Origin of the sequence: Natronospira bacteriovora (assembly GCF_030848495.1) — a bacterium.
Classification (GTDB): Bacteria; Pseudomonadota; Gammaproteobacteria; order Natronospirales; family Natronospiraceae; genus Natronospira; species Natronospira bacteriovora.
Genome location: NZ_JAVDDT010000002.1, coordinates 519,045 through 569,178 on the forward strand (window position 1 = coordinate 519,045; position 50,134 = coordinate 569,178).

Below are 50,134 nucleotides of genomic sequence, written 5' to 3' on the forward strand. Positions count from 1 at the left end.
CCATCTGGTTTGATCGTCAGGGGGTATTGCAGACCTTGTGTGGGCTGGCGGTCACGGCGGTGCTCGTGCGCCTGGCATTGATCGTGGTCATGCCCGAAACCCTGCAGGCCTATGAAGCCCAGCAGGCCTTCCGCATGCCGGGCTGGTGAAAGGAGTTGTCTCGATGAGTCGCATTACCAAGATTTACTGGCGCTCCTCAAGGGTACCGGCCTGGGGCCTGGTGCTTCTGGCGCTTGCCGCCATCGGCGCCCTGCTTGCCGCGGAAGGGATACAGAAACGCGACCCGGTGGTGGAGGCCAACTACGCGACAATGGTTGCCGCCTCGCGAACCTTTCGTGACGCGGTGGAAGTACTTCGCCCCCTGCGCGGACGCATTGAGCCCATCAATCCCCAGTTTGACCCTCAGCGTTCAGGCCTGATTGGTGTCGCCTCCAGCTCCGTTACCACGACCCGGGGTGGTCTGGAGTCCAAGCAGACGTCCATCAATCCCAACTGGGCGGCCGTGGCGGTGAAATTGCTGGCCGATGCCGGCGTCGAGGCAGGCGACCTGGTGGCCGTCACGGTGTCGGGATCCTTTCCGGCGCTGAATCTGGCGGTCTATGCCGCATTGGAGGCCATGGGCGCGGAGCCGGTGATCATCGCTTCGGGGTCCTCGTCCCAGTGGGGCGCCAATGTGCCCGAAATGCTGTGGCTTGATATGGAGAGAGAGCTGCGGCGGGCGGGTGTGATCAGCCTGCAGCCAGTGGCGGCGTCCATCGGCGGTGTCGAGGATCGCGGCGTGGATCTCCCGGACGAGGGGGTTCAGGCGATTAGACGAAGCATCGACAGGGCGGGAGTTGCCTTTCTGGATCCCGGCAGCTATCGGGAGGCGGTGGCGGATCGGGTGGCCCTGTTCCGGGAGCATTCCGGTGGTCGCCCCTTCAAGGCTTTCGTCAATGTGGGTGGGGGCGCGACCATCGTCGGTCCCCCGGGAATCGACAGCCAGTTCTCCTCGGGCTTGTCCCGCAATGCACCTGCCAGGGCTTTCGCGGTCGAGACAGTGATGGGTTATTTCCTGCGGGAGAATGTCCCGGCCATTCATTTCATTCGGATTAACAGCATGGCGGAACGACACGGTCTGCCCATTGCGCCGGAAGAGGCCGTGCCCGTGGGTGATGGTGGAATCTACAGTGCGAGCACCTATCGCCGTGGTCTGGCCGTGATGCTGGGGCTGGCCCTGATCGGTCTGACCTGGCTGATGGTTCACTCAGCCGGGATCAGCGGATTCTCGCGTCGCTCCGAAGGCAGCAAAGGCGTCCGGCCAATGGTGTGATGACCGGACGCCACCAATACGGAGCTCTTCAACCGCTGGTCGCTCCCAGGCGCTTTTCCGCCTGGAAAACCGCTTATTTGCCCTTCACGGGGCGGCCGTCCGGATCCTTTGGGTTCTGATCCGCACCATGGGGAACCGGTCGCGGCCGACCATCCAGATCAATATGTACATAGGTGATGGAAGCCGTGGCAACTCGAACATGCCGCGCCACTCCACCATCATTGCGTTCCGAGAAGATGGTGATTTCTACCGTGATGGAGGTGTTTCCCACCTTGGCCACATCACAGTAGAAGCTGACCACATCCCCGACAAAGACCGGGCGCAGAAATTTCACGTCATTCACGGCAACCGTAACCACACGTCCGGCGGCGCGCCGGTAGGCAAGGATGGCGCCGGCCACATCGGCGTGAGACATGATCCAGCCGCCGAAGATGTCCCCGAGGCCATTGGTGTCCTTGGGCATGGCCAGGGTGCGAACGGCGGCTTCACGATCTTCCGGTGGGTCTTCCCAGTACATCGGGACTCTCCCTGAAGTTTTGCTTGTGATGGATGAAGGCGGGAAGGCGGGCCTCCCGGAGGGTGGCCCACGGGATCATCGTCACCTTCAGAGGTCGCTCCAGCCGGCGTCCGGCTTGAAGCGGTCGCCGTAGGTGTTCTGCAGCTTCTCCAGGCGGCTGCGCACTTCCTTGATGCCTTCACTTCGGGCGTAATTGATCGGGCCACCCCGGAAGGGGGCAAAGCCGGTTCCGAAAATCACGCCGCCATCAAGAATTTCTTCATTCTCCACGATCTTCTCGCGCAGGCAGGCCACGGCGGTATTGATCATCGGCAGAATCATCCGATCCGTCAGGTCGGCAGGGATCTCGGCGGCCTTGCTGCGATCCTTGACCGGCTTGCCGTCTTCATAGCGGTAGAAGCCTTCGCCGGTCTTGCGACCGAGCTTCCTGGCTTCCACCAGTTCTTCCAGACGTCTGGGCACCGGAACACCGTACTCCTTGCCCAGAATCTGTGCCACGGAAAGACCCACATCCAGGCCGACCGTATCGGCCAGTTCAGCCGGACCCATGGGCATGCCGTAATCCTTGGCGGCCTTATCGATAGCTTCCAGGGGAACACCGTCTTCATAGGCCAGTACCGCTTCCATCATGTAGGGCATCAGGATGCGGTTGACCAGGAAACCCGGCGCGCTCTTGCAGGGCACGGGCAGTCGATTAACGTGGCGGGTGAAGGCGAGGGCCTTGCGGATGACCTCACCGTCCGTTTCATCGGTATGAATGACTTCAACCAGCGGCATCTTGGCCACCGGATTGAAGAAGTGCAGGCCCACCAGTCGGTTTGGATCGCTCAGTGCACCGCGCAGGGTCTCAAGCCGGATACTGGAGGTGTTGGTGGCCAGCACGGCATCCTTGCGCATTTTCGGTTCGAGCTTCTGATAGAGCTCCTGCTTGGCTTCCACGTTTTCGAAAATTGCCTCGATCACCACATCGGCTTGTGCCACGCCGTCGCCGGCCACATCCATCTTGAGGCGCTTGACCGCGGCTTCGACTTTCTCCTCGGTCTTCAGTTTTTTCTCGAACAGCTTGCGAGCCCTGTCCAGCGCTTTTTGAACCTGCTCTTCCGTCTGATCCTGGAGCGTGACCTCGAAGCCGCTGAAGGCCGACCAGGCGGCAATGTCACCGCCCATCACGCCGGCACCGACCACATGCACGCGCTTGAGATCCAGGTCCTTCTTGTTGCCAAGACCCTTGAGCTTGTCCTGGAGCAGAAAGACACGCACCAGGTTGCGGGCGGTCTCTCCCATCATCAGGCGGGCGATGGAGTTTGCTTCTTCCAGGTACATCTGCTCATGATTGCCCCAGAAACGCCGCCAGAGATCGATGATGGCGTATGGGGCCGGATAATGCTTCTTCGCTGCCTTGCCCGCCACCTGTTTTTCCATCTGGCCGGCCAGAAAGCCGCGCACACCGGGCAGGTTCGCCAGCCTGGCGGTGAAGGGTGCTTTCCGGCGCCCGGGGGGGGTGAGGGCAATCTGGCGTGCCGCATCATGCAGACTGTCCGGATCCACCAGACGATCGACCAGGCCGATCTTCAGGGCCTGCTTGCCCCGGAGGCTGCGGCCACTGAGCATCATGTCCATGGCGGAGAAGACACCCACCAGGCGAATGGAGCGTACGGTACCGCCGAAGCCGGGGTGAATGCCCAGCTTCACTTCCGGCAGACCGAGCTGAGTGCGGTCATCATCGGCGGCGATGCGGTAGTCACAGGCCAGCGCCAGCTCCAGACCGCCACCCAGCGCGAATCCGTGAATCACCGCTATGGTGGTGCAGGGCAGGGCTTCGAGGCGCTCCAGGGCCTTCTGGCCGCCACGGATCATGTCCTTGGCCTGGTCGGCATTCTCAAGAGTCGTGAACTCCTTGATGTCCGCACCCGCAATAAAGCCACTCTTCTTGGCCGAGTAGATCACGACGGCCTTCAGATTCTCGATCTTCTCGATTTCCGCCAGGCGCTCGTCCAGCTCCTTCATGACATCACTGGAAAGCGTGTTGGCACTGGCTTCCGCCTTGTCGAACTTCAACCAGCCGATCTGGTTGCTGTCGACTTCCAACGACCAGTTCTGCTTGCTTTGTTCACTCATCGGGTTCTCCCTTGAGGGTTGATGCATTGACGATAAAGAGATCATGACCCGGCCGGTGATGCAGGCCGGTGTCGCTGGTGATCAGTGCTTTTCTTCAGCCGGGTCGGGCCGGCTCGCCGCCTCGGCCTGCTTCGGATCCACCAATTCACCCGCCTCATTGGCGCCAGCCCCGTCCTCGCTGGATTTCGCCGCCGCCTCGCCCAGCGTCTCCTCGCTGGTCATGGCGTCCTTGAGGCGTCGGGCAAAGTCCGCTTCGTCGTTGTAGACAACACCACTTTCGGACCAGGGCAGACAGCGATAGGCGGCGATGTCCCCGCGATCAAGGTATGGAAACTTGAGCACATCGAAGTAGGGCGAATAATCGAAATCGCGCGGTGTGAACAGGCGCGGGTTGCGCTTGTAGAACACCATGCGGCCGTCCGGCCGTCGCTCAATGAACGGCAGAATGGGGAAATTCACGGCGCTGTAGGCCTCTGCCATCATGGAAGAGCAAACGTGGCGTGTGGCATCGCCGGCCTTGCGTTCGAACAGGCTTGAACGCCAGCGGCGGGGGAAGAGGGCATAGGGCAGAAAGAAGCGGGCCAGATCCAGCAACTGCCGGACATCGTAGGGTACGCCAAGCTGGCTGGCCGCAAACTGGATGACCCCGAGCTGATCCTGGCTGCTCAGCCCCATGGGGCGGCAGACTCGGAGGTGTTCACCTTCGTAATGCTTCAGCGGCGTGACGATTGTGCCCTGGCCCAGCATGCTCTCAATCAGCAGTTGCTCGGTGGCGTCACCGTCGAAATGCGCCTGGATCCGTTCCCGGATTTCCAGATCGTCGATGTCCACCAGACGCCCCACATAGATGGCCGAATGGGTCCAGCTGGTCTGGGTGACCTGTTTGATCACCTGGCTGACCCGGGTCCGGCCTTCCACGAGAACCACGTCGCCCGGTTCCACTTCAAAACTCAGGCGCCGGTAATTGCTGTAGAGGTGGCTGCGCGGAATCACGTCCCGCTCCAGCCAATTGACCAGGCGTCGGAACAGCCAGGCCCGGGGCGAGAACATCAGGCTGGCTCCTCGCTGCGCAGCACCTTCCTGGCATCACCAAGATCATACTGGCGCTGCTCGGGGTTTTCGGGTGCTTCGGCCCGCAGGCCGGCGACCAGAAAAGGAATCAGCTCGCGTACCGCGCGTTCCGTGTCCCTGGGATCGGCCTGGCCTTCGATCAGCTTGAGCAATTCTCCGCCCGAAAGCCCCTGGGTCATGGCGCCGAGGAGAAACTGCAAACGCCAGCAAAGGGTTTCGCCGGGCACATGGGGCAAGCCCTTGCGCAGGGCCTGGCGGTAACGATCCAGAACATGCTGGTACTGGCTGGAGAAGAGTTTTTCGAAATATTGCCGGGCCTCACTGTAACCCTGTGCCAGCAGGCGCATGAAAATCCGGCCTCCGCGAACCTCGTCCGAGGCGAGCCTGGCGACAGGGAGCACAAAGGCTTCAACGATCAGTTCCACCGGGGCCGCTTCCTCCCCGTACTTGTTCTCGAGCGCCTCGATGTTGGCCAGCCACTCATCGGTAACCGGCCCGAGGCGGCGCTCATAGACCGCATCGATCAGGCCGTCCTTTGATCCAAAATGATAGTTGACTGCCGCCAGATTGACTCGGGCGCGACCAGTGATTCGACGCAGTGAGGTTGTGGCGATGCCGGTCTCCGCAAACAGCAGTTCGGCGGCGGAGAGAATGCGTTCCTTGGTCGGGTTGCTAACAGTCTTCATGGCGGTTCCGGTGGCCTGGTCGGCAGCGGGGGCAAGGCGTATCCGCGGCCTGCCCGGGTGGGAAGTTTAAAACGATTGTTTCAATCATACTGACTGGCCGGGGTCGGGCGCAAGCGATCACGCCGATCCCCTGCGATTCCAGCGCCAGTCCAGGTCGGTCACGCCGGGGCGGGCAGGCGTTCACATCGGCAAGGAATGGCAGTGAGGATCAGCGCCTGTCGGTGCCGTTTCCAGTGTCGTGGCCGGCATCCTGGCCGGATGCCCGGCGGCCCTCGTCGAAGCGTGTGCCGGGCGGCACCTGGAGCAGGCGCATCTGCAGCTGGCGATCGACCACGTCAATGGCCTGCTGGCGGGCATCTTCCGGCGAATCGCCCGCACTTTGCAGTCCCCGGAGGATCCGCGCCCGGGTAGCCTTCTTCTTGAACTGGGCCGCCCGCTCATAGACATGGAGCCAGTCATTGTCCGCCCGATCCCCGTAGCGTCGGGCGGCATACTCGCGCAGAAGGGCAAGCCGGAGTTCATTGGCCAGAATGTACTCCCGGGCGTGCTGATCGCTCTGGATGATATCGGCCTGTTCCTGACGGAGACGCTTTTTTTCATCGGCTGACAGACGCAGAATCTCGATATTGATCATGCGCCGGTCAACACTGGCCATCATCTCCTGGCGCAGATAGGTGAGCGGGTAGGGGCCGGCGAGCAGTTTTTCCTCAAATGCCAGAAGGTCATCCCGGATGGACTTGCGCTGGTTGGAATCCAGCACACGCCAGCCCTCATCACGCAGTTTGTCCTGAGCTTCGGGTAGCTCGGTTTCCATCCATGTCTGCCAGATATCCGCCATGCGCACGTCTGGATCCACGACTCGGGAGTAGGGGCGTTGCTGGCGGTGTCGGCGCAGGAGTACGGCAATGCCCAGCAATACGAGAATGACCAGGATCAGCGCGCTAATGGTGATGACCGGAGTAGAATCCATGTCGTAACCCGTCGCCTATCGCCCCTGGCCGGTGACGCGGAAGTCACAGACCAGGGGCAGGTGGTCGGAAAGCCGGATGTCCGGCACCTCGAAGTGATCCACTTCCAGGCCATCACTATGGAGAATGAAATCCAGTTGGCGGCTGGGTGCCCAGCTGGGGTAGGTGGGTTCACCCGTGGGATTGGCGTTTCGCAGGCGGGCCGCTTCCATGAACAGGTGCATTTCGTAATCACCCCAGAAGGTGTTGAAGTCTCCGGCAACGATGACCGGTTTCCTGCGTTGGCTGATCAGGCTGTGCAGATTACGCAGCTGGTAGTGACGGTGGCGGTATTTCACCGACAGGTGCACGAGGTACATCACCACCTCATCCAGTTCGATCTCCAGGATCAGGCGCTTGATTCCGGCATCGAAATAATGAAAGTGTTCCTGGACGATCGGTTGAGAGGTGAGAATGGCATTTCCCTGCTTCTTCACGATCGGCAGGCGGGTGTTCAAGGAGTGATAGGCATACTTGGATTCAAAGGAATGAAAATGCCCGAGTGCCTCCGCGATATGCTCTGCCTGATTGACGGCACCGGCCCGAAAGGAGCCCATGTCCACTTCGGTCAGGCCGACCAGATCCGGCTTCAGATCCTCGATGAATCGGGTGATGCGGGCCAGGTTCTTGCCGGTTGGGCGCAGGTAACCGGCCAGCGGCAGGGGAAAGTGAAAGCCGGGGCCGATTCCGGTTGCATAGCGGATGTTGTAGTTGAGCACTCTCATGGCGAGACATAATACTGGTCGCTGCCCGGAACCGAAAGCAGCGGCCCCCGTATCCGATACCCGGGCAGGCGACACCCGGCAGGGGCAGGGCGGATGACTTCAGGTTCACAGCGGCGAGTGCGTGAGCAAGAGGCGGCGGTTCAGCTGTATTTCGAGGGGGCGCCGCTCTACGATGACATGCTGGCCGCCATCGCTACGGCCCGGGAACGTATCTGGCTGGAAAGCTACATTTTCGCTGATGACGAGGTCGGCCGACTGTTCCTGCTGGCCCTGGCCGATGCTGTGAGACGTGGTGTCGACGTCCGCCTGCACCTGGACGCCGCCGGAAGCCTGTTCAGGACCGGCCGCCGCTTTTTCCGGGAGGTGCGCCATGCCGGTATTCCTCTGCGGCGATTTCATCGCTGGTCCTGGCGCGAACCATTCAGATACAATCGAAGAAATCATTGCAAGTTATTGATAATAGATGACTCATGCCTATTCACCGGTGGTTTTAATATCCACCGGGAGAGTGATGCGCGAGTGGTCGGGTCGGCCTGCTGGCGCGACAGTCACGCTGCCATTCACAGCCGCTCCCTCTGTGAGCAGGCAGAAATCCTGTTCGACCTGTTCTGGTCTCATCGCTGGCGTGATCCGACAAGACGTTTCGTCGACCAGGCGGGGCGTCAGGGGTTGGCGCTGGTCGGTAATCGCGGGCCACGCCAGGAACACGCACTCAGAAAACTCTACCGGGATGCCCTGGATCAGGCCGAACAGCGGATTCTCCTGACCACCCCGTATTTCGTTCCCGATGCCAAGACCCTGTTGTGCCTGCGTCGGGCTGCTCGTCGCGGCGTTTCCGTGCATTTGCTGTTGCCGGGGGTGATTGACCACCAGGCGCTGCTGCTGGTGGCGAGACGTCAGTATCGACGGCTGCTGGAAGCGGGCGTGCGCATCCATGAATATCGGCAACGCATCCTGCACGCAAAGACCCTGACCGTGGATGGCGAGCTGGGCATTCTTGGCACGGCCAACTTCGACTACCGCAGTCTTTTTCACAACTATGAACTCAACCTGGTGATTCGGCAGCGCGGCCTCACCGAGCAACTCGATCGGCAATTCGCACGTGATCTGGATCAGTCCGACGAGATTACGCTGGAGAACCTGCCGGATCCGAACTGGCGGGAGCGCTTGCTGGGCCGGGCCGGATGGGTGGTTCGTCGCTGGCTGTAAAGAGGGGCGCAAGGGGTGTCTTGATGCACTCCCGGGATCAATCCTTATTTCCGTTAGTGCGCATAATATATATTATGACAAACACCGAGGATGGGAATTCTCGATTGTCTGTGGCCCTTGTGTAGAGCGGCTTTCCTCCATTGCGAGGCGAGTACGAAAATGGCCCGAGGGTTATTACCACGGACTTATGGTTACATTGAGCGCTTCGAGTGGTACCTGGTGGCGGCTCACCGGAGTCCGGAGACGCGGCGGATCTACCAGGGCACCTTGCGGCGCTTCTTCTGCTATGTGGCGAATCCAATAGCACCGCTACGCTCCGAGGTTCATTGCTGGTTGCGCGATCGCCGGGGCGCTGTGTCGGCCTCGACGCTGAATACGGATCTGAAGGCCCTGAGGGCGTTTTACCGCTGGGCCTGGGTCATGGGCGTCTCTGAGCAGGATTGCACGCTCCTGCTGCCTGAGAGCCGCCGTGTGCCCCGCCGGCTGCCCCGGTACCTGACGGACCAGGAGGTGGGCCGTTTGTTGGCTGAGCCGGATCTGACGACCTTTACCGGCTTCCGGGACCATGTGCTGATCCGGCTGCTGTACGAGACCGGGCTGCGGGCTTCGGAGGCCGCGCGGCTGGAAATCGGGGATATCCTGCCGGACGGCCTGGTGTTTGTTCGAGGCGGAAAAGGCAATGTGGACCGCTATTGCCCGATCTCGAGGGAGCTGCAGCAGCTGCTGGACGCCTGGCTGCAGCTGAGACGCACTGCAAGGCCCGGGAAGAAGCTGGCAGTGTTTGTGAGCCCCAGAGGCAAGGCCTGGGCGTCCGGCCGCGTTGTGTGGCGCCGTGTGAGCCTGTATGCGAGGCGGGCGCTGGGATTGGCGCGGGGGTACGACCGGGTGCGCGCTGAGGCCCGCCGGCGGCCGTGGAGCGGGCAGTACCCGCATCTGCTGCGGGCGAGCATGGCCACCGCCCTGCTCCACCGTGGCGTGGATCTGCGGGCCGTTCAGGAGCTGCTGGGCCACAGCAGTATCAGCACCACGGCCCGGTATCTGGGTGTGGATATCGAGATGCTGAAGCGCGAGCATCGGAAATTGCGGGGTCGGTGATGTCATGGCCGATCCGGGCCCCTCGATACATGTCCTGGCGGCTGACTTTCATTTCTGAGCGGCGCGATGACGCACCGGCAATCCGCATGCTTCCCTGACCCGACGACCGACGATGATTGCCAGCCAGGCTTACGCGGCCTCCAGCCGGTCAGTTGTTCGATGATTTGCCACGATCCAGCCTTAAAGGTCTTCATGAGTCCTGCTCCTTCTCGCTTCGGCAGTCGGGGCAGCCGTCGTTGCCGCGCAGGTGGTCGTAGTAGCCGATCGATTCCGGCTTGAGGCTCTTGCGTAGCGCCTTCTTCACCGAACGCTCCAGCCATCGCAGATCCTCGATGCGGCGGAGGATCTGATCCGCCGAGGCATCCGCCGGCAGGCCGAGGTTGTAGCGGATGGCTTCCCAGGTTTCTCTGACGATTGGGTCTGTCATGAGGCCTCCGAATCATCCGGCATGAGAATGCAGGGCTGTTTTGGGTCTAGGGCGCGGGCGTGGGTCTTGTGCGTGGCGGTGGCGCGCAGGACGATGACGGTGGCGCCGTCGGCGCAGTGGGTTACGGACTGGACCTTGGCCGGGACGGCTTTGCCGAGAGATCGCCAGTAGGCCATGCGGCACTTTGGATGGCAGAAGCGTCTGCCTTCCTTTGTGACCGGGAATGGTTTGCCGCAGGTGAGGCAGTCGCCCCACTCGCCCTCGTCTGCTGTGTTGTACTCGGCGCGTTGTTCGGTCATGCGGCTACCTCAAGCTCCCCGGCTTTCTTGCTGATGAAGACGCCCCGGTCGGATATCCGCGCCAAAGCGGAAGCGCAATCCCCCCCCCACGCGAAGAAGAGAGAGGCCGCACCGCAGCGTGATCGCTTGTGCTGGTTCTCGGTTCCAGGAACAAATTGCATCCGCCCCCGGTAGAACAGCATGGCGTCGCAGGTCTTCATCGCTTTCTGGCACCAGCTCACATCCGTGCGGCTGAACACCAACGCGATGCCGTCGCCGTGATCGATCATCCGATCCATCCAGCGCCCCGTCTCCCGACCGTAAGGCGGGTTGAGCCAGATTCGGCCGCTCCATGGCGATTTAAGGCCATCATCGAAGGCGGTCAGCTTCCTGGTGGCCGGTACATGGGTCTCGTGGTCCCAGGGCGAAGCCGGATCCAGGTCAAACCTGATGCCAAGGGCCTCAAACACCCACGCGGGCGTGTACCACTCCACGCTCTTGTTCCGGCGATCACCAGGCTGAAGGCCGATCCCTTGACTCATGCCGCCACCTCGTCTCGGTCAAACTCGCTGCAGGTGTCCGAGGGCATCACGGCCCGGTTGCGCAGTTCGCAGCTCAGGTGGACGCTGATGGCGCCCTGCCGGGGTGTGCAGTGGCGGCACAGGGTGCAGCGCTTGTGCAGCTCGTCGGCGCGGGCCCAGCGGATTGGGCTTGCTGGTTTGTCGGTGCCGTTGATGTGGCGTTTCATGCCGCCTCGCCTTCGTCTTCCTGGTAGTGGTTGATATGAACGGTTGAGCCGCATTGCGGGCAATACCGCACACGGCTTTCCTCCGGGCCGCCGTCGGGGAACCCCCAGGTCAAGCCGCAGTCGGTGGTCCAGATGGCCTCCCAATCTTCACGCCAGTTGCAGGGCTTCCCCTTCTTCGTGGTGTAGATAGGGTCCTCGACATACGGTTCATCACGCTGTTCCTCGATCCAGTCCAGCAGCTCTTGGGGGTCAGTGTCCGGGGGCATGCCGGCGGCTTCGAGGGCGGCATCGAGAATGTCCTGTCCGCGTCGGTCAGGCGGTGCAGGCGATCTGGCCGGCTTGCCGATATCACTTGGGCGTTCGTTGTGGCCGGGTGTTCTCGTGCTCATGGTTGTTCACCTATCTGCATCTGTTTCGATTCGTAAAGGCGACGGCGTTTGTCGTCGGGGTCAGGTAGTGCGGCGACTACCCCCCCCCCTGCTGAGCTGCCTGAGGGCTCGGCGGACGGTGGTGACCGCCAGGCCGGTGCGGTCGACCATGTCCGTGACGCGGACGGGTTCGCCGTAGGGCAGTGACTTGAAGATCTGGTCGAGGCTGTTCATGCGGCCACCTGGGTGTTGCCGTAGTGCTTGTAGTATTGCTTGATGCCCCACACGATGGCGTAGAGGTTCCACAGATAGCCGAAATCGAGCTGATCAACGCAGTTTTCCCAGAAATCCTGGAGATTGAAGCCGTTGTGCTCGAAATCCATGGCGGCTCTGACAGCCTCAAAGCCATTATCGAAATGGCGGTCCAGCAGCGCGTTTCGCAGCTCGTGCCAGCACTCCATGCGCCCCTCAAAGCCCTGATCTTCCCAAGCCATTCGAAAATCATTGACCACCGCCGCGCGGAACTTCTCAAGGCTGAACTTCTCAATGCCGTGATGCCTGTCTGCGGCCAGCACTTTCTCTGTCCAGTACCCGGGATTGATGCTCAGATCGTCGCGGCGGAAGAAGCTGAACATGTCATTGACGCGACTGAACACATAGGTGCCCATATCGCCGGTAATGCAGAGGTGGCCAGGCCAGGTGATCAGGTCGAAGCCCATGATGACTGTGCCGGGTGTCCGGAACCTGAGGTGCCGGCGGGGCTCATTCGTCTGGTCTTCGATGATCGTCATTTCATGGTCTTTCACATGCTCAAGGAATTGCTCCTTTGCCCAAATCCTTTCATCATTCACGCCGACCTCCTCGGTCTGTCCGGTAGCGCTTTCAAGTGGTGCATGAAGCGCTTGAATGTCTTTTCGTCCATGTCTTTGCTGCTGTCGACGCCGTACTGGCGGAGGCGCAGTTTGTAGTCTTCGTAGCTCAGGCCTTTTCGGCCCAGGGCGATGGCGTGGACGCGCTTGATTCTCTCGGGCGTCATTTCCCATCGCGGTTTTCGGCGGCGGCCGAGTTTGACGCCGTCGGTTGGGCAGTGCTTGACGGACTTCTCGAACCAGAAGCCGCAGCGCGGGCACTGCCGGTGGCCGACACGGCGGAAGCTCATTCGGCGGCGGGGGCGGCCTCGGTCATCTGAGGAACCCAGTGTTCCAGCCACGACCGCAGAGAGTTGGCGTCGTGGTGCTCTTCGAAAGAGAGCTCCGCCATATGACACATGAACCTGGACCTCAAGACACCATCGTCACCACGCCAGGCGAAGAGCGCGCCTTCGTAGCCCGGGCCGACACAGACGCCGTGTGACTCGATCGCCGCCATCGCGGCGTCTACTGAATGGACCATCGGCGCTTCAACAACACCGGATAGTCCCTCGAGGTTATGAAGCTCTGTCGTGTTCATGACTAATCTCCTTGCGAGCGTTTCGCTGTTATGCGGCCTGGCTGTTTCTCTGGCTCTCGCTGAGTCGGCCGAGGTAGTGGTATTCGGCCACCTGGGTCTTGCCGTAGCGGGTCTTGACCTTCTTGCGTTTGCTGACGATGTCATAGCCCGCCTGCTTGAGATCGAACACCCGCGTGGCCGGCATGCCGATGCCGAGCGTGTCGCGGATCTGTTTGGTGGTCATGGGCCCGCGCTTGAGGGCCTTGAGCAGGACTTCGCATTGCTGTTTCATGCCGGCCTCCCTTGCTGGAGCTGGGTGCGGAAGCGAACCTGGTTGTAGCCCCGGCAATAGCCGCGGGGCTTATCGGCCAGGGCCGGATCGCCGAGGGGCTCGTGGAGCCGGCGGCGGATCTCGGCCGGGGTGAGTTGGCCGGGGCGTTGGCGTGGGGTGAAGAGGTCGGGTTGGTTTGCCATCAAGCCACCCTCCGGCCTAAGAAATCGCCAAGCTTTATCTCGCGTCCATAAATCTCACAGAATGGTGCCCACCCAAGCTCCACCAGCAAGCCGGGCAAGTCACGCCCAGTCCATTCGGAGAACGCGCCGAGATCAGAGAGGATGTCCTTCTGATAGTCATGACCCGTGAAATAATCCCGCGCCGACCCAAGCATTCCTGGCTCAAATTCAATGGCGCCGTGACCCTCACAAATGCTGCAGGTGCTTTCCTTTTCCCCGCCACAGCAATGACATACCTCTTCGACTTTTCCGAATCCGTCACAGGAACCGCACCTCAGCACCTCGCGGTTGGCGCATGCAACCTGAAAGCGTTTTTCAGCCCACTCATCGAATGAGAAAAGTCGTGGCCGCATCACCCGGCCCTCCTCTGCTCAACCCCCACCGGGCACTCGCGCTGTACGCGTTCACGCAGGCGCTGGCGGCTGACGCTGCCGTAGGTGCGGATGGTGGTGGCGGGGTCGGTGTGGCCGGCGACATCGGCGGCGGCGCGGGCGTCGAGTTTGTCGTAGAGATCGCCCAGGCGGCGGTGGCGCAGCATGTGGGGATGCAGGCCGTGGAGGCCGTGGGTTTCGCCCAGGGCCTTGACGCGGTTGTAGATGGTCTGGCGCCGGATGCGCTTGCCGGTGCGGTTGATGAACAGGGCCTCGGTGGGCACGGCCGAGCGCGTGTAGTGGCGGCGCACAGCCAGCCAGTCGTTCACGGCTTCCAGGGTGGCCTCGCCGCAGAGGCCCTGCTCCAGGCGCCCGCCTTTGGCGCGGTACCAGATGAGGCCGTCCGGCTGTACCTGGCAGCGGCGGGTCGCGTCGGGGCGGTAGAGGTCGAGCGAGACCACGCCCTGGCAGCGCAGGGCGGCGTCGTAGAGCAGCATCAGCATGGCGCGGTCGCGCAGGCCCATGGGTGTGCGGGTGTCGATGGCGTCGATCAGCCGCTCGATCTCCCGGGCGGGCGGCGCGATCACCGGCTCGTGGTGGTAGCGTGGCGGGTCCACCTGGTGCATTGGGTTGGCGTGGGGCTCGAGCAGGCCCTGGGCGCACACATATTTATAGAGGCCACGGACGGTCTCGAGCTTGCGGGCGGCGGTGCGCAGGGTCATGCCCTCACCGGTCACCAGGGCGTCGAGCCAGTCTTCGATGTGGCGACTGCCGACGGCGGTGGCCGTAAGCAGGCCGCGCTGCTGGCACCAGCCGACGAACTGGCCCAGGTCGCAGCTGTAGGCGCGCAGGGTCTCCTCGGCCCGGCCCCGGCGCTGGAGGCGCTGCAGGTAACGGCGGCAGAGCAGGGTCAATTCGCCGGGTTGGGCCACGGGGCGAGCGTGGAACGGGATCATCTTATCCATTGGCTGCCTCCGCGAGTTGAGCGGCGGCCAGATGGCCGAGCACATCATCCAGCGCCACGCGCAAGCGGTAAGCGCGGGCCGGGCCTATAACCAGCCAGACGCCACGAGACCCGAGCGGGATGTGCACATCGGGGCCGGGGCTGTCATGGGCGCTCGTGACCTGGCGCAGGTACAGCACCACCTCCTCGGCTTCTTCGCTCGAGATCTGGACCACGGTGTGGTCGCCCAGCGTGATGCCGATCTTCGGCTGGCTGGAGGCGCCGGCGGGCGGGAACATCATGACCAGGCCTTCGTCGGTACGCCGGCCGATCTGGCGTGTGTAGCAGCGGGTAATCATGCGGCGTCACCTCCTGTCGGGCCGGGGGCCGGCACAGGCCGGGGCTGATCTTCCAGGGGCAGCCGTCCGAGACGGCCGCCCGGGTAGGCGATGAAACCGCCGTGTTCGCAATAACGACCCACGAAGAACTCCAGCGGCCGCCGCGGAAACCACCGCCGCCAGGCTCTGAGCTCCACGTCGTTGGGTGCTCGTATCACTCTCAAGTTGCTGGCTGTCTGGGGCATGGCTATACTCTCCGTTGTCACTTCGCATCTCGTTGTGATCTCAGCCCGGTTTCTGGTGGCCGCCAGAGCCGGGCTTTTTGTTCAGGCCGCTTCGGCGCGGCGGCGCTCACCCAGCAGCTCGTCGGAACTGCTGATAGGCCAATCGATAGCGCGACCAGGCGTGGCGGTGTCCTTAAGCAGATCCGTCATGCGGATATAACGCCCGTCACACCACATTTCCCATACGCAGCCATTCAGTCTCGGCGCGTGGGCCAGATCATCCAGGCTGGCCACCATGCCGAGCTGGAGGCGGACCGCGCATACCAGCCGGGCGGAATCCGCCGTCATTACCGTCTGCCCTCTCATGACGCCCTCCTCCGTGCGCGGGCCCGCTCGGCACAGATCACGCGCTCAGGCGCCACCCGTTTCGTGCGGGCGCGGAGTGTGGTGGCCGCCGCGATCAGCCCGTCGATTTCATCCAGCGCTTCCTCAGCCAGGGCCTCGTCCTTGCCTATGATCTTGCCGCCGTCCAGGAGCGGTGCCAGGGCCTCGATGGCCTTGCCCGTCCGCTTGACGAAATCCGCCAGGCTCACGGCCGTGCCTTCGCAGCCATGCAAGGGGATGGGCGCGGCCAACAGGCCGTAGCGGCGGCAGAGATCCTGCAGCAGCGCGTCCTGCCGGTCCTCCGGCATTGCGCAGACGATGGCCTCCTCCAGATCCGCCAGCAGCTCGCCGCTCTCCTCCATGCGCCGGAGAATCTGCGCATCCAGGCGGGCAGCGTCGTAAGGGTCCTTGCCGCGCTCGTCCACATGGAAATGCACCCGGCGCTGGGGCTCGGGCACGGTGCTGTTGTGCAGCCGGGCCACGCTCGTGGCGAAGCTCGGCCAGCTCGTGCTGGTTTCGCGGATGTAGGCGTGGACATGCCGCCAGAGTGTGTTGGCGCGGGATTCAATCATGACGAGCCCCCTTGGCGGCAAGGTCTGGGGCCGAATGCAAGCGGACCGGAAGGAAGCAACTCACCGTGACGCCCACCGGCAGGTCGCCGCTGAACTGTTTGCCATTCCAAAACGCTGGAGCCAAGCCGCCATTAGTGAGGCCGCATATGTAGATCCCAGGCGCGAGCGGGTGGGCGTCTTTAAACCTCTTAAAGTCCGCCGTCCGATCCGAATCGGGGCAGCCACCCTCATGGCGGATCAGCCGTTCCAGGTAATCCAGCGCCTTCTGCAGATCCTTCACGCCATCCTTCAGCGCAAAGCGCGAGACATACTTGATAACATTGCCGGCCAGAAAGCCCCGCATTTCCTTCTGGTTGAATCGGCTCTCCATATACTCGAGCGGCTGAATGCCGTGGGCGTAGTGCGGTTGTTGGCGAATGCTCACGCGGCCTCCTTTTCGTTATCGGTTACCGTCGGTGTCCAGCCGCCGGTGGTTTTCTTGATCTCTTCCCAGGTGGTGGTCGGTTGCTTGCCGGAACGGATCTTCTTGAGGGCGCGGTCCAATGCCGCGGACCGGTTTTGGCGATCGGAGAAGTGAACAATCACCCAAATCCCCGGTTTGAAATCAGGGCTCATTTGTGAATGGGGGCACACACACTCAACGGTCCCCTCCAGGCCCACTGCATGCTTATGCATTGGGTTCTCGGGATCGTCGGGCAAAAACATCACCACGTCCCCCGGATACAGCGGCTTGCCATCACAGTCCCGCCCCAACATCACGCCGCCTTCTTGTCAGCTGTCATCAGCGGCGCGTTCTCCATGCCGCGCTGGATGTTCTTGAGACGCCGAGCGCATTCTTTTGGGCCCTGGTGTGGCTTCTTCCTGTTCTGGCGAGCGATGTCGCGGTGGACACGGGCCATGACGGGGTTCTGGTTGCGAGTCTTACCCTGGCGGCGCTTCATTGGCGCGGCTTTCTCGCCTCTCGAATAAACGCCCAAGGCAGCGCTGCCGGTCGCTGCCATTGGGCGGGCGCACTCATTGCCGCCCTGCCCTGTTGCCAGGGAGGGGGACTCACAGGGCAGAGCCCGGCAGGCGGCCTCGGGGGAATTGGTAGCGGGGGTGGGACTTGAACCCACAACCTGCGGCTTATGAGACCGCCGAGCTTCCAGTTGCTCTACCCCGCATTTGAAATCGGTGTGCTTACGCATCGGCCACCTCCCCGGAAACTTCCGTTTCGTGATCCTCGGGGAGAGGCGGAATAGACTCGTAGTCATGGTGATTCATGACCACAGCGCGAAGCGTCGAAATGCTCCAGCGGTTCTTGCCCGCCGGCGAGGGGATGTTGTGGGCGCGAAGATGGTCCGACAGGGCGCGATAGCTCATGGTCTGCTTCCAGCCCACGATCTGCTCACGCAGCGCCCAGGCCGCCGGGTCGCGATAGACGCGGCCATCCACTTCCACACAGCCATAAGGCACTGGGCCCCACACCCTGCCCTGCTCACGCAAGGCGTCGCTGGTTTCCTTGGCCCGCTCGGAGATCGTCAGCCGCTCGTTCTCGGCCACCGCCACCAGCATGAAGAAGGAAAGCCACCCGGCGCGGGTGGAAATGTCGATACCCTCGGAGACGGACTTGATCGCCCTACCCTGCTCCCGGAACCAGGTGCCAGTGGTGATGGCATCCACACCCAGGCGGAACAGACGATCAAGGCGCTGGACGATGACGCCGTCGGCATCAAAGGTCTCCATATCTTCAATCAGACGACCGCCGCCCAGGCGCGAATCAAGCGGCTTACTCGCGCTGACGCCCTCATCCGAAACCCAATGCACTATCTCGTCACCCTGAGCACCGGCGAACGCCTCAATCTGACGGCGCTGCGTCATGAGCGAATGCCCATCCCTCGCCTGCTCGTCGGTGCTCACACGGATGTAGCCGATCAATCGCATGGTCAGCGCTCCCTTTTAAGCGGCGGCTTTCGGGCCGTAGAGGTCTTCGTAGGAGACTTCCTTGTTCGTCTCCGCCACGATGTGCTGGGCTGTTTCAGCCTTGGGATGAATCAAACCCTTTTCCAGCTGGTACACCGCGCCGTGCGTCAGACCGAGGCGTTCAGCCAACTCCCGCTGGCTCAGCCCCATCTTTTCGCGCCATTCCCTTAGTTTCATGCCGTGAACGCCTCATATCAGAACCACTATGCAAGAAAGGCTAGTATTCCTATTCCCGGAAGTCAAGGGGAATTGTTATTTCGCCGGAATCACAGTCCCACTATCCTTGCGGAGATGAGCATAGGGCGCCGCATAAAGGAGGCGCGGGATCGGGCGGGGCTGACGCAGGACACGGTCGCGAAGGCCTTGAAAGTGACGAAAGGTGCGGTTTTCCAATGGGAAAAGGATCTGGCCACCCCCAAGTCAGCGCGGCTCGCAGAGCTGGCCCGCTTTCTCGACGTCGAATACGAATGGCTAGCCACCGGACGGGGGCTGGAGGCGCGGAGCTACGTCAAGGATGAAGCCGGCAGTTATTCGGGCCTTGGCGATGAGGAGCGGCGGCTCCTGCTGGCGTTTCGAGGGCTCCCCGCGGCCAAACAGAGAGCGCTGCTGGAGCTGATTGAATCCTAGAATATTTCACCCAGATCGGGAGTGGCTATGGATAAGAAACTTCCCATCCTCGTTGTTTGTGCTGTGCTGGCGGGCTGCGGGGGAAGCCCGGAGGAAAAGATCGCCAGTCATCTGAACGAAACCTCGGCCGTACTCGAGTTCGGCTGGGAAGTCTCCGATGTTCGCTTCGCTCGGGATCAGTATTACGCCCACATCAGCCTGCCAGGGCAATACGACCTCGCCGGGCAACTACCCCGAGAAACCGAAAATGCCGTGCAAGGCCTGTGTCCAGCAGGTGAGCAGGACGCTGCTAGCGGCGACTTCTGGCGCGGTGAAGACCGCTTCGACGCGTTCCGATTGATCGCCTCGAACACCTGATTCAGTGACGCAACTTAGGTCGCGCTGGGACACCAGCGGGAGCAATTGCCGAGACACCCAGCCTGGATAAAGGAATCTGAATGAACCCCGAACTACTGAAGATTGAATCAGAGGAAGATGCCTGGAGGGCATTTGAGCAGGCGCTAAAGTGGCCGGACTCCCCCGTCGAGGCACGAGACGTTCATCTGGATCTGAGCGGGTGGCCGTCTATCCAGTTGAGGGTGAAAGGTGATCGTTATCGGTCTACAATCACCACAAGCCTGATGAAGCCCATCCTTGATCTTCAGGGCGCTGTTTACGCAAGCTATGCCAAAGCCGCCTACGGTAAAGGTGATGGCAGAAACCTCCGAAAAGAAGAACGCCAAAAGCTTGAGATTGTCGTACATGTAGAGGAAGGGTCCTCGCTGCTCAATATTGAGCTGGGCGATGGGCTTAAGGAAATCTGGGAAGACATGAGGACCAAGATGGACGGCAAGCAGGTCACAATAGTGGTGCTAGGATTGGCGCTAGTGATCGGCGGCGTCACAGCGTACAAGAGTTACCTCAGCCATCAGGCGGATCTCAAAGAGCTCGATCATCGGCTGGAAATGTCTAAGCAGGAAACCGAGCGGATGAGAATCCTGCACGAGGCCATGCAGGGGAATGAGATCGAGCGAGACCTCCAGTCAAGCGTAAACCAGTTCCGCTCGCAGCTTTTGCGAGCGGTTGAGGATGCGGATGAAGTTCTCATTGGAGAGGAGATCCGCCTTACCGGCCACCAGGCGCGGCGAATCGCGGGCGAGCCCAGAACCGCGGGCATCGATGACAGGATTGATGGCGAGTTCCGGGTTCATCTCGTCGACAGCAGCACCGAAGACTCCTCCCTGAAGCTGCGGGTTAAAAAGACCGACGACGGCCAGGAGTTTACTGCAACCACCGACATTTCCCAGGTGGCGATGGCCGGCATCGAGCAGCTCCAGGCGGCGGTTTTCGAGAAGAAGCCCATCAAGCTGGCGGTGAATTTCCGCCGAGTTCGAGACGAGATCACCCGGGCCAAGATCATTTCTGTTGGCTGAACCTGAAACCCCAGTCTCATGCAAAACGAACCCCGATGGCTATACTGGTAGCCGTCGGGGTTTTTTTATGCCAGGGAGCAACAAAGGAGAAGGATCGATGAAAGCGAATATGCGAAATGCGATGATCATTACCGTGCTGGCCATGATGGCGATGAGCGTGGTGGCTTGTTTTTCGTCGAGTTCGGCGGATGGTGGGTCGGACTGGGATGAGGCGAGGATTGTGGCGCTGGAGGATCAGGTGGCGGATCTCGAGGATCGGGTGACGTCGCTTGAACAGGGTATTCATCCGGGGCCGTTGACGCGCGTCCGGGTGGGCGGTGCTGGGTCTGGCGGTGCGGCTGCCGGGCTGGTGAGTGCGGCTGGGGCTGCGGGTGAGCCGGTCGATGTTGGCCAGGCGGTGCATCACTTGCCACAGCAGGAGTTTCGCCGGTCCAGCTCGTATGAGGTGGTGAGCAACGAGGGCTACCTATTTGAGTTGCCGGCCCGAGCAGAGGCCGTGGAGATTTCTATCGGGCGTGTCGGGCAGATTGAGTACGATGCGCCGGACTGCCAGGGGTCGCCATATATCCGTGAGATCGGCACGGCGGGCGCGGCCCAGGGTTACGTATTCCGGCAGCGGACGGATGCGGATCCGTTCGGTGAGGACCCGGAAAATTACTGGATGGTGCCGGCGGGCAGCGGCTGGAGTAACTTCCAGGCTTATAGCTACTGGGACAATAACAGCAACGATTGCACCAATCGGGCCGAGCCTTGGTCGGTGCAAGGCGTACCGATTCAGCTGAATGACCCAGACGTGACAGGCGTCCCGTCCGGCCGGATGATGGGCCCGACAATCATGGGCCTGGGCGACTGAGCTGACTGGCGTGGAGAGCCAGCCCTGCCCTACGCCGTGGGGCGGGGCTTTTTATTTCCCGACGAACGGTGCAGCCATCCCCTTGCAATGTCCCATATATGGGACTATAATGGATTCAACAGTTCAGGAAACGGCGGCACACCGCCACCCGCGCCTCGGGGAGTCAGGGGCAGGAGAATGACCATGAGCAACATCGAGCCCACCATCGAGCAAATCATGGAAGCCATTGGCGATCAGGCCAGCGAAAGCCGCGACGGCGAAAGTGTAATCGTCGGCTATGGCCCGATCGGCTATCTCCGGATCCACCCCGACAGCATTATTCGGGACGGAGAAGAACTGCCGGCTGTGCGCATCGACGGCAAGCTGAGCCGTGCCAATGGCTCCACGCAGTCCGAGCTCCGCGAACAGCTGCGCACGGCTGGGCTGGAAATTCGCTAATCACTGATACGCCCCGGCTCCGGTCGGGGCTGCTCTATGAAGGAGATGTGTACCATGAGCAATCACCCCAATCGTGGCACCAACACCTACGACATCCGCGTCCCGGGCTGCACAGCATGGACTACGATGCGCGGCACGATACACGCCGCACGCCAGGAGGCGCAAAAGGCCAAACAAGTGACGGGCAAGCGGCATAATATCTACCGCCACCTGCCGGATGATGAGCGGGAGCGTGTGGAGTGAGCAAACCCCGCAACTTAATCCAGAGCTACATCGACTGCATCGGCGATGCCAAATCAGCGACGGTGGCGCTCAACGAGGCGTTGGGCACCCACCACGCCGTGCAGCGACTCTATGAGTGGCGGGCAGGCAAGCGGCCGGTGCCGCAGGCGGTCAGGGATTGGATGCTGCGCTGCTGCCTGGAGGGTGTGATCCGCCACTACGGTGGCAAGCCGCCGGCGAATGAGCAGATGGATCGGTGCGCTGATGCACTGTGCTGCGCGGCGGATCAGTCCGAGTCCTGAATGGCTGACTTACGGAGGAAGGGATGAGCATGTTCGACTGGGTGCGCTACTCCTGCGACTGCCCATCTTGCGGGGCAGACATCCGCAACTTCCAGAGCCATGATGGGCCCTGCCATGGCGAGTTTCTTTCGCCTGACGATGTGAGCGAATTTGACGGGTTCTGCGATTGTGGGGCGTGGCTACAGTTCCGGCGGCAACCGGACCGCAGCTATCACATGCGCTGGACCCGGAGCGGCCCGGCGAATTGGTCTGAGTTGATTCCCGCTCAAGACCCACCCTCCCCCTGAACCGCCCGGATCGCTGTGAAGAAAGGAGGAAGGGATGAGCGACGTAAAGCCAAGCGACCACCCTGTGGATGTCATGGAGCGCCACGCTGGTGAACTCGGGTACGAGTTGGACCCGGATATTATGAGCCAGCTGCGCGCCTACTGTGACGAGCCTGTGGATGCTGAAGGCGGAGGAAGGGATGAGCCAATTTCGTTTTGACATAGATGATCAGGTCGTTACTCTGACCGGTGATTGGGCATGGCAGGGGATGCTGCCGCCCTCCCCTGCCGTCATCATTGACAGGGAGCTTCGTGCGGATGGCCCCTGGTATTCCGTCCAGATTGTTGACGGAATCGAGCTTCGCACCTTTTGGATGCGGGAAGATCTGCTGCGCGATGCAGGCAAGAAGCAAAAGGATGAAGGGATGCGACGCGACGACGGATATTATCAACTCGAACCGAAGGACCGCGTGAAGACCATACTGGACTTCATTGAATCCGCCAGAACCGAATCGGGGCCGGTGCCAAGAATCGCTCTATGGGAGGCGCTCGCAACACTATTCGGGGAGCTGCAAGAACGCAATCTTGTATCTGATGACAAGACGATACTGTTCAAATTGGGCAGGAATCACATCATCGGGTGCATGAAAGAGATATGCCACCCGGATCAGACCGTAGTTGAGAGTCGGGTCGACTCGGCTCTAAGTACCCTTCACGAGATGGTGAAACACGAAGTGATTGACGCCCCCGGCGCCCTAGCCTACTTCGAAACCCCCTCCCCCTGAACCTCCCGGATTTCCGTGATCTGCCCGTCGCATTGACTGAGTGCGGCCAGGGCCAGCACGGCGCATTGCTCCAGGTCGGCGTTGGTGAGTACGGCCAAGCAGGCCGGGGGCGTGGGGCATTCGGCCAGGGCCTCGTCGGGCAGGTCGCGGTAGGTCTCTACCGGGATCTCAACTGTCCGGGTCTCCGTTACGACCTCCGGCCCGGCGCAGGCGGTCAGCGACAGTGTCAGGCAGAGGGCGATCAGCCCAGTCTCGATACGCATCGTCGGTCTCCCGGTCTCGGTCCATCTCGTCTTGCAGGGTCTGTACGCGTTCAGCGGTGGCTTGCCGTTGCTGCTGCAGCTCCAAGTCCATGGCATCCGCCCTCGCCTGTTCGGCTAGCCTGCGGCTTCTGAGTCCGCTGACGGCTTGTTCGAGTTCGTCGATGGTCAGCTGGTTGCTTTCGTTGGCGGCCACGGCTTGGGCCAGCTCGCTTTCCAGGCGGCCTGATTCCTCTCTCGCGTTGCCGAGGGCGTGGAGCGTCCATGCCAGGGCGCTGGCCAGCATGAGCAGGGCGGTGCCGGTGGCGATGAGTGCTTTCTTCTGGATCATCGGGGCGGTCCTCCTTTCCAGATCGACAGGCCGGACTCCACGGCGCAGTTGGCGACATAGGCCAGGACGACCAGCAGTAGGCAGCCGAGCCAGAAGCGGATGAGGGCTTGGGCTTCGGCCAGGGTGTCAGTCGGTAGCGCCCACAGCAGGACAGGGGCGGCGATCAGCAGTACGGAGAGGCTCAGCCAAGCCATGCGGCGGCGCTGTCGCCAGAGGCGGGAGGGGTCGGGGTGGTCGCTCATGCGGCCTCCTGACGCACCAGATGGCGGAAGTGCTGCCAGTCGAATTGGCGGCCCGGGTCCTGCCGGCGGCCCTGGGGTATGGCCACCTCGTCATGGCCGGCCGTGGCCCAGGGTCCGAGCCCATGGTGAGATGTGAGCCAGGCCAGGGCCTCATACTGCGCAGGCTCGTAGTCGTCATCGCGCCCACCGGCAAGGGCGACACCCAGGGTCCAGCCGTTGCAATTCACGCGGCCGCGCCATTCGGATTTTCCAGCGTGGTAGGCCTGGCGATTCGGCGGCACGAGCTGGTAGATGTCGCCGGCGCGGCTGATAAGGTAGTGGTAGCTACCCCAGAGGCGGCCGCCGTCCATCGGCTTCCAGATCGGGCCTTTCTCCGGCCCGGGCCGGTTCAGCTCAACGAGGAAGTTCCAGATGTCGTCCACGCCGTAGCTGTCGGCAACGCTCTCGGCATTCAGCTCGGGCGCATCGGGATTGACGCTGATCCAGTGGACGATCAGGCCCTCGGGATTCAGTGGCGCATCCCGGTAGCAGAAGGCTGGCAGGTGGCGTTCAATGATCCGCATCGGTCTTCCCTTCCAGCTTCGTAATCCGCGCTTCCAGCTTCTCGATGTGCACGGCATAGACCTCGCAGGTTTCGAGCAGCGCCTGCATGGTGTTGCCGATGGAGGGCCGCTTGCCGTCTTCGCAGCGGTCCTCGCAGCGCTCCATGGCGGGTAGCTTGCGGGTCTGCTTGCACTTCTCGGCGAAGGTGGCGGGATCTAGTTCGTCGAGTTCAAACCGGCGGGCAGGTTCGTGGCGCTGCTTCTGCTTTTCGATCCGCACCTTGCGGCGCTTGACCGGCTTCTTTTCGACCTTCTTGCCTAGGCGGGTGCCGACCTGTTTTCCGGCCTCGTCATAGACCGGGTAATCGGTCATCACCGGCCGCTCGACTCGAACGCTCCTGCGGACATAGCCCTGCTTTTCTTCGTCCCAATCGTGGCGCACCTCAGTCGAGGTCTCAGTCACCTCGATTTCTTCCTCCGCCTCTTCTTCTCCCTCGTCGATCTCGACCTCTTTCTCGCCGATCAAAGCGTCGTAGTGGTCGTAGTCGATCTGGCCATCCAGCTCAGCGTCGAATACATAGTCGGTCACTACGCGGTTGCCTTTTTCGTAGAGTTCGTCGGCGTTCGCGCTCCCTCCTATATCAAAGTTATAAACTGCATCGGGCCGTGCGTTAGACTCGGGCTTATTCCACACCCCAAAAATTTCGCCACCGCCCCGCCTCCACGCAAGCACCTGCCGCTCATCAGCCGTACTCAACACCTCAAACCAGTGTGAACCGTCAGGTGTTGATTTTAGCTTAAATGCGTAATCCCACGCATTACTTTGCCTGTTCCCTATTGTGATTGCCGCCGAGTCCTGATTAGACGCAAAGCTTACTGGCTCAAGTCTCCATCCACCCGATACGCCAATCACTTCGTTTCGATCCACCTGCGGAATCGTCCCCCCGTGCGCGGTGAGGCTTTCGCCGCCCAGAGCGTCGCCGCTGGCGGTGCCGATGTCACGCTGTACCAGATCCGTATTCACATCGCCGGGGCTGAGATATTCGAAGATCTCCGTGGCGCTGCCGCTGTCATTGCGCCAGAGCTTGAGGCGGCCATCGTCCGGGGCGATGAAATAGTCGCCATCATCGGTGGCGGACAGGCCGGCACTGGTGGAGTCGTACACATTGCCGGCGGCTTGGGCTGACTTGGCCCATTGCTCGGCATCGGCTGCGTCACTGGATGCACTGGCGGCAGAATCACCGGCCTCACTGGCCGCCGCCTGCGCATCGGCCACGGCCTGCTGGGCGGCGGTGGGCGTGACGTGGACCTTATCGTCCAGCTCAATGTCGTGGAAATCGGCGCTGGACTCGTCCGGCACCTGGATGCGAGTCTCCCACTGCTTTCTCAGGTCCATGTCGTAGACGGTCACGCGATAATAACTGGAGCGATCGCCCCGCTCATTGGGCCAGAGGTCAGTGCTTAGGTTGCCGCTGCCGTCCGCTTCCTCATAGACGGGCTTGGGCGCGACGAACGACTCATCGCGATCATCCCGCGACAGCGAGAATCGCACCCGGGCGTTCGGCAAGGGCTCACCATTCTGTGCGTAGACCGTCATTGAGACGGTGCATTTATTGAGGCTCATGCTGTTACTCCTGGTCTGTCTTCAGCGCCGTGACCTCGGCGCGCAGGGTTTCGTTTTCCATTTCAAGCCGACCGTTATCCAGGCGCAGCTCGGTGTTCTGTTGCTGCAGCCGGTCGCACCGGTCCTGGCACTGAGCCAGTGCCTTGCTGAGGCCCTTGATCCGCTCCAGCAGGTCGCGGCGAAAGGTACCCTCGCCACGCGACCATTGCGCCACCAGGGTGACGACAACACTGCCGGCTGCGATAAGCACATAAGTGATCGGCTCGGCATGCTCAAGCATCGCCTCCCCCGTCGTGGTAGTGCAGCTGCCACACGGCCCAGGCGTTGCCCACAGCCAGTGTGAGGTAGGCCCAGCCATCCACAGCGGGTGGCTGAATGAAGACAATCAGGCCGCCGAACAGGCCCCACAAAAGAGCGGCGCCAGCGGCAGCCCATTGACGCATGACGCGGTCATCAGCGAGCAGCGCTGCGCCCTGAGCGACACTGACGGCCAGTAGTAGCCACGCCCAGGTTGTCGCCCCCCAGAAGCCCAGCGCACCGGCGTATTGCTTGGCCATCGCCAGGATCGTTGGATCGCGCAGCACGGGCACAGCCAATGCGGCCGCCGCCACGGTGCTGATTACCTCCGTGCCTTCGGGCCGGAGGATGGCAAGGCTCATCAGCCGGGCGGCCAGCACCTCGCGCCAGACGATGAGGCGGGCACGGAAGCTCATTCCGCGTCCTCCTCTTCGACCTCACCACCTTCGACCGGAAGGTGGGCAAAGAGGCCGTCATACACTACGCAGTTAGCTCGACAGCGGGCGATGGCCTCCGTTGTGAGGTCGGTGATTTCCTCGGAGACGGCAATGGTCTCGTCGGCGATCTTGTCTTTCATGATCCCCTTGGTGCGAGTGACCAGGGCCTTGCGGTGGCCTTCGTCGTCGAGTATCGGCTCGCCGTTCTCGTCGCAGCACCAGGCCTGGATCTTGATGCTGACCATGATCGCGGCCTTGTCCGGGTCGTCGCCGACGCGCACCGTGCGGGTGCGGACGTAGTGTTGATCACCTACCTGCCAGACGTGCTCGCCGTCGGGCAGGTCCAGATTGCTTACCGGCTCAATATCCATTGCAGCCTCCTACGGCTTGATTTCGTCGTTGTTGTGGCTGAGCACCCAGCGACCGGGGATGTCGCCGGCCAGGTACTCATGACCGCCCACGCTGATGTGCGCGACATACTCGCGCAGATCGGGGTCGGCGGCGGTGATGCGGTCCCAGATGATTTGGCCGTTGTGCCAGATCGTCACGGTGTGATCGCCAGCCCGCAGGGCACCGGCAGGTACATAGCGGCCGGGGCCTTTGTGCCCGTCGATCTTGATCGCGGTCGCATGCGAGAGCGTGAGCTGATGTCCGCGTTCGGTCGTGAGGCGGATGCAGCGCACGGGCTCAGGTGAGCGGCGCACAGCAATGACCTCGCGCTCGATGCGCTTACCATCCACCACATCCCAGAGGCGGTCACCGATGCGCACATCACCGGCTTGCAAGTCCTCTCTGACCCAGGCATCGACGCAGACGCAATCGGGCGGACTGCCGCCGCCCGAGCCACCTTCGCCGACCGTCACATGGCCGCCGACGTAAACATTGCCGTCATCGGCCACGACGTCTTGCACAGTCTGCGTCGCGAGGTAGGCGACTGAGCCGCCCTGGTAATCGGGATCGCTGCAGTAGATGTAGTAGGTGGTCTCATAACTCAGCCCGGAGATGTCGCCGCTGCCGTAGCTGACGGTGCCGGCCGAGCCACCACGTCGGGTGTGTGAGCCGACGGTGATGGTGACGGATGAGCCGTCGTCGACGCTGCTGATGGGGTATTCATTCTGGAGCGCGGGGCTCCTATTAAAGCCGAGCAGCGCCATCATGCCGCGCATGTCGGTCAGGCGGCCATCGTTGATGGGCAGGGCCGTGCCGCCGATGGAGACGGTTGGGAACGCAAACTCGCTGGGGGTCTCGTCGTTGCCGACGAGCTCTTCGAGCATCACCCCATCCAGATAGAGGCCCCCGCTCGTAAAGGAATCCGCATCCATCCGCAGGTTTATGTTGATTTCCGTTGTATTGGGGCCAGTGGTGAGCGTGGCGGTGTAACGAGGCCAGCTGCCAGTGCTTGCGGACACTGAGAGGTTGGCAAACACCGTCGAACCCTCATCGTCCTTCCACCGAAGGCGGACAGACCCATTCCCGCTGCCCTCTCGATTTAAATAAGCGCTGAAAATATACGTGGTATTCGGCGACACCGGGATGTTGTGGTCGCCGGTGGCCGGTGTAAACCAAAAGAATGACGTCTGATCGCTTTCGGTTTTAGTGAGGTACAGGAATCGCTGCCCGTATTTAGCCGAGATGTCGCGCAGGCTGCGGTAGGTTTCTAGGTTCGCATTAACGCGTGCTCCCGCATGAGGCGGCAACACCCGCTCGCTGAAAATGCTGTAGCGCGCCGGCATGATGTTCACACCGCGCCCGGCGGTGTGATTCGCCGTGTTGTCCGCCCCGTCGGCCACGGTCTTGCCCTGGCTGCTGACGGGCTCGGTCCAGTCGCTGGGGTCGGAGCCGTAGGCCTCGCATCGAGCGCGGAACCATTTGAGCGCGCCGGTTGTATCGGGGTGGTGGTAACTCGCCGAGCGTTGCAGTGGCGCGTCCTGCCATGTGCCAGGGCTGCCGCTGCTGTCGTCCGCGATCTGGATGCGGAGGTTGTCCCACAGCAATGGGTTGGGGGTGTCGACCGCGAACTCGATGCCGTCCGCCACGCTGGTCACGGTAGCGTTCGTCGGCGGCGGGACTTCTTCGGGCGGCACCACCGGGGTCTGGATGTCCTCCATCTCTTCGAGGTCAGCGGCGGTGACAGTCCAGACGGATTCGCTGTGCTCGCGAAAAAGGAGCGAGACGGGTTCGTTGGGCGACCAGGTGTGGTCGACCATTTCAAACGTGTTGCCGCCGATGGCGGTGTCGGGCAAGTCGAAGGTGTTGGTATCGTACTGCTCCAGCAGCAGGCCGTTATAGTTTGCCTGGAGGGCGACGACCTTCTGATCGCGAGTCTGGCGGGCGCGGACAATGGCGAGATACTGTGCGCGGTATTTATTGGTGATGCCCTCGGCGCGGATCACGCGGGGCAGGCGCTGGAAGTTATCCTGCTCTTCGTAAGCCGCGCTGGTGAACGGCAGGCTGTTGACAAACTCCCAGTTGTCATTCGGGGAGACGTGCTCGACCGTCACACTGTTGTAGACCTCGCCCAGCTCCCGGGCGGTCTTGACCTCGATCTCGCCAGCGAGCCAATCCTGGTCGATGACTTCACTGGGCGCGGTATAGCCGCCGGCTTTAAACACCCATTGCCCGCGTACTTCGCGAATGCGGCCAAGCATCGTTTGCTCGATGCGCTCAATATTGGTCTTGTGGTCGTCGGCGTCGCAGTAGAGATCGCAGCGATACAGCGGGATGGTGGTGGTGCCGCCATTGCCGTCCGGGATCTCCAGGTCCTCGTCGGAACGGTTGGCGGCTGCCGCCACGCTCGGCCAGATGATCGTGTCCGCGCCGAAGCCCCCGCCGCAGTGCATCACCGGGCGCGTGAGGTAGTGCGCACCCTGCAGCGCCGGATTGCGCGTATACTCCCATGTGGCCGGATCGTTCAGTCGGTTTGAGCCGCTGCCGCCGTTGGTCGAATCCTTGCGCGGGTCGTAGCATTTCTCGCCGCGCACCAGCGAGCTGATATGCCCGGGCCAGCCGCGCGGGAAAGCCTTCTCAAACGCCTCGCTACTCTCGGGGATGACGGCCTCGACTACCGTGTAAGCCACGCCCTTGCCCTTGTGGCTGGTCTGCCAGCCGGGGTAGCCCTGCAGGCCGTCTTCGACCAGCTCGCTGATCTCGTCCTGGGTCTCGAGGCCGGTGCGGCGCCAGACGCGGACAACGCCGGCGAAACGACTGTCGCCGATCACATAGCCGTCGGCATCGATGTCCTCGTGCGGGATGCGCTCATCGCCGATCCACACATCGCGAATCGCTTCGACGCCGTGCTGCGTATAGCAGTGGGCGACACCCCACCACAGCGTCTCTTGGTAATGACTGCGCCCCGCAATCTGTACCCCGCCCAGGCGGCGCTCGCCCAAACACATGCCGATTTTTTCCGTCGCGCCCCGGGCGTTGATCTTCTGATTGAAGTCCCACTCCGGCATGGGGTCGGCGTTCATCGATTCCTGAATGCCGCCCAGGGCCAGCACCGCGCCCATCCGGGCCACGCCCCAGTTGCCGGTGACAGCACCGCCGACAAACAGCACCGCGCCGCCGAGGATCCGCGAGTTACTGCTACTCATCCGACCCTCCACGCCAGCCGCGCCTGGCCCAGCATCTGCCGGGTCTGGCCGCGATTGCACACCGTGGCCACGCGAGCGCCCAGCACCACGCCCAGGGTGTCGCCGCCCTGATCCGCCCACGGCCCGATCACGACATCACCCCGCCGGGCTTGCAGCGGCGCCACCGGCTCGCCCAGGCGGTCACGGCAAATAGCCTCGAGACTGCCGCCCAGCTCATCGATCAGCGCGAATGCCTCTTCCTGGCTGGCGTACTCACCGCGCACGTCAGCGGCCAGATCCTCGCCCGTCATCGCCTGGATGGCCCCGGCCACGAACAGGGTGCAATCGTGCTCGCCGTAGGTATGCGGCCGGCACTGCACGGATCGCAGGTAGGCATTCAGGCGGCGCTCCCAGTTCGACCGCCGAATCATTTTGTTCTCCATCGCATCTGGGCATCCTGCTGGTTCTGGATAAACTCGCCGGCATCGTTGAAGCCGCCACCTGGAATGCGCGTGATGTTCCGCGCCCAGCGGATCTCCCGGCCGGGAATGTGGCGCACGTCATTGAAGATCGTGTCACCGGGGAAGCGCTGGGCCTGGGTCTCGGGGCTGGCGGAGAGCATCGAAGGGCGGCGCAGCTGAATGGTCATCGACTCCGCCGAGATCACCACCTCCTGCGTGTCCTGCGCGATCCGCACCGACGACTGCCCCGCCCGCCAGTCGCCCGCCAGCACCGGGCTTCCCAGCACGTCGAAGGTGTCGACATCCAGCGCACACCAGTACAGGCGGATCCGGCTCCAGAGCGTGTACTCGGTCTCAAGCTGATGCAGGATGTCCGCATCCACACCGGACAGCACCACCTCCGTGCGCACCGCCCGGAGCTCATCGGTATGGCGCACCTTATCGATCCCGCCCCACGACCCATCGGGCGAATACACCACGCCCTCGTGCTCCATCTCACGCTCATGGGTCGTGGTCGCCGCCAGCAACGACGGAAAATCGATACGCAGCAGCTCGCACCAGCCGAAGCGGTTACCGATGACGGCGTCCTGGAAGGCCACAGGGAACGTCATGAGCCCGCTCCGGCGGTGGGGTCTTCAATGAAGCCAACCGACAGGCCGGCCTTGCGGGGCGAACGCCACTGCACGTCCCACTCATTGGCGTTGGCCAGCTTGAACAGGGCCTTCGGCGATTCAATCTCGATGGCCTCCCCGTCTGACGGGAAAGTGCGCAGCGGCTTCGCGATAGGGATCTCGGCTTCCCCGCTGGCGTTGGCATTCACCGTGGCCGTGACACGGCACAGCTCGTTGCTGCTCAGGCCGATGAGATCACCAGGTTCCAGCACGGCGGTGGCCGATGCCGACCAACCGCGAGTCGTCACGATCTTGCCGGCGGCCAGTGTGCCGTCGACCACCGGGTTGCCTGAGCCGCTGCCATACCGCTGATAGGCCCAGTGGGGCATGCGCGTCCAGGCGGCATTGGCCAAAAGCTGCTCGAGGAACATTTCCACCAGCTGGCCATCCCGCCCGCGCAAGCGCGGGAAGCCGATCTCACAGGCATAACGGGCGCCGGGCCGCACCATCTCCTGCATGGCGCTGCTCAGAACGGAAAGGAAGCGGCCGTTGTTGGCGACCATGCCCCAGGTGGCGCGGCCGGGGTGGCGGATGTTCGGGAACGGGACGATCAATTCAGCATCCTCCCTTCCATCAGATCCTGAACTTGCCGAAGCGTCTGGCGGCGCTCTTCCGCCAGCCTCTGCTCAAGCTGCATGAGCATGGCCGGGTCTTGATTGCCCGGGGCGTTGATGATGGTGTCACCGACGGAAATGGCCTGGCCGCCGCCGGCGGCACCCAGTCGATGGTTGGGTGTGATGCGGCCATCGCGGCCACCCATCATCAGGTAGTCGCGACCACCGACGGAGAGCATTTCACCGCCCTGCTCGTTGACTTCACGAAGACTGCCTCGGTGCACAGTGCCGCCGAGCGCAGAGCCGCCGTCCACTTCGGGCTCATCACCGCCGCCGAACATGCCGGCGATCGCACTGAAGAACCCTCCACTGCCGGAATCCTGTCCAAGCATCCGCGAGGCCATGGCCTGAGCTTCCATGCGGATGATCATGTTGATCCACATGTCGAGGATGTTGTCGAAGTTGCCCCTCATCATTTCTTCGAGGGTATTGCCCAGGGTGTTCTGGATATTCCGCTGGCCCTGGATGGCGTACTGCGACATGTTGTCGACGGTCCGCTCGAAGTTCTCGTCCATGCGCTCCAGCGCCGCTTCGAACTCCTCCTCATCGATGTCCAGCACACCGGCATCGAACGCCTCCTGGAGCTGCTGGCGCTGACGGATGTGGCGCTCTTCGGCGGTCATCAATGACGCCAGGGTGGACTCGGCCCCGCTCCGCAGTTCGGTCAGTACGCGTTCACGCTCCGCTGCTTCGTCTTGCGCGCCCAACCCGGCAATGAGGGTCGCGGTACGGATTCGGATCGCGTCAGCCTGCTCCTCCGTCGCCGCCTTGCTCGCCATGATTTCCCCGCGCCAGGCGATCTCTTCCGCCCGGCTCATGCCCAGGGTGGCGATCTCTTCATCCAGGTTGTTCATGTAGCGCTGGAGTTCAGCAGTCAGCTCCGCCTTGGCACCGGCGTTCCCTTCTGTGCTGAGGGTATTGCGATTTGCGGCATCGGTCTGGCGGTCCGTCGAGTCGGCTGACTCGTCCCCGGCCATCGACAGGCGCCTCAGGTTTTCTTCGAGCTGCTCGATTTCACGCTGATTTTCAGCCAGGGCATCGCGCGCATTTTCAACCTGCTCCTCCGTGCCCCAGCCCGCACCGACAGCAGCCTGACGCTGCTCAAGTCTGCGCTCGAGCCGTTCAGACTCGTCGTGCAGATCATTGAGGGCGACAAGGTTCTCCTCCATCGCCTCTCGGATCCTGGTCTCTCGCAGGTTCTCCATCGAGCCAGTGAGTTGGTCCACCTGCTTCGTGAGCCCCTCGGTGTCGACGCCGGCTTCTCGAGACGCCATGGCCCACATACCGAGGGCTGCGGCGGCACCGACAATAAGCCCCGGTACACCCCCAAAGAACGCCAAAGCACCACTGGCAATCCTGGCGTTACGGGCAACGACCAACAGCGCCTGGCCTTTGGCCAGCAGCGCGGGTGTCATGCGGGCTACCATCGTCGTGGCCAACACGCCGAGAATCAGGTTCATGTTTTCAGCGAGAAAGATCGTGCCGCGATAGCCCTCCTGGCGTTCGCTCAGGTGCTCATCCATGTCAGTGATCACACGAAGGAAGGTGGTGCCCCGCTCCGTCACGCCACGGAAAGCGCCACTAAGGCCGGCATCGCCGGACTGCTGGATGAGCTCTGAGAAGGCCGAGCGCAGTTCGCGAATGGCGCCCGGCAGGTTGTCGGCCATGGTCTGAGCCATTTCATCGGCACGGCCTTCGGCATCTCGGAAATCGCCGGTGAGCTCGCGCAGCTTCGCGCCCTGGTTGACCAGCTCAAGAATCGCCGGGCCGCCACGCTGGCCGAAGATCTGGAACGCCTGGCTGGCATCGAGGCCCGCGTCATGCAAGGTGTCCATGATGTCGGCGAGGCTGTTTGCCTGGGGATCTACATCCGCCATCTCCACGCCGAGATCATTCAGCGCATCTTTCGCCGCGCCCGTCGGGTTGACCAGGCTGGAAAGGATCCGGCGGAGACCGGTACCGGCAGCCGAGCCCTGAATACCGGCATCGGACAAAGCGCCCACGGCGGCCGCCGTCTCAGAGATATCAATCTGCAAGGCGGCGGCGACAGGGCCAACAAACTGCATGGCCTCGCCCAACTGCTGGATGTTGGTATTGGTGGTGCTGGCGGCGGCGGTCAGGGTGTCCGCCACCATCGGCATCTGCGCGGCTTCCAGGCGGAAGGCTTGCAGCACATTCGAGGAGATATCGGCGGCGCGGGCCAGATCCATGTTCGCGGCCGTCGCCAGGTTGAGTGTGGACGGCATCGCGGCAATGATCTGGTTGGTATCAAAACCCGCCTGGCCGAGGAAGCGCATACCCTCCGCTGCCTGCTGGCCGGAGAACAGCGTTGTGGCACCCAGCTCGCGGGCCTGGGCCTGCATGTCCTGCATCTGCTGCTCATTGGCCTGAGTCACGGCCCGAACGCCGGACATGCTCTGCTCGAAGCCGCCGATCTCGTCGATCACATGACGCAAGGTGAAGCCGGCACCGACGGTGGCCAGTACCCGCTGGAAGTTCATCAAGCCGCGGCTGGCTCGCTGGCCGGTCTCGCCGGTACGCTCCAGATCGCCACTGACATTCTGCAGATCAGCCCGGACCCGGCCCTGGCCATCCACTTGCACCCGGATTCTAAGGGTTTCCTGCGTCACGGCGCTCTCGCTCTACCTTGATGCGTTCGGCTTCCATCACCTGCAGCTTGTCCAGCAGGTCCGCGTTCCACTCCACGTCCATCGCGCGGGCGATGGACTCCAGGCCTTCCAAGCGAGGGGCTATCGGGATCTGGCAGCGAACAGCGTCCTTTCCCTGGCCGGTTACATACGTGCCGATGTGCCACTGCCTCCAGCCGCGATAAAAGACCCGAGCGGCGTCGGCGTTCTCCGGCAGAATGGCCAGCCACTCTTGGGCTGGACATTCCTCACACAACCAGGGCTCGTCCCGCTCGGCCTTACACCCCTCGCAATAAGCCGCGTTTGTCACGCTGGGTGAGTCGGCAAACCATCTCACCCAGCCTTGGAGTTTCCCCGTGCGGCCAGCCCGCTGGAGGCACGGACCAGCTGCTGGCCGATAGCCCACGCGGCAACTTGGTGGTCCATCACGGCCTTGAGGTTCTCTGGCGTGAACGGCACCTGCTTGCCGTCCTCATCCAGAGGGCCGTTCCGCCAATCCAGCACATGATTGAGCAGCGTCTCTTCGGCCAGGCGGTCCTGTTCAGCGCCTTTCTTGAAGCTCTTAATGCGCTCGTTGAAAGCCTCAAGCTCCGACCGCTTCAGCAGCCGGAACTTGACCTCAAAGGTCACTTCCCGAACCTGCCCGGGGTTGTCCGGGTCCGGCTCGGAGATCGGCACTTCCCACCAGACGTCGTTATGCTTTCGGATCACAAACATGATCAGTAGCTCTCCACCTGGTTCTTCAGCACGGCCTTGGCCAGGGCGCTGCCGTCCTGGAAGCCCTGGAAGTCAAGGGTGATCTGAACGCCACGCGGGCCGTCGATCTCCGGGCTGTTGCGCTGGAAGCGCAGCTTCTCCAGATCCAGCTCAAAGAACTCGTTGCCCGCCGAGCCGGAGCCATCACCACGAGACAGCGACGCGACGATGCGAACGGTGTCGCCATCAATGGCCTTCTGCAGGAGATCGGCGCTGGTGAAGCGGGCCGTGATCTGGCCGCTGACCAGGAACCAGCCTTCCGGGATATCCACCCGCTCCCCTTCGCCGCCGACGACATACTGGTCGTCGTCCAGGTCGTTGGAGAGCGTGGCCCGAAGCTCGGTGATGTTGGCCAGTGGCTGGTCATTCATCTGCAGGCCCGCCCGGAAAGCGGTGAACGGCGTGAAGCCGGTGTCCGTGGGGTCGGTGTCCAGCGGCGTCTCGTTGAGCGTGTGAGCCGCGCCGAGGAAGTCCCAGTTGATGGTGGGGTAGCCGTTGCGCGGCAAGTTGAACTCGGCCGTGGAAACCCGGCAGCCGAGATACCGTTCCACGCGACCGCTCCCGGAAATCACCGAGCCGTGGTCCTTCTCCAGCAGCAGGCTCTTCTCAAACCCCTCCTGGTTGACCGTGAACTCGTGCTCGTAAGGGCCGGCGCCGGTGGTGCTGACCTCACCGAAAAGGTGTTTGAGCAGCAGGCCAATGTTGGCGGCGTCCACCTCCCCAACCATGGGGCCGGCCACATTCTTGTTGCCCAGGTCCGGCTCGGCACGGCCGCGAACGCCGCGCAGGGTTTCGCTCTCTTCGAGATCCTGCTGCCCGCGCACCCCGAAGGTGCGGAAGAACAACCGGTGCCCATCGGCCGGATCCGGGATCTGGCTCAGTGTGTCCTGCTCATAGGCCACCACCTTTGTGCGGTAGCCGCGGGCCTGCTTGTTACCCATGGTGCGTTACTCCTTCTTGGTGGTGCTGCTTGCCTTCGCGGGAGGATTCACGCGAAAACCCTTGACCGTCACCAGGCGATGGGCGCGCTCGGGCGAGACCTGCCCCTTGCCCTCGCCCACCGTGTAATCGACGCCCGCGCGGAAATCACCGCAGGCACGAATGCCCGATCGATCCAGTCGGATGACATCACCGGCCTTGACGGCCAGCGACGGGCTTGTGTGTTCCGGCGGCGTGTCCTGTTGTTTGTCCTGCTTCTTCATGGCTGGAATACCTCGTAGATGGCGGAAATCTCGAACTGGATCCAGTGGCGCGGTTGGCCGGTCGGGTTGCCGGCGTCGGTCTGGAAGCGGGCAACATGCGCCTCTTCACAGGCCGGGTCCTGCTCGTCGTCCGCCAGCTCCGGGCGAACCATCAGCGCCTGCACCATGAGGTCCACCAGCTCAGCGGACTGCTGCACGGCTTTCTCCGGATCCTGCTCATGCCAGATGAACGCAACCGGCACCGTCACTTCGGGGCGCTGCATCTCGTTACCCACTTCCAGGGCGTTCTGGCCGTTGCCGGTGACGACATACAGCGCCGGAAGCTCGCTGCTATGGATCTGCTGAAACGGTTTGTTGGCCTTGAAGCCCTGGATGGGCTTGCCGAAATGCTGTTGGGCCCAGGCGGCCAAGCCCTCATCTTCCGGCAACAGCGTCTTCACCCGCTCCAGCATCAGATCCAGGCTCATTGCCAGACCTCCCGCAGGCTCTTGGCCATGACAGCCGTGCCCTGCTCTTCCACCTGCCGGGCGGCATCCGCCGCGAACGGTCGGCCGGCGACCCTGATATCGCCGCGCTCCCAGCCCTCATGGACTGGCAAGGCATGATCAGCCGTGTTGAAAATCACGATGGCGCTGCCGCGAGCTTCGGCACCCGCGCCACGAAACAGCGTGCCGGTGCGGTTGGGCACGGGCGGGTAGTCGCCAGGCGCAGCCGTGTTGGAGCCCCTCAGGCGGTCCTGCTGCTCTTTCTCGGCCAGCGAGGTCAGCCGCCGCATGCCGCGATGGAAACCCGACATGACGGACTGCGCCTTACGGCGGAAAGAGCGGGCGATCATGTGGCCATTGGTCAGCAGCTTCATTCGTTCAGCTCCCGCTTGATCAGGCCGCTGTGTACCGTCCCCGTCTGCAAATGCGTGGTGCCCCGTGTCGGGCCCTTGAGCAGATCCAGATAACTCCAGGCCATCTCCTCGGCCCGCTGGGCGTTCTTCTCGAAGTCCGCATAGAGATTGCGGAAGCCGGTCTCGCGGGCATTCATCGCGCTGGAGTCGCTGTACTGCTTGCGCCGGCGCCAGAGTTCCGCCGTGGCGAAGTAACGCTCAGCCTGCCGGGCCTGAAACTTCGCGTTGCTTTCGTCGCCCTCCTTGAGCTCGGTGTACTTCGCCTCACCGATCACACCGACCACCTCCATGCGGGCATCCGCCAGCACCCCTTTGAGGTACTCGGTGAACTCACCGTCATGGCCCGGGAACTGCTCGGCGGTGAAGCCGCTGTTCTTCAGGTCACCGGCTTTGGCGATGGTCGGCGAATCAGGCACTGCGCTGGCTCCTTATCCAAAAAGGCCCGGGGCGGTTGCCCCGGCCCCGGGCCTTTCAATCAGCCTCGGTCGTTATCAGGCCGGGCTTACTGCGGCGTGATCTTGCGAAGCTGGCCGGTGTTGCCGATGCCCAAGTTACGGCGCGCGCGGTAGACCCAGTTATCCGAACCGGCCTGCCAGTCACGACCGTATTCCGCGAACAGGGCATCCCACTCGACATCAAGCATGTCGTGCCCAGGGAGAACGATGTGGATACCATCTGCCGGTGCCAGCTTCCGGGTCATGACCGGGCGCATGGTGTAGGCAAACTGCGAACCGGAGACGTTGTCGTTCGGCGCGGTGTAGGCGGATGCAAAGGCCTTCTGAACCTGAGTAATGTGGTTCGGATTGAACACCATCGCGAACTCAGCGGTGGAGTCCGCCACGCCGTAAAGATCGCCGACATCCTCCAGAATCTGGGTGGCCGCCTTGTTCGCGGTCATAACCAGGTCGGTGTCCCAGGTCTGGGTGATGCCTGTCAGGGCCTTGATCAGTTGAGCGGCCATGTCAGCGACATAGTTGTCCCACTTGCCCGGTACGGTCTGGAGGGCGCGCTCGAAGACCATGTATTCATCAAACCGCTGTTCATCATCATCAATGCCAAGCGCACCGTGATGGGGAACGGAGTGGATCATTTCCGCGCCAGGCGCTCTGATCGGCTGGATGCGTGCCTTCTCGCCGTGCCCGCGCTCCTGGAACTGAATCTGGCCGCCGTTGACAGAGGCATACTTGTGCGTGGGGTTGTTGCTCGAACGCTTGTCGACATATTCGAACAGACTCAGTAGCCCGAGGTCGGCGCGGGCGCTGTAGACACGCACATCGATTTCTTCACGCTGGGGCAGCTCGTTGTGGCCGGGACGGGTGGTCTTCATACCCTCGCTGACCATGTGCTTGAGCGGTGCCTTGCCGCGAATCTGGTTGAAGTAGTCGCTCATCGCCTTGGCGACGGACTTGCGGCCACGTGGATCATCCATGCGGGCGAGGGCCTTCTGCCAGTTGATGCCCGTGGGGATCCCGTTCGGGGTACCTTTGAGACTCATGCCTCAGTCCTCCTTCCTTTTGGTGTTCAACTGCCCCGCCGATGCGCGGCCCGGATCAACCTGGTGTTACAGGTTGATGCTGTTGTCGAGTCGGAAATCGGCTTCCTCGCCCGAGGTAATCGGGCCCAGGAACATGCCGCACTTGGTGTTGTCGGTGCTGGTCGTGGTGACCTGGCTATCACTGGCATCCCAGTACGCGGCTTTGCCGGCGGCATCCGCGTCCGTCACACCGGAGGGGGCCACCGCCAGTTCGGACTGGTGAATGAAGCGCCCAACCTCGCCGTTGGCGATGGTCTCGTAGGCCACGCAGACCAGGCCGTTGATGATCTGTACATCGCCGACTTCGCGATCGGCAGTGGCGGTCGCCTCCAGGGTCTCCAGCCGTTCGGTGCCGCTCAGAATCTTGATCTCGTCCATCGTTCCTTACCCCGTGTTGATGAATTTGCCCGGGTGTTGCAGCTGCCGGCGATTACCCGCCGACAGCGGCCTTGGTCTGGCTGTCGTCCCGGAGGTCGTCGTCGCCCTTGCTGGCCTCGGTGGCGTTCGGATCCGCGCCCTCGATGCTGCCTTCGCCGGTGTCCTTCACCGTCTTCTCCAGCATCTCCACGTACTGCTTCGTGTGGGCCACGCCGTTCTTGCGGTGGAACTCCGCCGCCTTCTTGGCGTCGGCGTCGCTGTCACCGATCTGCTTCGCCAGGCGCTGCAGGCGGACGGCCTTGCTCACGAGCTCGTCCTCGTACTGCTTGCCCGATTCCACCAGGGCCACCAGGCGATCCGGGCCGGCCTTCTCGTCGCCCGCCGCCTTGGCAATAGCTTCGAGGGTCTTGCTGGCCTTCTCGCCGGCTTCGGCCTTGCTCTGGAGCTGGCTCAGCTCGGTGTCCTTGGCGGACAGCTTCTGTTCGAGCTGCTTGAGCTGTTCTTCCAGTTTCATGTCGGAGTCCTCTTCACGATTGAATGACTTGATCACGCGGGCGCCGGGCTGCGCGCCCAGCCATACCAGCGAGGCCTCGGAAGCCTCGGCCGGTGCACGATAGATGGCGGCCACCAGTTCGTCGTTGACGAACACAGGGTCCAGCTCGGCGTAGCCGAAGCCGATGCTCACGTAGCGGGCAATGCCGCTATCGAGCTTGATGCGCAGGGTTTCGTTCTCGGATGTCTTGGGCAGGTAGGCGGAGGCTTCCAGCAACACAGCCTCGTCGCTGTCGTTGAGCCATTGCAGTTCCGGCTCGCCCAGGGCGGCGCGGGCCTCGGACTGGCTCATGCGCACGGTCCGCGCCTGGAACCACAACCCCTCACCCGGGCCGGGATCGCCTTTGTGGTGGTTGGGGTGGATAACGAAGAAGCCCTTGCCGGGCAGCGTCTTCGCGAAGTCCTCCAGCACGTCGGCAGAGAAGACCTCCAGATCCCGGTCGATGGCGTTGTGGGCAACGTAGAAGGTGCGGACATAGACATCGTCCGCCTTCAGCTCCTCAAGCGCCCAGCCGTTGATCAGCGCGAGCTGCTCATCGGAAGCCGCTTTCGCGCCTTTCACGCGGACGGCGCGGCGTTCCTTGATCGCCGGCACCGCCGAATCACGCTTGAGGGCCAGACCCGCCATCGCTTACTTGCCGCCGTTCTGGGCCTGGGCCAGCGCCTTGTTGCGGCGCCGTGCCTGATCAGCGGTGATCGGGCCCTTGTAGCCGGGCTTCATGTACTCCGGCTGGCTCTGCCCGCGCTTGGCCTTGTTGGACTGCTCGGCCGCAGTCGCCTCGGAAGAAGTGCCATCCTTGGCAGCCTGCTCCTCGCTCGCCCCGCTCTCATCCTGTGACTGGTCCTGCTTGTTCTTCGCCATCGGTCGCTCCCGCAAGTGGCACCATTCGCTAATGCTTCGCGTGAAGGTTTAGCACCCGACCTGCGGAAGTGTCGTCCGAAACACTTCACTTTTTTCGGTTCGCTCATAAAAAAACCCGGCTCAAGGCCGGGCTTTTAGGGCATCAGTTTTGGTTATGGCTATATCTTTCCTGCCACCTTTGCATCGTATAATCGGGCGCCCATTTCCAGCAGGGCGGCCTTTCCCTCCTCTGATGCAAGCCGTTCACATGCTTCCTGGGCTGTGATGCCTGCCTGTGAAAAAACCTTCGCCATAATAGGCGCTGCTTTCAACGCGTGCTCCGCCGATACCTCCCCAAAATCAAGCGGGTCTTTCTGATTCACATCCATGGCGCTTCCTCCAGCCATCATTTTGATTCTCGCCGAGCGAAGTGGATACACCCGAAATCGGCTCCCACCAAAACACCTGAATCATGCCCGGTTGGAGCCACAGCCATCTGGTCCTGCTTCATCTCCTGATGATCAAACGGCAGAACACCGCAATCCCCAACCGCGACCGCGCCTTGATGATGATCATCAGGGGTAAAATGTTTACAGTCCCTGCAACGGCCTGTCATCTGATAACCCCCAGCCGCCTACAGGTTTTATCCAGCAGCAGATCCACTTTTAGGTCAGCGGCGAGAGTCCGCACAAAATGGCGCATCGCCTTATGCAGACGCCGTCTGGCATGGAGAAAGCTGTCGCGGTACCAGCCTCTATCGCTCATGCGCATAAAAACCTCCAGCGAGTTGCAGGTTTGCCTGACAGTGTAGCTCAGCCAGGCTGGTACTGGCACACCCCGTCGGGTGTGCTTTCAAGCCACTGACCTATATCCCAGTCGGCTTCGTGGCTCTGGCCGCACCCTGGGCAGTGGAAAAGCTCACCGTGTCCGGGTGGCGGATCAAGATCAAAATCGATCAGCGAAACAGGGCAGTCGTATTCGAACCAGCGATCTCGGTTATCCATAGCTAGCTGCTCACCGCTCTGCATCGTCCAACAATTCGGCAGCATTGTCATGGAGGTACCGAGACACGCGCTTGAAACCCTCTTCCTCAGAGTCCCGCGGAAAACCCCTGAAGCGTACGCGAGCCGGATAAACCTCCGAAATCTCACCACCCTCCTCCAATATCAAAACGATTGACCAACCGAAACAATGGAGGATTCTGTTCACAAACCAGAGCATTCCGGAGTCCCGGAACTCATGCCATGTCTTTTTGCTAACCATCTGTTCGGCCATTGTTAAGACCTCCAATATCAGTCAGACCGGGCACGGGCGCTACATCGGCACTCGGGATGGCTGTCCTGTCGCGGCGTGGGGCCGGTACCCACCAGGTAGGGACCGCCCTCGCCCAGACGAATGCAGATGGGGCAGGCGCCGCCCGCGTAGATCCAGTCGTATTCCTCCACCCCGTTCTCGGCGTACTGGGCGAGCTTGCCCGTGAACTGGGCGTCGCCGATCTTGGTCCGCGCCAGGCGGCGCCAGTTGTAGTCGTGGGCGTCGAAGCGGCGGCGAAGGGCCCGGGCCACATCACGCGGATGGCTGCCGTCGTAGGCGCCCTCCATGAGCTGCTGCAGGACATCATCGCGCAGGTCCCGATCCACGGCCCGCTCGATGGCGTTGAAGCTGTTGACCTCGATGCTGCGCCGGGCACGGGTCCGCACACCCTCGGTGATCGCGTCGGTCAGGCCAGGCTCGTTGGCGGCGTTGGCCGTGCCACGGGCCCAGGCCTCGATGGTGTTGGTCGTGAAGTCAGACTCGGCCGAACCCAGCGTCTGCTTCAGCTCTTCGTTGATGCGGCGCAGGCTGTCCGTGTTGCCCAGGTCGAAGGCAAAGACCAGCTCGTCGTCCTGCTTCTGAGCGCTGCCACCAGCGGCCTTGTAGTCGTCCAGGTCCAGCACGCGCAGGAGCTGATTGTAGGCATCCCACCAGCCACTGAGCAGAAAGCTCTCAGTGTCGGACTCCAACCGTTCCAGCGCAGCGTCATCCTCGGCAAACGCCTCCTTGTGGCCATGGCCCTTGTCGTGATGATGGCCGTTACACCCGCGCGCATGCTTGGCGGGGGCTTGGTAGCCTTCGTCCGTCGGCAGGATGATCTTGCCTGTGCGGTCCACATAAGCGCGCTGACCTTCCCCGCCGCCGTTTCTGTTGCCGCCATCGACCTGCCCGCGCACCATCTCGGCCTGGGCGTCCAGGAAGTTGGCCTGACTCTTCGCCACCTGGTCCGCGATGTTCGGCAGGTCCTGCTCCAGGTCCCAGTCCCCCGGGCTCCAGGTGATGCCGCGGGCACGCAGGGCGGTGGCCACCAACTCCTTGAGCTGAATCTTGCGGGCCGTGAAGCGCGTGCGTGAATCCTGCAGCAGCAGCTCGCTCTGTTTGTTCGCCAGGCGCTCGGCCGTGGACCAGTGGAATGCCAGCAGCCAAGCGGGCAGCCGGGTCTTGGCCACCATCTGCTCCAGCACATGGCGGGCAGGCTCCTGGATCTCGAGGACCTGCCCGTCATGGCCGATCACGCTGATCTCGAGGTCATCATCCTTTCCGATCGCCGTCACGAAATCCTGGACAGTGCCATCGCCTTTCGCGCTCAAAAGCGCCTTGAAGTCGCCGGATAGCTTCTTTCGGCGCCGCTCCAGCTCGTCCCTGTCGAGGCGGGCAGCGGCCTTGTACTTCACATGGTAGTTCGGGTCGCCAAACCGTTCCCAGACCTTCTGCGTGCTGACATCCATCGCAATCAGTATCCGGGCAAGGAAGGGCAGTGAACGCAGCATGCTAGTGCCGTATGGGTTGCCGCCTTCGGAGCGATGGATGTTATGCACCAGGCGCCCGCGATCAAGCTGGGTGAAACCCGCCTGCCCGGGATGCTCAGCCCCTGCGAAGTTGTTGCGCAGTATCCGAGCGGAACGATCGACACCGCCAGTACGGTCGTGCGTTACACCCGGCGGGCGATACCAGACTTCGAGCGTGCGGCCGTTCTCCCGGCGGAAGTGGACGCCCTTGGAGTCCGCCACCACCAGCCGTTCCAGGTCGCTCATGTCCCGGGCCATGACCTGCTCACCAACGGCAAAGCCCTGCTCGTAGAGCTCCTGGCCCATGGCCTCGTAGAAGGCCTGCAGGCCACGCTCCTCGTCGTTGACGATCACGCCTTCCATCCAGTCACGGATCTCGCGCTCGAGGCGGTCGCTCTCAGCCACGGGCTTGATGATGCCGTCGAAGACCACCATCCAGTCGATGGCCGCGTCCACAAACGGGATACCCTCACGGAGAGCCTCCAGCAGGTGGGGGTTATTCTCCCTCGGTACCCACTGCTCCATGATCGCCTGATAGGGGCCGTAGGGGTTGGCGTCTCGCGGCAGGATGTCGCCCTGGGCGGGTTCCTTCATGCCACCACCAAACAAGCTCATCATTCGCTGAAACATCACTCTCTCCTCAGGCGGCGCGGGACTCCGAGCCACTGGCAAACAGATCCGGGGCGCCCTGCTCGTCGTCAAACGAACGGCGCAGCATCATCAGGCGATCGGCGTCGATCACATGGTCGTCTTTCTTCGCGTAGATCGGGAAGCGCGTGCCCTCGCGAGCGGTGTGGTTGCTATAATCGCTCACCGTGTCCCGGTCGTAGGGATAGGCAAAACCCACGCGCTGCATGCGTTGCAGCAGCAGATCGGTGGCCAGGTGCTTGGCGGGCAGGCGCTCGGCCTTTTCCTTGCCGCTGCTCTGGTCGGTCTGGATCAGGGCTTCGCCCTCTTCGTCCACAGCATCCAGCCACCCGCCGAAGTTGAAACCTGTCAGGCGTTCCTCGAAGTGGGCGTCTTCGTAGTCTTCGAGGTTGTAGAGCATGTTCATCACCGCCGCGCCGGCGCTGCCCATGTCGATCCCGCCATGCAGTGCCTGGCCATGGATTCGGTCCAGGCAGTAGATCAGCTCACACTGCACGTCGTAGCTGACATGCTTGGCGTGGATCCGCCCCACACAACGCAGCTCGTCGCCGCGCTCCTGCCAGACACGAATCTCGGTCGGGTCATTGCGCAGGCCAAGGTCAGCACCCAGCCAATAGCGGGCCGGACCCAGGGGCTCGAAGAACTCACGCAGCAGCTTGTTCACCACCTCGCGGATGACGGTGCGGTCCTTGGCCCGCCAACCCGAGAGGCTGTCGTAGCGATCAGCCAGCACTTGCCGGTGCGGGTGCTTCTTGCCCTGGTCGCGCTTTAGCTCAATCTCGTAAGCCTGGACATGCACCGAGCCTTCGCTGGTGTTCTCCGTCAGCCGCAGGCAACGGTACTCCGGCACATGGCGGAGGTTCGGCTCGAACACCGGCCAGGGGAAGACCGGGTTCTCCTGCTGGCCATGCAGGCCGAGGACGTTGCGCTGGTAGCCGGGCTCGCCTTCTCCGCCGAAGTTTTGAATGGCCTCTTCTTTTCGCTCTTGATTCCAAAACGATTCAGGCTGGATGGTTTTCGGCCAATGGAAAAGCCGCATGCCTTTCTCGCCAGGCCGTAGATTAAGCCGGGCCTCTTGACACATGCGGTAATAATCCGTCTGGCGATCACCGTCCGGAACCGAATAACACCTGAACTTACAGCCGGGCATCATTGCTCGAAAGAACTCGGACCAGATGACTTTGTGCTTGGCCTTTGCCGACTCATCGAACAGCGCCATGGCGTTCACGTGGACACCCCGGAAAGCCTCACCATCGTGTCCACTGGGCCGAAAATACACGCGACCCGGGCCTTTGGGGGTGCGAAAACGAGCCATGTAGTGAGGTGTTTTCTTCGGCTTACGCCAGTGGTAGCCGATGATGGGCTTGCCGCCTTGATGGTCTTCCTCGACGCCCAGGTGCTCCTCCATCGCCATGATGATCTCGTCCAGGTGCGTCTGCTGCGGTGCACCAACCAGGATGCTCGGACGGCGGATGCTCATGCCGAAACTCGTGCACATACCCCACAAGATCAGAGCGATGATCTCCCGGGTTTTACCCACTTCAGCGCCATCCTGGTGGACCACATTCTGATCCCAAGCCCTAATGCTGGGGCGCTGGTAGTCCCAAAACTCGTAGGGCTGGCCCGTGTCCGGGTCGGTGAGAAACGCGCGGCACCACAGCACCGGGTCTTCCATCACATACAGCAGCTGCGCCTGCTCCAGCGAGATGCCGTACTCACCGCGATCCAGCGCTCGCCAATGCCAGCCCTTCTGGTCCAACCACCACCCGAAGTCTTTGCGGTCCACGACGCAACGCTCGGCAATCTGCCGAATCTGCTGCTGCTCGGTCTTGTCCTCAGTCCGAGTCCGGGCCATCACGCAGCTCCTCGAAATCGCCGTCCACGGTATTGCGGCTCACCGGCTTGCCGGCCGCCGCCGCCAGACCCTCGAACATCTTGCGCACTGGATCGTCTTCGTCGTCCGGGTCCATGAACTTCTCGCGGCTCTTCGGCGTCGCCATCATCTCCGGCATGGTGATGCCGAGCTCGCGCACCAGCTTGATGAAATGCGGGAGCGCGGGATGGGCCACACGCTTTGTGCCTACAGGGCCTTCCTTGCCGTAGATCGTCTGCTTGATCGTGGCACCGTCGCGGTTAATCTCATCCCGCAGCTGCTGCAGGATCTCGATCGAGCCGGCCAACTGGGCAGCCGCCATGGCATTCACGCCCTCGTATTCGCCCCGCTGGATGCCCGTGATGATCGAATCGAAAGCCTCGACATAGACCGTCTTGTCCAGGCAATCACCGCCGGCCGATGTCAGCCCCTCTAGCACCAGGCGGCAGGGGTGTTCCGGGTCCTGGTCCGGGTGGATCGGGCAGGTGCTCTTGCACGGCCGCCCGAAGCTGCCGAGCGACATACCCGTACCCAGAGCCATGTCCTGCGCCGCGCTGCGCTGGCCGTGGACATAGGCATTGCGGGAGCTGCGAGCCTTGCCCTCGGGCGTACGCGGGCCGGTGGAGTGCTCCGCCGCCTGGCGGCGCTGCTCCAGGGCCTTATCGCTCATCGTGTAGCTCCGCTTTTTGCCAGACCTTTTTTCGCTCATCGCCCCAACCTTGGCTCACAGACCCCGGAACTGTCGTCCGAAGTGCTTCACTTTTTTCCCGCCAGGATTTGACGCACCCACCGCGGGCTCAGACCGTAGCGTTCCGCCAGCTCGCCGACATTGGCCCCGTCGAACTCCACCCGGATCCGCTCGTCACGCAGCTCGCGCTCCAATCCCACCCAGAACGCATCGCGGTCCGGCACATGCGGCTTACCCGGCCCGAGGTGCCTCAGCACCGCGTCCAGGGCATCCGGCCCAACCTCCAGGCCCAACGCCACCAACGGGCTGTGGTCCGGGTGGAATCGCTCCAGCAGGGCCATGCGTGGATCGTCACTGCTCCGCATTGCTCTCGCTCTCCAGGTTGCCCATCTTGTGCCTCAGCCAGAGCGGCACATCCCGCTCATCGCCAATGATCGCCCGCAGGCGCCGACCCGGGATCCGGGCCTTCTGCATCCGCTCAGAAACCGCCAGGTAGCGCCGCGTGGTCTCGATGCTCTCGTGCCCCAGTAGCTTGCGGATCTCCTCGATGTCGCTGCCGCTGTCGTAGAGCTCGGTCGCGAAGGTCACGCGCAGCATGCGCAGGCCGAAGGGCGCCACCTTCGCCCGCTTCGCCACGCGGCCCAGGGCCTTGTCCAGACCGCGCTCCGTGATCGGCCGGCCGGCCTGCTTGCCCACGGTCGTCCACAGCCGATCAGGCTCCAGCAGGTCGAGCTGGTCCCGCGCCTGCAGCCACTCCAGCAAGGCCTTGATCGCCGGGCCCTCGAACGAGACCGTCCGTTCCTTCGCGCCCTTGCCCCGGAACCGGACCCGGCCCATACGCTCCCGCAGGTCCAGATCGCCCAGGCACAAGCGCCGGATCTCGATGGGCCGCGCGCCGGTCGAGAGCAAAAACACCAGCAGGCAACGATCACGCAGCGCCGTCAGGCCGGGGCCACTGGTCGCCTGGATCAGCTTTCGGACCTGGCGGTGCGTCAGCTTCCGGGCCTCGGTCTTCGGCTTGCGCGGCCCCCGCACATCCGCCGCGGGGTTCGGTTCGCCGCTCTCCAGCGACCGCCAGGCGAGGAACGACCGCAAGGCCACCAGCAGCACCTGCCGCGTCTGAGCCCCCAGGCGCCGCTCCAGGTACAGCGACTCCATCCAGCCGTCCACCGTGTCGCGGTCCACACCGTCCAGCCCGTTGGCCGGCCCGGGCTCCAGCCACTGCAGGAACTCGCCCACGGCCCGCAGGTAGCGATCGCAGGTACGGACCGACACGCCCCGCGTCACACGCAGGTGGACGCCCCAGCGCAGCCACTCCTCCCGCGCCTCAGGCCACGGCGACAGTCCCAGATGCACCCGGCCCACCGTCCGGGCCAGATCGCCACCCACATCCTGCAGCGTGCGCAGATACTCGCTCATCCCCCCGCGCCCCCCTGGGCGGGCCCCTGAGAGGCCTCCCATTTTTGAGAGCCAGTACCTGGTCGCGGATAGGGGGCTCTGAGTACCAGCTTTCGGTGGGGGGTACCCCCCCTGTTCGGTACCGGTCCGTACCCACACGCCACAGCCCGCGCCACCACTGGCCTACAGCGCCACCCCATTCCGCTAATCCGCTTCGATTGATCGAGGCATGAGACCGACCCCGGCAGGCAGGGCCCAGCGGGTTTCGCCCGCAAAGCCCGCAGTGGCTGGAGGGCTGGAACGCAGTAAGGCGCAGCCCGGAGGGCGGCGGAATACCCCTTCACCGAACACAAAGGCAGCGAGAACGGGAGAGAGATCACCGTCCACCCCCAAGAGACCTGCGCAATTCGGCGACGAATCGGCGCCTTGTCTCATTGCTGATCGGCGGCGCCGGCAGGCTGCGGAAGACTGGAACCGGACGGTGGCGACACAATTCCCGAAACTCAGGCAGGCTCGGCGGCCACTCGTACCCACCGCGATCCACCAGGTCCAAGCCATGCCGAATCTGGTCGTTGCTCATGCCATCCAAACCTCGGCCCCACTCGGCCATGGTGGACGACACGCCCTGATCCGGGATTTCGCCAAACTGCTTGGTCCACTTAAATCCGAACCGCTGAATCATCCGCTGCCAGATAGCCCGGGTCCTGGCCTCATAGTCCGCCGGACCCCTCGAGCCACCGCCGGTTACTTTCTTCGGCCCGTTCTGCAACGCTTTCGCTGCCAGCTCGTGAGCTCCTCGCATCACTGGATCTCCTGTTGTCGTCTCTGAGGATTCGGTCCACATACCGGGGACCAATAGGATTTGGATCGCCCTGGTTCTTCCGCATGCCCAAAGCAACTCGGCATGCTGAATCCACCTGGCTTGCCTGGTAGCCATCAGTGATCCACGCCATCACGATCCGACGATCAGTGGCGGTGAAAAGGAAGCGATCTGGGGTGCCGTGTTTTTGCAAAATTTTCACGGCTTCGACGAAAGAAAAATTGTTCGGCTCGGCTCGGGTTTCCTCGCGCGTAGAACCGAGCCGATAGTACTGTCTATCTATAGGTTCTAGTTCTTTAATAGGAGTAAGGGTGACAGGGTTGTTACCCTTTTCATCCGAAAGGGTGACAGGGTTGTTACCCTTTTCACTCTCGGAAAGGGTGACAGGGTTGTTACCCTTTTCACTCTCGGAAAGGGTGACAGGGTTGTTACCCTTTTCCTGGTCCCACAGAATCCGGTATTGAGTCTTCCTTGTCCGGTGGCCACCACCCAGTTTTTCGATCCACCCGAACGCCACCAGCCGGCCGATGGCTCGCGAAACTGCCGTCTCGTGCATGCCGGTCTGGTGAGCAATAAGCTGGCGTGGACAGGCGAACGCATCTCCCTGCCGCCGGGGATCGTGCGTGCATAGGTACCCCAGCACGCGCAGATCTGCCGCGCGCAGGCGATCGTCCTGGAGGACCTGGTAAGGGAGGGGTGCAAATCTACGGGTGGGCATCGCTCCCCCACTTGTCTATAGCGAGTGTTATCTCACCATTCACAAGCGGAAAAGCAGCAAACACAAGGTCGGGCACGGCCGGGGAATCAATATATATTATGACAAA

Annotated in this window: 71 protein-coding genes and 1 tRNA gene (1 of these 72 running past the window's edge); 13 read left to right on the forward strand and 59 right to left on the reverse strand. The window is 62.5% G+C overall.

The window, feature by feature from the left end:
- Together pgsC and pgsW are read left to right on the forward strand one after the other, a co-directional pair.
- Positions 1-149 carry the end of a poly-gamma-glutamate biosynthesis protein PgsC gene (gene pgsC, locus RBH19_RS05215; protein ID WP_306727747.1) on the forward strand. Its footprint begins 427 nt before the window's first position, so 149 of the gene's 576 nt are visible here — the last part of the coding sequence; its start codon lies off the left edge, out of view; it ends in the stop codon at positions 147-149.
- Between the two features lie 14 nt (positions 150-163).
- Complete coding sequence (gene pgsW / locus RBH19_RS05220; RefSeq protein WP_306727748.1) at positions 164-1,312, forward strand: poly-gamma-glutamate system protein; 1,149 nt, start codon at positions 164-166, stop codon at positions 1,310-1,312.
- Positions 1,313-1,385: 73 nt separating this feature from the next.
- Here the strand turns inward: pgsW and RBH19_RS05225 are convergent, their stop codons facing one another.
- The 6 genes from RBH19_RS05225 to RBH19_RS05250 form a co-directional block, all read right to left on the reverse strand.
- Positions 1,386-1,829: an acyl-CoA thioesterase gene (locus tag RBH19_RS05225; RefSeq protein ID WP_306727749.1), complete on the reverse strand. Its 444-nt coding sequence runs from the start codon at positions 1,827-1,829 to the stop codon at positions 1,386-1,388.
- A gap of 87 nt (positions 1,830-1,916) precedes the next feature.
- A complete protein-coding gene (locus RBH19_RS05230) occupies positions 1,917-3,947 on the reverse strand; it encodes a 3-hydroxyacyl-CoA dehydrogenase NAD-binding domain-containing protein (RefSeq protein ID WP_306727750.1) in 2,031 nt (676 codons plus the stop codon).
- An 81-nt stretch (positions 3,948-4,028) separates the two neighbouring features.
- On the reverse strand, positions 4,029-4,997 hold the full coding sequence (locus tag RBH19_RS05235; RefSeq protein WP_306727751.1) for a YiiX/YebB-like N1pC/P60 family cysteine hydrolase: 969 nt from the start codon (positions 4,995-4,997) through the stop codon (positions 4,029-4,031).
- Positions 4,997-5,704 (reverse strand): TetR/AcrR family transcriptional regulator, encoded by a 708-nt coding sequence (locus tag RBH19_RS05240; RefSeq protein WP_306727752.1) that lies wholly within the window; start codon positions 5,702-5,704, stop codon positions 4,997-4,999. Before RBH19_RS05240 ends, RBH19_RS05235 begins: the two co-directional genes overlap by 1 nt.
- A 208-nt stretch (positions 5,705-5,912) precedes the next feature.
- Positions 5,913-6,674: a hypothetical protein gene (locus RBH19_RS05245; protein ID WP_306727753.1), complete on the reverse strand. Its 762-nt coding sequence runs from the start codon at positions 6,672-6,674 to the stop codon at positions 5,913-5,915.
- 15 nt (positions 6,675-6,689) lie between these two features.
- Positions 6,690-7,436 carry an endonuclease/exonuclease/phosphatase family protein gene (locus tag RBH19_RS05250; RefSeq protein ID WP_306727754.1) on the reverse strand — a complete coding sequence of 249 codons (747 nt, stop codon included), beginning with the start codon at positions 7,434-7,436 and terminating at the stop codon, positions 6,690-6,692.
- A 93-nt stretch (positions 7,437-7,529) separates the two neighbouring features.
- Here RBH19_RS05250 and RBH19_RS05255 point away from each other — a divergent pair, with 93 nt between their 5' ends.
- Together RBH19_RS05255 and RBH19_RS05260 are read left to right on the forward strand one after the other, a co-directional pair.
- Positions 7,530-8,645, forward strand: coding sequence for a phospholipase D-like domain-containing protein (locus tag RBH19_RS05255; protein WP_306727755.1), 1,116 nt, complete (start codon positions 7,530-7,532; stop codon positions 8,643-8,645).
- A gap of 159 nt (positions 8,646-8,804) precedes the next feature.
- Complete coding sequence (locus RBH19_RS05260) at positions 8,805-9,740, forward strand: tyrosine-type recombinase/integrase (protein ID WP_306727756.1); 936 nt, start codon at positions 8,805-8,807, stop codon at positions 9,738-9,740.
- A 190-nt stretch (positions 9,741-9,930) separates the two neighbouring features.
- Here the strand turns inward: RBH19_RS05260 and RBH19_RS05265 are convergent, their stop codons facing one another.
- The 22 genes from RBH19_RS05265 to RBH19_RS05365 all read right to left on the reverse strand — a co-directional run bounded on the left by RBH19_RS05265 (position 9,931) and on the right by RBH19_RS05365 (position 18,473).
- Positions 9,931-10,167 carry a hypothetical protein gene (locus RBH19_RS05265; protein WP_306727757.1) on the reverse strand — a complete coding sequence of 79 codons (237 nt, stop codon included), beginning with the start codon at positions 10,165-10,167 and terminating at the stop codon, positions 9,931-9,933.
- Complete coding sequence (locus tag RBH19_RS05270; protein ID WP_306727758.1) at positions 10,164-10,466, reverse strand: hypothetical protein; 303 nt, start codon at positions 10,464-10,466, stop codon at positions 10,164-10,166. The genes RBH19_RS05265 and RBH19_RS05270 overlap by 4 nt, the downstream gene beginning before the upstream one ends.
- Positions 10,463-10,987: a DNA N-6-adenine-methyltransferase gene (locus RBH19_RS05275; RefSeq protein WP_306727759.1), complete on the reverse strand. Its 525-nt coding sequence runs from the start codon at positions 10,985-10,987 to the stop codon at positions 10,463-10,465. Before RBH19_RS05275 ends, RBH19_RS05270 begins: the two co-directional genes overlap by 4 nt.
- Positions 10,984-11,193, reverse strand: coding sequence for a hypothetical protein (locus RBH19_RS05280; protein WP_306727760.1), 210 nt, complete (start codon positions 11,191-11,193; stop codon positions 10,984-10,986). Before RBH19_RS05280 ends, RBH19_RS05275 begins: the two co-directional genes overlap by 4 nt.
- A complete protein-coding gene (locus tag RBH19_RS05285; protein ID WP_306727761.1) occupies positions 11,190-11,582 on the reverse strand; it encodes a hypothetical protein in 393 nt (130 codons plus the stop codon). The genes RBH19_RS05280 and RBH19_RS05285 overlap by 4 nt, the downstream gene beginning before the upstream one ends.
- A 60-nt stretch (positions 11,583-11,642) precedes the next feature.
- Entirely contained in the window at positions 11,643-11,795 is a 153-nt protein-coding gene (locus RBH19_RS13640) for a helix-turn-helix domain-containing protein (protein ID WP_374728960.1), read from the reverse strand.
- Positions 11,792-12,412: a hypothetical protein gene (locus tag RBH19_RS05290; RefSeq protein WP_306727762.1), complete on the reverse strand. Its 621-nt coding sequence runs from the start codon at positions 12,410-12,412 to the stop codon at positions 11,792-11,794. The genes RBH19_RS13640 and RBH19_RS05290 overlap by 4 nt, the downstream gene beginning before the upstream one ends.
- The gene (locus RBH19_RS05295) at positions 12,409-12,720 is read right to left on the reverse strand and encodes a hypothetical protein (protein WP_306727763.1); all 312 of its coding nucleotides are present in this window, start codon (positions 12,718-12,720) and stop codon (positions 12,409-12,411) included. The genes RBH19_RS05290 and RBH19_RS05295 overlap by 4 nt, the downstream gene beginning before the upstream one ends.
- Positions 12,717-13,010: a hypothetical protein gene (locus RBH19_RS05300; RefSeq protein WP_306727764.1), complete on the reverse strand. Its 294-nt coding sequence runs from the start codon at positions 13,008-13,010 to the stop codon at positions 12,717-12,719. The genes RBH19_RS05295 and RBH19_RS05300 overlap by 4 nt, the downstream gene beginning before the upstream one ends.
- 28 nt (positions 13,011-13,038) lie before the next feature.
- Positions 13,039-13,281 carry a helix-turn-helix domain-containing protein gene (locus tag RBH19_RS05305; protein ID WP_306727765.1) on the reverse strand — a complete coding sequence of 81 codons (243 nt, stop codon included), beginning with the start codon at positions 13,279-13,281 and terminating at the stop codon, positions 13,039-13,041.
- The gene (locus tag RBH19_RS05310; protein WP_306727766.1) at positions 13,278-13,463 is read right to left on the reverse strand and encodes a hypothetical protein; all 186 of its coding nucleotides are present in this window, start codon (positions 13,461-13,463) and stop codon (positions 13,278-13,280) included. The genes RBH19_RS05305 and RBH19_RS05310 overlap by 4 nt, the downstream gene beginning before the upstream one ends.
- Positions 13,463-13,855 carry a hypothetical protein gene (locus tag RBH19_RS05315; RefSeq protein WP_306727767.1) on the reverse strand — a complete coding sequence of 131 codons (393 nt, stop codon included), beginning with the start codon at positions 13,853-13,855 and terminating at the stop codon, positions 13,463-13,465. Before RBH19_RS05315 ends, RBH19_RS05310 begins: the two co-directional genes overlap by 1 nt.
- Positions 13,855-14,838, reverse strand: coding sequence for a tyrosine-type recombinase/integrase (locus RBH19_RS05320; protein ID WP_306727768.1), 984 nt, complete (start codon positions 14,836-14,838; stop codon positions 13,855-13,857). The genes RBH19_RS05315 and RBH19_RS05320 overlap by 1 nt, the downstream gene beginning before the upstream one ends.
- On the reverse strand, positions 14,831-15,175 hold the full coding sequence (locus tag RBH19_RS05325; RefSeq protein WP_306727769.1) for a hypothetical protein: 345 nt from the start codon (positions 15,173-15,175) through the stop codon (positions 14,831-14,833). Before RBH19_RS05325 ends, RBH19_RS05320 begins: the two co-directional genes overlap by 8 nt.
- A 305-nt stretch (positions 15,176-15,480) precedes the next feature.
- Positions 15,481-15,744: a hypothetical protein gene (locus RBH19_RS05330; protein ID WP_306727770.1), complete on the reverse strand. Its 264-nt coding sequence runs from the start codon at positions 15,742-15,744 to the stop codon at positions 15,481-15,483.
- Complete coding sequence (locus tag RBH19_RS05335) at positions 15,741-16,334, reverse strand: DUF8585 domain-containing protein (RefSeq protein ID WP_306727771.1); 594 nt, start codon at positions 16,332-16,334, stop codon at positions 15,741-15,743. The genes RBH19_RS05330 and RBH19_RS05335 overlap by 4 nt, the downstream gene beginning before the upstream one ends.
- Positions 16,327-16,758: a DUF3310 domain-containing protein gene (locus RBH19_RS05340; RefSeq protein ID WP_306727772.1), complete on the reverse strand. Its 432-nt coding sequence runs from the start codon at positions 16,756-16,758 to the stop codon at positions 16,327-16,329. The genes RBH19_RS05335 and RBH19_RS05340 overlap by 8 nt, the downstream gene beginning before the upstream one ends.
- Complete coding sequence (locus tag RBH19_RS05345; protein ID WP_306727773.1) at positions 16,755-17,090, reverse strand: hypothetical protein; 336 nt, start codon at positions 17,088-17,090, stop codon at positions 16,755-16,757. The genes RBH19_RS05340 and RBH19_RS05345 overlap by 4 nt, the downstream gene beginning before the upstream one ends.
- Positions 17,090-17,275 (reverse strand): hypothetical protein, encoded by a 186-nt coding sequence (locus tag RBH19_RS05350; protein ID WP_306727774.1) that lies wholly within the window; start codon positions 17,273-17,275, stop codon positions 17,090-17,092. The genes RBH19_RS05345 and RBH19_RS05350 overlap by 1 nt, the downstream gene beginning before the upstream one ends.
- A gap of 146 nt (positions 17,276-17,421) precedes the next feature.
- A tRNA-Met gene (locus RBH19_RS05355) sits at positions 17,422-17,497 on the reverse strand.
- Positions 17,498-17,513: 16 nt separating this feature from the next.
- The gene (locus tag RBH19_RS05360) at positions 17,514-18,257 is read right to left on the reverse strand and encodes a recombinase family protein (protein ID WP_306727775.1); all 744 of its coding nucleotides are present in this window, start codon (positions 18,255-18,257) and stop codon (positions 17,514-17,516) included.
- A gap of 15 nt (positions 18,258-18,272) precedes the next feature.
- On the reverse strand, positions 18,273-18,473 hold the full coding sequence (locus RBH19_RS05365; protein ID WP_306727776.1) for a helix-turn-helix domain-containing protein: 201 nt from the start codon (positions 18,471-18,473) through the stop codon (positions 18,273-18,275).
- A gap of 114 nt (positions 18,474-18,587) precedes the next feature.
- Between RBH19_RS05365 and RBH19_RS05370 the strand changes: the two genes are divergently transcribed.
- The 9 genes from RBH19_RS05370 (at position 18,588) to RBH19_RS05410 (ending at position 23,201) form a co-directional block, all read left to right on the forward strand.
- Positions 18,588-18,923 carry a helix-turn-helix domain-containing protein gene (locus tag RBH19_RS05370; protein WP_306727777.1) on the forward strand — a complete coding sequence of 112 codons (336 nt, stop codon included), beginning with the start codon at positions 18,588-18,590 and terminating at the stop codon, positions 18,921-18,923.
- 27 nt (positions 18,924-18,950) lie between these two features.
- Positions 18,951-19,280 (forward strand): hypothetical protein, encoded by a 330-nt coding sequence (locus RBH19_RS05375; RefSeq protein ID WP_306727778.1) that lies wholly within the window; start codon positions 18,951-18,953, stop codon positions 19,278-19,280.
- Positions 19,281-19,360: 80 nt separating this feature from the next.
- Entirely contained in the window at positions 19,361-20,335 is a 975-nt protein-coding gene (locus tag RBH19_RS05380; protein ID WP_306727779.1) for a hypothetical protein, read from the forward strand.
- 97 nt (positions 20,336-20,432) lie between these two features.
- Positions 20,433-21,188: a hypothetical protein gene (locus RBH19_RS05385; RefSeq protein ID WP_306727780.1), complete on the forward strand. Its 756-nt coding sequence runs from the start codon at positions 20,433-20,435 to the stop codon at positions 21,186-21,188.
- A 183-nt stretch (positions 21,189-21,371) separates the two neighbouring features.
- A complete protein-coding gene (locus tag RBH19_RS05390; protein ID WP_306727781.1) occupies positions 21,372-21,626 on the forward strand; it encodes a hypothetical protein in 255 nt (84 codons plus the stop codon).
- Between the two features lie 54 nt (positions 21,627-21,680).
- Complete coding sequence (locus RBH19_RS05395; RefSeq protein WP_306727782.1) at positions 21,681-21,869, forward strand: hypothetical protein; 189 nt, start codon at positions 21,681-21,683, stop codon at positions 21,867-21,869.
- Complete coding sequence (locus RBH19_RS05400) at positions 21,866-22,150, forward strand: hypothetical protein (protein WP_306727783.1); 285 nt, start codon at positions 21,866-21,868, stop codon at positions 22,148-22,150. The genes RBH19_RS05395 and RBH19_RS05400 overlap by 4 nt, the downstream gene beginning before the upstream one ends.
- A gap of 321 nt (positions 22,151-22,471) precedes the next feature.
- Positions 22,472-22,636 (forward strand): hypothetical protein, encoded by a 165-nt coding sequence (locus tag RBH19_RS05405; RefSeq protein WP_306727784.1) that lies wholly within the window; start codon positions 22,472-22,474, stop codon positions 22,634-22,636.
- A complete protein-coding gene (locus RBH19_RS05410) occupies positions 22,617-23,201 on the forward strand; it encodes a hypothetical protein (protein ID WP_306727785.1) in 585 nt (194 codons plus the stop codon). Before RBH19_RS05405 ends, RBH19_RS05410 begins: the two co-directional genes overlap by 20 nt.
- On the opposite strand, the gene lysC is transcribed toward RBH19_RS05410, so the two are convergent.
- The 31 genes from lysC to RBH19_RS05565 form a co-directional block, all read right to left on the reverse strand.
- Positions 23,177-23,464: an Rz1-like lysis system protein LysC gene (gene lysC, locus RBH19_RS05415; protein ID WP_306727786.1), complete on the reverse strand. Its 288-nt coding sequence runs from the start codon at positions 23,462-23,464 to the stop codon at positions 23,177-23,179. The genes RBH19_RS05410 and lysC overlap by 25 nt on opposite strands.
- A complete protein-coding gene (locus tag RBH19_RS05420) occupies positions 23,370-23,792 on the reverse strand; it encodes a hypothetical protein (RefSeq protein ID WP_306727787.1) in 423 nt (140 codons plus the stop codon). Before RBH19_RS05420 ends, lysC begins: the two co-directional genes overlap by 95 nt.
- The gene (locus tag RBH19_RS05425; protein ID WP_306727788.1) at positions 23,789-24,034 is read right to left on the reverse strand and encodes a hypothetical protein; all 246 of its coding nucleotides are present in this window, start codon (positions 24,032-24,034) and stop codon (positions 23,789-23,791) included. Before RBH19_RS05425 ends, RBH19_RS05420 begins: the two co-directional genes overlap by 4 nt.
- Positions 24,031-24,597: an N-acetylmuramoyl-L-alanine amidase gene (locus RBH19_RS05430; RefSeq protein WP_306727789.1), complete on the reverse strand. Its 567-nt coding sequence runs from the start codon at positions 24,595-24,597 to the stop codon at positions 24,031-24,033. Before RBH19_RS05430 ends, RBH19_RS05425 begins: the two co-directional genes overlap by 4 nt.
- Positions 24,584-26,200 (reverse strand): hypothetical protein, encoded by a 1,617-nt coding sequence (locus RBH19_RS05435; RefSeq protein WP_306727790.1) that lies wholly within the window; start codon positions 26,198-26,200, stop codon positions 24,584-24,586. Before RBH19_RS05435 ends, RBH19_RS05430 begins: the two co-directional genes overlap by 14 nt.
- A gap of 4 nt (positions 26,201-26,204) precedes the next feature.
- On the reverse strand, positions 26,205-26,480 hold the full coding sequence (locus tag RBH19_RS05440) for a hypothetical protein (protein WP_306727791.1): 276 nt from the start codon (positions 26,478-26,480) through the stop codon (positions 26,205-26,207).
- Positions 26,473-26,913 carry a hypothetical protein gene (locus tag RBH19_RS05445; protein WP_306727792.1) on the reverse strand — a complete coding sequence of 147 codons (441 nt, stop codon included), beginning with the start codon at positions 26,911-26,913 and terminating at the stop codon, positions 26,473-26,475. Before RBH19_RS05445 ends, RBH19_RS05440 begins: the two co-directional genes overlap by 8 nt.
- Positions 26,910-27,305, reverse strand: coding sequence for a hypothetical protein (locus RBH19_RS05450; protein WP_306727793.1), 396 nt, complete (start codon positions 27,303-27,305; stop codon positions 26,910-26,912). The genes RBH19_RS05445 and RBH19_RS05450 overlap by 4 nt, the downstream gene beginning before the upstream one ends.
- Positions 27,306-27,314: 9 nt before the next feature.
- Entirely contained in the window at positions 27,315-30,527 is a 3,213-nt protein-coding gene (locus tag RBH19_RS05455) for a hypothetical protein (RefSeq protein ID WP_306727794.1), read from the reverse strand.
- Complete coding sequence (locus tag RBH19_RS05460) at positions 30,524-30,937, reverse strand: DUF6950 family protein (protein WP_306727795.1); 414 nt, start codon at positions 30,935-30,937, stop codon at positions 30,524-30,526. Before RBH19_RS05460 ends, RBH19_RS05455 begins: the two co-directional genes overlap by 4 nt.
- Positions 30,934-31,578, reverse strand: a complete 645-nt coding sequence (locus RBH19_RS05465; protein WP_306727796.1) for a hypothetical protein — start codon at positions 31,576-31,578, stop codon at positions 30,934-30,936. Before RBH19_RS05465 ends, RBH19_RS05460 begins: the two co-directional genes overlap by 4 nt.
- Positions 31,575-32,192 (reverse strand): hypothetical protein, encoded by a 618-nt coding sequence (locus RBH19_RS05470; protein WP_306727797.1) that lies wholly within the window; start codon positions 32,190-32,192, stop codon positions 31,575-31,577. Before RBH19_RS05470 ends, RBH19_RS05465 begins: the two co-directional genes overlap by 4 nt.
- Entirely contained in the window at positions 32,189-34,753 is a 2,565-nt protein-coding gene (locus tag RBH19_RS05475) for a phage tail tape measure protein (RefSeq protein ID WP_306727798.1), read from the reverse strand. Before RBH19_RS05475 ends, RBH19_RS05470 begins: the two co-directional genes overlap by 4 nt.
- A 109-nt stretch (positions 34,754-34,862) precedes the next feature.
- Positions 34,863-35,237 (reverse strand): hypothetical protein, encoded by a 375-nt coding sequence (locus tag RBH19_RS05480; RefSeq protein WP_306727799.1) that lies wholly within the window; start codon positions 35,235-35,237, stop codon positions 34,863-34,865.
- On the reverse strand, positions 35,234-35,617 hold the full coding sequence (locus RBH19_RS05485; RefSeq protein ID WP_306727800.1) for a hypothetical protein: 384 nt from the start codon (positions 35,615-35,617) through the stop codon (positions 35,234-35,236). The genes RBH19_RS05480 and RBH19_RS05485 overlap by 4 nt, the downstream gene beginning before the upstream one ends.
- A gap of 2 nt (positions 35,618-35,619) precedes the next feature.
- A complete protein-coding gene (locus tag RBH19_RS05490) occupies positions 35,620-36,597 on the reverse strand; it encodes a phage tail tube protein (protein ID WP_306727801.1) in 978 nt (325 codons plus the stop codon).
- A gap of 6 nt (positions 36,598-36,603) precedes the next feature.
- Positions 36,604-36,858 (reverse strand): hypothetical protein, encoded by a 255-nt coding sequence (locus RBH19_RS05495; protein WP_306727802.1) that lies wholly within the window; start codon positions 36,856-36,858, stop codon positions 36,604-36,606.
- Entirely contained in the window at positions 36,855-37,325 is a 471-nt protein-coding gene (locus RBH19_RS05500) for a hypothetical protein (protein WP_306727803.1), read from the reverse strand. Before RBH19_RS05500 ends, RBH19_RS05495 begins: the two co-directional genes overlap by 4 nt.
- Positions 37,322-37,717 (reverse strand): hypothetical protein, encoded by a 396-nt coding sequence (locus tag RBH19_RS05505; RefSeq protein ID WP_306727804.1) that lies wholly within the window; start codon positions 37,715-37,717, stop codon positions 37,322-37,324. The genes RBH19_RS05500 and RBH19_RS05505 overlap by 4 nt, the downstream gene beginning before the upstream one ends.
- The gene (locus RBH19_RS05510) at positions 37,714-38,172 is read right to left on the reverse strand and encodes a hypothetical protein (protein WP_306727805.1); all 459 of its coding nucleotides are present in this window, start codon (positions 38,170-38,172) and stop codon (positions 37,714-37,716) included. Before RBH19_RS05510 ends, RBH19_RS05505 begins: the two co-directional genes overlap by 4 nt.
- Before the next feature lie 86 nt (positions 38,173-38,258).
- A complete protein-coding gene (locus RBH19_RS05515) occupies positions 38,259-39,251 on the reverse strand; it encodes a hypothetical protein (protein ID WP_306727806.1) in 993 nt (330 codons plus the stop codon).
- 66 nt (positions 39,252-39,317) lie between these two features.
- Positions 39,318-39,668, reverse strand: coding sequence for a DUF2190 family protein (locus tag RBH19_RS05520; protein WP_306727807.1), 351 nt, complete (start codon positions 39,666-39,668; stop codon positions 39,318-39,320).
- 52 nt (positions 39,669-39,720) lie between these two features.
- Positions 39,721-40,848: a hypothetical protein gene (locus tag RBH19_RS05525; protein WP_306727808.1), complete on the reverse strand. Its 1,128-nt coding sequence runs from the start codon at positions 40,846-40,848 to the stop codon at positions 39,721-39,723.
- Positions 40,849-40,851: 3 nt separating this feature from the next.
- Positions 40,852-41,082: a hypothetical protein gene (locus tag RBH19_RS05530; RefSeq protein ID WP_306727809.1), complete on the reverse strand. Its 231-nt coding sequence runs from the start codon at positions 41,080-41,082 to the stop codon at positions 40,852-40,854.
- Between the two features lie 158 nt (positions 41,083-41,240).
- A complete protein-coding gene (locus tag RBH19_RS05535) occupies positions 41,241-41,450 on the reverse strand; it encodes a hypothetical protein (protein WP_306727810.1) in 210 nt (69 codons plus the stop codon).
- A gap of 903 nt (positions 41,451-42,353) precedes the next feature.
- Entirely contained in the window at positions 42,354-44,513 is a 2,160-nt protein-coding gene (locus RBH19_RS05540; RefSeq protein WP_306727811.1) for a structural protein, read from the reverse strand.
- Positions 44,514-44,523: 10 nt separating this feature from the next.
- On the reverse strand, positions 44,524-46,386 hold the full coding sequence (locus RBH19_RS05545) for a hypothetical protein (protein WP_306727812.1): 1,863 nt from the start codon (positions 46,384-46,386) through the stop codon (positions 44,524-44,526).
- Positions 46,367-47,074 carry a hypothetical protein gene (locus RBH19_RS05550; RefSeq protein WP_306727813.1) on the reverse strand — a complete coding sequence of 236 codons (708 nt, stop codon included), beginning with the start codon at positions 47,072-47,074 and terminating at the stop codon, positions 46,367-46,369. The genes RBH19_RS05545 and RBH19_RS05550 overlap by 20 nt, the downstream gene beginning before the upstream one ends.
- Positions 47,075-47,160: 86 nt before the next feature.
- Positions 47,161-47,457 (reverse strand): Mor transcription activator family protein, encoded by a 297-nt coding sequence (locus RBH19_RS05555; RefSeq protein ID WP_306727814.1) that lies wholly within the window; start codon positions 47,455-47,457, stop codon positions 47,161-47,163.
- Positions 47,444-48,511 carry a tyrosine-type recombinase/integrase gene (locus RBH19_RS05560; RefSeq protein ID WP_306727815.1) on the reverse strand — a complete coding sequence of 356 codons (1,068 nt, stop codon included), beginning with the start codon at positions 48,509-48,511 and terminating at the stop codon, positions 47,444-47,446. Before RBH19_RS05560 ends, RBH19_RS05555 begins: the two co-directional genes overlap by 14 nt.
- 689 nt (positions 48,512-49,200) lie before the next feature.
- Positions 49,201-50,028 (reverse strand): helix-turn-helix domain-containing protein, encoded by an 828-nt coding sequence (locus tag RBH19_RS05565; RefSeq protein ID WP_306727816.1) that lies wholly within the window; start codon positions 50,026-50,028, stop codon positions 49,201-49,203.
- Positions 50,029-50,134 lie beyond the last annotated feature (106 nt).

Excerpts from the sequence above, each read along its gene's own strand:
- RBH19_RS05445 (WP_306727792.1), bottom strand. The coding sequence starts at position 26,913 with ATGAGCTTCCGTGCCCGCCTCATCGTCTGGCGCGAGGTGCTGGCCGCC.
- RBH19_RS05275 (WP_306727759.1), bottom strand. The coding sequence starts at position 10,987 with ATGAGTCAAGGGATCGGCCTTCAGCCTGGTGATCGCCGGAACAAGAGC.
- RBH19_RS05230 (WP_306727750.1), bottom strand. The coding sequence starts at position 3,947 with ATGAGTGAACAAAGCAAGCAGAACTGGTCGTTGGAAGTCGACAGCAAC.
- RBH19_RS05265 (WP_306727757.1), bottom strand. The coding sequence starts at position 10,167 with ATGACAGACCCAATCGTCAGAGAAACCTGGGAAGCCATCCGCTACAAC.
- RBH19_RS05490 (WP_306727801.1), bottom strand. The coding sequence starts at position 36,597 with ATGGGTAACAAGCAGGCCCGCGGCTACCGCACAAAGGTGGTGGCCTAT.
- RBH19_RS05545 (WP_306727812.1), bottom strand. The coding sequence starts at position 46,386 with ATGGCCCGGACTCGGACTGAGGACAAGACCGAGCAGCAGCAGATTCGG.
- RBH19_RS05425 (WP_306727788.1), bottom strand. The coding sequence starts at position 24,034 with ATGAGCGACCACCCCGACCCCTCCCGCCTCTGGCGACAGCGCCGCCGC.
- RBH19_RS05555 (WP_306727814.1), bottom strand. The coding sequence starts at position 47,457 with ATGCGGAGCAGTGACGATCCACGCATGGCCCTGCTGGAGCGATTCCAC.
- RBH19_RS05495 (WP_306727802.1), bottom strand. The coding sequence starts at position 36,858 with ATGAAGAAGCAGGACAAACAACAGGACACGCCGCCGGAACACACAAGC.
- RBH19_RS05550 (WP_306727813.1), bottom strand. The coding sequence starts at position 47,074 with ATGAGCGATAAGGCCCTGGAGCAGCGCCGCCAGGCGGCGGAGCACTCC.
- RBH19_RS05420 (WP_306727787.1), bottom strand. The coding sequence starts at position 23,792 with ATGATCCAGAAGAAAGCACTCATCGCCACCGGCACCGCCCTGCTCATG.
- RBH19_RS05465 (WP_306727796.1), bottom strand. The coding sequence starts at position 31,578 with ATGACGTTCCCTGTGGCCTTCCAGGACGCCGTCATCGGTAACCGCTTC.
- RBH19_RS05350 (WP_306727774.1), bottom strand. The coding sequence starts at position 17,275 with ATGAAGCGCCGCCAGGGTAAGACTCGCAACCAGAACCCCGTCATGGCC.
- RBH19_RS05325 (WP_306727769.1), bottom strand. The coding sequence starts at position 15,175 with ATGATTACCCGCTGCTACACACGCCAGATCGGCCGGCGTACCGACGAA.
- RBH19_RS05365 (WP_306727776.1), bottom strand. The coding sequence starts at position 18,473 with ATGAAACTAAGGGAATGGCGCGAAAAGATGGGGCTGAGCCAGCGGGAG.
- RBH19_RS05315 (WP_306727767.1), bottom strand. The coding sequence starts at position 13,855 with ATGCGGCCACGACTTTTCTCATTCGATGAGTGGGCTGAAAAACGCTTT.
- RBH19_RS05430 (WP_306727789.1), bottom strand. The coding sequence starts at position 24,597 with ATGCGGATCATTGAACGCCACCTGCCAGCCTTCTGCTACCGGGATGCG.
- RBH19_RS05390 (WP_306727781.1), top strand. The coding sequence starts at position 21,372 with ATGAGCAACATCGAGCCCACCATCGAGCAAATCATGGAAGCCATTGGC.
- RBH19_RS13640 (WP_374728960.1), bottom strand. The coding sequence starts at position 11,795 with ATGAACAGCCTCGACCAGATCTTCAAGTCACTGCCCTACGGCGAACCC.
- RBH19_RS05460 (WP_306727795.1), bottom strand. The coding sequence starts at position 30,937 with ATGATTCGGCGGTCGAACTGGGAGCGCCGCCTGAATGCCTACCTGCGA.
- RBH19_RS05295 (WP_306727763.1), bottom strand. The coding sequence starts at position 12,720 with ATGAGCTTCCGCCGTGTCGGCCACCGGCAGTGCCCGCGCTGCGGCTTC.
- RBH19_RS05260 (WP_306727756.1), top strand. The coding sequence starts at position 8,805 with ATGGCCCGAGGGTTATTACCACGGACTTATGGTTACATTGAGCGCTTC.
- RBH19_RS05270 (WP_306727758.1), bottom strand. The coding sequence starts at position 10,466 with ATGACCGAACAACGCGCCGAGTACAACACAGCAGACGAGGGCGAGTGG.
- RBH19_RS05405 (WP_306727784.1), top strand. The coding sequence starts at position 22,472 with ATGAGCGACGTAAAGCCAAGCGACCACCCTGTGGATGTCATGGAGCGC.
- pgsW (WP_306727748.1), top strand. The coding sequence starts at position 164 with ATGAGTCGCATTACCAAGATTTACTGGCGCTCCTCAAGGGTACCGGCC.
- RBH19_RS05280 (WP_306727760.1), bottom strand. The coding sequence starts at position 11,193 with ATGAAACGCCACATCAACGGCACCGACAAACCAGCAAGCCCAATCCGC.
- RBH19_RS05380 (WP_306727779.1), top strand. The coding sequence starts at position 19,361 with ATGAACCCCGAACTACTGAAGATTGAATCAGAGGAAGATGCCTGGAGG.
- RBH19_RS05245 (WP_306727753.1), bottom strand. The coding sequence starts at position 6,674 with ATGGATTCTACTCCGGTCATCACCATTAGCGCGCTGATCCTGGTCATT.
- RBH19_RS05455 (WP_306727794.1), bottom strand. The coding sequence starts at position 30,527 with ATGAGTAGCAGTAACTCGCGGATCCTCGGCGGCGCGGTGCTGTTTGTC.
- RBH19_RS05370 (WP_306727777.1), top strand. The coding sequence starts at position 18,588 with ATGAGCATAGGGCGCCGCATAAAGGAGGCGCGGGATCGGGCGGGGCTG.
- RBH19_RS05335 (WP_306727771.1), bottom strand. The coding sequence starts at position 16,334 with ATGATTGAATCCCGCGCCAACACACTCTGGCGGCATGTCCACGCCTAC.
- RBH19_RS05505 (WP_306727804.1), bottom strand. The coding sequence starts at position 37,717 with ATGAAGCTGCTGACCAATGGCCACATGATCGCCCGCTCTTTCCGCCGT.
- RBH19_RS05330 (WP_306727770.1), bottom strand. The coding sequence starts at position 15,744 with ATGAGAGGGCAGACGGTAATGACGGCGGATTCCGCCCGGCTGGTATGC.
- RBH19_RS05500 (WP_306727803.1), bottom strand. The coding sequence starts at position 37,325 with ATGAGCCTGGATCTGATGCTGGAGCGGGTGAAGACGCTGTTGCCGGAA.
- RBH19_RS05250 (WP_306727754.1), bottom strand. The coding sequence starts at position 7,436 with ATGAGAGTGCTCAACTACAACATCCGCTATGCAACCGGAATCGGCCCC.
- RBH19_RS05395 (WP_306727782.1), top strand. The coding sequence starts at position 21,681 with ATGAGCAATCACCCCAATCGTGGCACCAACACCTACGACATCCGCGTC.
- RBH19_RS05310 (WP_306727766.1), bottom strand. The coding sequence starts at position 13,463 with ATGGCAAACCAACCCGACCTCTTCACCCCACGCCAACGCCCCGGCCAA.
- RBH19_RS05485 (WP_306727800.1), bottom strand. The coding sequence starts at position 35,617 with ATGTTTGTGATCCGAAAGCATAACGACGTCTGGTGGGAAGTGCCGATC.
- RBH19_RS05385 (WP_306727780.1), top strand. The coding sequence starts at position 20,433 with ATGAAAGCGAATATGCGAAATGCGATGATCATTACCGTGCTGGCCATG.
- RBH19_RS05560 (WP_306727815.1), bottom strand. The coding sequence starts at position 48,511 with ATGAGCGAGTATCTGCGCACGCTGCAGGATGTGGGTGGCGATCTGGCC.
- RBH19_RS05375 (WP_306727778.1), top strand. The coding sequence starts at position 18,951 with ATGGATAAGAAACTTCCCATCCTCGTTGTTTGTGCTGTGCTGGCGGGC.
- RBH19_RS05360 (WP_306727775.1), bottom strand. The coding sequence starts at position 18,257 with ATGCGATTGATCGGCTACATCCGTGTGAGCACCGACGAGCAGGCGAGG.
- RBH19_RS05435 (WP_306727790.1), bottom strand. The coding sequence starts at position 26,200 with ATGAGCCTCAATAAATGCACCGTCTCAATGACGGTCTACGCACAGAAT.
- RBH19_RS05320 (WP_306727768.1), bottom strand. The coding sequence starts at position 14,838 with ATGGATAAGATGATCCCGTTCCACGCTCGCCCCGTGGCCCAACCCGGC.
- RBH19_RS05345 (WP_306727773.1), bottom strand. The coding sequence starts at position 17,090 with ATGTTGGGGCGGGACTGTGATGGCAAGCCGCTGTATCCGGGGGACGTG.
- RBH19_RS05520 (WP_306727807.1), bottom strand. The coding sequence starts at position 39,668 with ATGGACGAGATCAAGATTCTGAGCGGCACCGAACGGCTGGAGACCCTG.
- RBH19_RS05240 (WP_306727752.1), bottom strand. The coding sequence starts at position 5,704 with ATGAAGACTGTTAGCAACCCGACCAAGGAACGCATTCTCTCCGCCGCC.
- RBH19_RS05475 (WP_306727798.1), bottom strand. The coding sequence starts at position 34,753 with ATGAACTTCCAGCGGGTACTGGCCACCGTCGGTGCCGGCTTCACCTTG.
- RBH19_RS05225 (WP_306727749.1), bottom strand. The coding sequence starts at position 1,829 with ATGTACTGGGAAGACCCACCGGAAGATCGTGAAGCCGCCGTTCGCACC.
- RBH19_RS05300 (WP_306727764.1), bottom strand. The coding sequence starts at position 13,010 with ATGAACACGACAGAGCTTCATAACCTCGAGGGACTATCCGGTGTTGTT.
- RBH19_RS05410 (WP_306727785.1), top strand. The coding sequence starts at position 22,617 with ATGAGCCAATTTCGTTTTGACATAGATGATCAGGTCGTTACTCTGACC.
- RBH19_RS05285 (WP_306727761.1), bottom strand. The coding sequence starts at position 11,582 with ATGAGCACGAGAACACCCGGCCACAACGAACGCCCAAGTGATATCGGC.
- RBH19_RS05540 (WP_306727811.1), bottom strand. The coding sequence starts at position 44,513 with ATGTTTCAGCGAATGATGAGCTTGTTTGGTGGTGGCATGAAGGAACCC.
- RBH19_RS05515 (WP_306727806.1), bottom strand. The coding sequence starts at position 39,251 with ATGAGTCTCAAAGGTACCCCGAACGGGATCCCCACGGGCATCAACTGG.
- RBH19_RS05450 (WP_306727793.1), bottom strand. The coding sequence starts at position 27,305 with ATGGATATTGAGCCGGTAAGCAATCTGGACCTGCCCGACGGCGAGCAC.
- RBH19_RS05535 (WP_306727810.1), bottom strand. The coding sequence starts at position 41,450 with ATGGATGTGAATCAGAAAGACCCGCTTGATTTTGGGGAGGTATCGGCG.
- lysC (WP_306727786.1), bottom strand. The coding sequence starts at position 23,464 with ATGCGTATCGAGACTGGGCTGATCGCCCTCTGCCTGACACTGTCGCTG.
- RBH19_RS05235 (WP_306727751.1), bottom strand. The coding sequence starts at position 4,997 with ATGTTCTCGCCCCGGGCCTGGCTGTTCCGACGCCTGGTCAATTGGCTG.
- RBH19_RS05530 (WP_306727809.1), bottom strand. The coding sequence starts at position 41,082 with ATGGCGAAGAACAAGCAGGACCAGTCACAGGATGAGAGCGGGGCGAGC.
- RBH19_RS05565 (WP_306727816.1), bottom strand. The coding sequence starts at position 50,028 with ATGCCCACCCGTAGATTTGCACCCCTCCCTTACCAGGTCCTCCAGGAC.
- RBH19_RS05440 (WP_306727791.1), bottom strand. The coding sequence starts at position 26,480 with ATGCTTGAGCATGCCGAGCCGATCACTTATGTGCTTATCGCAGCCGGC.
- RBH19_RS05305 (WP_306727765.1), bottom strand. The coding sequence starts at position 13,281 with ATGAAACAGCAATGCGAAGTCCTGCTCAAGGCCCTCAAGCGCGGGCCC.
- RBH19_RS05525 (WP_306727808.1), bottom strand. The coding sequence starts at position 40,848 with ATGGCGGGTCTGGCCCTCAAGCGTGATTCGGCGGTGCCGGCGATCAAG.
- RBH19_RS05255 (WP_306727755.1), top strand. The coding sequence starts at position 7,530 with ATGACTTCAGGTTCACAGCGGCGAGTGCGTGAGCAAGAGGCGGCGGTT.